The 57,671-nt window shown below is 71.7% G+C and carries 48 protein-coding genes and 1 pseudogene (1 of these 49 running past the window's edge); 17 read left to right on the top strand and 32 right to left on the bottom strand.

Features of this window, described 5'->3' with window-relative positions:
- Positions 1–423, bottom strand: partial view of an ABC transporter ATP-binding protein gene (locus ACFWGP_RS15050; RefSeq protein WP_376931457.1) — the beginning only. The gene continues 1,404 nt to the left of window position 1, outside the view; the window shows 423 of its 1,827 coding nt (coding positions 1–423); it begins with the start codon at positions 421–423; the stop codon falls past the left edge of the window.
- A 556-nt stretch (positions 424–979) separates the two neighbouring features.
- Here ACFWGP_RS15050 and ACFWGP_RS15045 point away from each other — a divergent pair.
- Genes ACFWGP_RS15045 through ACFWGP_RS15030 form a run of 4 tightly spaced genes read left to right on the top strand, consistent with a single transcriptional unit; the run spans position 980 to position 8,531 of the window.
- Positions 980–3,997 carry an FtsX-like permease family protein gene (locus tag ACFWGP_RS15045; protein WP_376931279.1) on the top strand — a complete coding sequence of 1,006 codons (3,018 nt, stop codon included), beginning with the start codon at positions 980–982 and terminating at the stop codon, positions 3,995–3,997.
- A complete protein-coding gene (locus ACFWGP_RS15040; RefSeq protein ID WP_376931278.1) occupies positions 3,994–6,744 on the top strand; it encodes an FtsX-like permease family protein in 2,751 nt (916 codons plus the stop codon). Before ACFWGP_RS15045 ends, ACFWGP_RS15040 begins: the two co-directional genes overlap by 4 nt.
- A 3-nt stretch (positions 6,745–6,747) precedes the next feature.
- Positions 6,748–7,839, top strand: a complete 1,092-nt coding sequence (locus ACFWGP_RS15035; RefSeq protein ID WP_376931277.1) for an ABC transporter ATP-binding protein — start codon at positions 6,748–6,750, stop codon at positions 7,837–7,839.
- Positions 7,836–8,531 (top strand): ABC transporter ATP-binding protein, encoded by a 696-nt coding sequence (locus ACFWGP_RS15030; protein WP_231430169.1) that lies wholly within the window; start codon positions 7,836–7,838, stop codon positions 8,529–8,531. The genes ACFWGP_RS15035 and ACFWGP_RS15030 overlap by 4 nt, the downstream gene beginning before the upstream one ends.
- Positions 8,532–8,562: 31 nt before the next feature.
- Here ACFWGP_RS15030 and ddaH read toward each other — a convergent pair whose 3' ends face one another.
- The 7 genes from ddaH to ACFWGP_RS14995 form a co-directional block, all read right to left on the bottom strand.
- Positions 8,563–9,831, bottom strand: coding sequence for a dimethylargininase (gene ddaH / locus ACFWGP_RS15025; RefSeq protein WP_376931276.1), 1,269 nt, complete (start codon positions 9,829–9,831; stop codon positions 8,563–8,565).
- 173 nt (positions 9,832–10,004) lie between these two features.
- The gene (locus ACFWGP_RS15020; protein ID WP_376931275.1) at positions 10,005–11,096 is read right to left on the bottom strand and encodes a Glu/Leu/Phe/Val dehydrogenase dimerization domain-containing protein; all 1,092 of its coding nucleotides are present in this window, start codon (positions 11,094–11,096) and stop codon (positions 10,005–10,007) included.
- Between the two features lie 147 nt (positions 11,097–11,243).
- Positions 11,244–12,854 carry a bifunctional phosphoribosylaminoimidazolecarboxamide formyltransferase/IMP cyclohydrolase gene (gene purH / locus ACFWGP_RS15015; protein WP_275505494.1) on the bottom strand — a complete coding sequence of 537 codons (1,611 nt, stop codon included), beginning with the start codon at positions 12,852–12,854 and terminating at the stop codon, positions 11,244–11,246.
- A complete protein-coding gene (gene purN, locus ACFWGP_RS15010; RefSeq protein WP_231430166.1) occupies positions 12,851–13,444 on the bottom strand; it encodes a phosphoribosylglycinamide formyltransferase in 594 nt (197 codons plus the stop codon). Before purN ends, purH begins: the two co-directional genes overlap by 4 nt.
- Before the next feature lie 9 nt (positions 13,445–13,453).
- Positions 13,454–14,716: a DUF6350 family protein gene (locus tag ACFWGP_RS15005; RefSeq protein WP_376931274.1), complete on the bottom strand. Its 1,263-nt coding sequence runs from the start codon at positions 14,714–14,716 to the stop codon at positions 13,454–13,456.
- 123 nt (positions 14,717–14,839) lie between these two features.
- On the bottom strand, positions 14,840–16,351 hold the full coding sequence (locus ACFWGP_RS15000; RefSeq protein ID WP_376931273.1) for a hypothetical protein: 1,512 nt from the start codon (positions 16,349–16,351) through the stop codon (positions 14,840–14,842).
- Positions 16,352–16,401: 50 nt separating this feature from the next.
- Entirely contained in the window at positions 16,402–16,944 is a 543-nt protein-coding gene (locus ACFWGP_RS14995) for a hypothetical protein (RefSeq protein ID WP_231430163.1), read from the bottom strand.
- Positions 16,945–17,309: 365 nt separating this feature from the next.
- Between ACFWGP_RS14995 and ACFWGP_RS14990 the strand changes: the two genes are divergently transcribed.
- Positions 17,310–19,256, top strand: coding sequence for a collagen binding domain-containing protein (locus tag ACFWGP_RS14990; RefSeq protein WP_376931272.1), 1,947 nt, complete (start codon positions 17,310–17,312; stop codon positions 19,254–19,256).
- Between the two features lie 137 nt (positions 19,257–19,393).
- On the opposite strand, the gene sucD is transcribed toward ACFWGP_RS14990, so the two are convergent.
- Together sucD and sucC are read right to left on the bottom strand one after the other, a co-directional pair.
- Positions 19,394–20,302, bottom strand: a complete 909-nt coding sequence (sucD, locus tag ACFWGP_RS14985) for a succinate--CoA ligase subunit alpha (RefSeq protein ID WP_231430161.1) — start codon at positions 20,300–20,302, stop codon at positions 19,394–19,396.
- Positions 20,303–20,317: 15 nt separating this feature from the next.
- Entirely contained in the window at positions 20,318–21,481 is a 1,164-nt protein-coding gene (gene sucC / locus ACFWGP_RS14980) for an ADP-forming succinate--CoA ligase subunit beta (RefSeq protein ID WP_231430160.1), read from the bottom strand.
- Between the two features lie 219 nt (positions 21,482–21,700).
- Here sucC and ACFWGP_RS14975 point away from each other — a divergent pair, with 219 nt between their 5' ends.
- Both ACFWGP_RS14975 and ACFWGP_RS14970 read left to right on the top strand, forming a co-directional pair.
- The gene (locus ACFWGP_RS14975; RefSeq protein ID WP_376931271.1) at positions 21,701–22,564 is read left to right on the top strand and encodes a DUF72 domain-containing protein; all 864 of its coding nucleotides are present in this window, start codon (positions 21,701–21,703) and stop codon (positions 22,562–22,564) included.
- Positions 22,565–22,616: 52 nt separating this feature from the next.
- Positions 22,617–23,339, top strand: a complete 723-nt coding sequence (locus ACFWGP_RS14970; protein ID WP_231430158.1) for a VIT family protein — start codon at positions 22,617–22,619, stop codon at positions 23,337–23,339.
- Between the two features lie 87 nt (positions 23,340–23,426).
- On the opposite strand, the gene ACFWGP_RS14965 is transcribed toward ACFWGP_RS14970, so the two are convergent.
- The 7 genes from ACFWGP_RS14965 to ACFWGP_RS14935 all read right to left on the bottom strand — a co-directional run bounded on the left by ACFWGP_RS14965 (position 23,427) and on the right by ACFWGP_RS14935 (position 31,681).
- Complete coding sequence (locus ACFWGP_RS14965; RefSeq protein WP_231430157.1) at positions 23,427–24,230, bottom strand: FAD:protein FMN transferase; 804 nt, start codon at positions 24,228–24,230, stop codon at positions 23,427–23,429.
- Positions 24,231–24,235: 5 nt separating this feature from the next.
- On the bottom strand, positions 24,236–24,790 hold the full coding sequence (locus tag ACFWGP_RS14960) for an FMN-binding protein (RefSeq protein ID WP_275505488.1): 555 nt from the start codon (positions 24,788–24,790) through the stop codon (positions 24,236–24,238).
- Entirely contained in the window at positions 24,787–26,202 is a 1,416-nt protein-coding gene (locus ACFWGP_RS14955) for a ferric reductase-like transmembrane domain-containing protein (protein WP_376931270.1), read from the bottom strand. Before ACFWGP_RS14955 ends, ACFWGP_RS14960 begins: the two co-directional genes overlap by 4 nt.
- An 82-nt stretch (positions 26,203–26,284) precedes the next feature.
- Entirely contained in the window at positions 26,285–27,391 is a 1,107-nt protein-coding gene (locus ACFWGP_RS14950; protein WP_376931269.1) for an FUSC family protein, read from the bottom strand.
- Positions 27,388–27,957, bottom strand: a complete 570-nt coding sequence (locus ACFWGP_RS14945) for an NUDIX domain-containing protein (protein ID WP_376931268.1) — start codon at positions 27,955–27,957, stop codon at positions 27,388–27,390. The genes ACFWGP_RS14950 and ACFWGP_RS14945 overlap by 4 nt, the downstream gene beginning before the upstream one ends.
- An 11-nt stretch (positions 27,958–27,968) precedes the next feature.
- On the bottom strand, positions 27,969–30,473 hold the full coding sequence (locus ACFWGP_RS14940) for an ATP-dependent helicase (RefSeq protein WP_376931267.1): 2,505 nt from the start codon (positions 30,471–30,473) through the stop codon (positions 27,969–27,971).
- A gap of 152 nt (positions 30,474–30,625) precedes the next feature.
- Positions 30,626–31,681 (bottom strand): glycerophosphodiester phosphodiesterase family protein, encoded by a 1,056-nt coding sequence (locus tag ACFWGP_RS14935; RefSeq protein WP_231430151.1) that lies wholly within the window; start codon positions 31,679–31,681, stop codon positions 30,626–30,628.
- A gap of 157 nt (positions 31,682–31,838) precedes the next feature.
- On the opposite strand from ACFWGP_RS14935, the gene ACFWGP_RS14930 reads away from it, so the two are divergent.
- Positions 31,839–32,642: a Bax inhibitor-1/YccA family protein gene (locus ACFWGP_RS14930; RefSeq protein WP_231430150.1), complete on the top strand. Its 804-nt coding sequence runs from the start codon at positions 31,839–31,841 to the stop codon at positions 32,640–32,642.
- 84 nt (positions 32,643–32,726) lie between these two features.
- Here ACFWGP_RS14930 and ACFWGP_RS14925 read toward each other — a convergent pair whose 3' ends face one another.
- The 4 genes from ACFWGP_RS14925 to ACFWGP_RS14910 all read right to left on the bottom strand — a co-directional run bounded on the left by ACFWGP_RS14925 (position 32,727) and on the right by ACFWGP_RS14910 (position 36,482).
- A complete protein-coding gene (locus ACFWGP_RS14925) occupies positions 32,727–33,674 on the bottom strand; it encodes an L-lactate dehydrogenase (protein ID WP_376931266.1) in 948 nt (315 codons plus the stop codon).
- 100 nt (positions 33,675–33,774) lie between these two features.
- Positions 33,775–35,358, bottom strand: coding sequence for a glutamine-hydrolyzing GMP synthase (guaA, locus tag ACFWGP_RS14920; RefSeq protein ID WP_231430146.1), 1,584 nt, complete (start codon positions 35,356–35,358; stop codon positions 33,775–33,777).
- The gene (locus ACFWGP_RS14915) at positions 35,355–35,879 is read right to left on the bottom strand and encodes a DUF3817 domain-containing protein (RefSeq protein ID WP_231430145.1); all 525 of its coding nucleotides are present in this window, start codon (positions 35,877–35,879) and stop codon (positions 35,355–35,357) included. The genes guaA and ACFWGP_RS14915 overlap by 4 nt, the downstream gene beginning before the upstream one ends.
- Positions 35,880–35,888: 9 nt before the next feature.
- Complete coding sequence (locus ACFWGP_RS14910; RefSeq protein WP_376931265.1) at positions 35,889–36,482, bottom strand: TetR/AcrR family transcriptional regulator; 594 nt, start codon at positions 36,480–36,482, stop codon at positions 35,889–35,891.
- A 90-nt stretch (positions 36,483–36,572) separates the two neighbouring features.
- On the opposite strand from ACFWGP_RS14910, the gene ACFWGP_RS14905 reads away from it, so the two are divergent.
- Positions 36,573–36,977: a VOC family protein gene (locus ACFWGP_RS14905; protein ID WP_376931264.1), complete on the top strand. Its 405-nt coding sequence runs from the start codon at positions 36,573–36,575 to the stop codon at positions 36,975–36,977.
- A 24-nt stretch (positions 36,978–37,001) separates the two neighbouring features.
- Here ACFWGP_RS14905 and ACFWGP_RS14900 read toward each other — a convergent pair whose 3' ends face one another.
- The 5 genes from ACFWGP_RS14900 to ACFWGP_RS14880 form a co-directional block, all read right to left on the bottom strand.
- Positions 37,002–37,841, bottom strand: a complete 840-nt coding sequence (locus tag ACFWGP_RS14900) for an SURF1 family cytochrome oxidase biogenesis protein (protein ID WP_376931263.1) — start codon at positions 37,839–37,841, stop codon at positions 37,002–37,004.
- 97 nt (positions 37,842–37,938) lie between these two features.
- On the bottom strand, positions 37,939–39,669 hold the full coding sequence (locus ACFWGP_RS14895) for a glycerol-3-phosphate dehydrogenase/oxidase (protein WP_275505479.1): 1,731 nt from the start codon (positions 39,667–39,669) through the stop codon (positions 37,939–37,941).
- Positions 39,670–39,909: 240 nt separating this feature from the next.
- A complete protein-coding gene (locus ACFWGP_RS14890; RefSeq protein ID WP_231430140.1) occupies positions 39,910–41,034 on the bottom strand; it encodes a GuaB3 family IMP dehydrogenase-related protein in 1,125 nt (374 codons plus the stop codon).
- Between the two features lie 70 nt (positions 41,035–41,104).
- Complete coding sequence (locus ACFWGP_RS14885) at positions 41,105–41,623, bottom strand: hypothetical protein (RefSeq protein WP_231430139.1); 519 nt, start codon at positions 41,621–41,623, stop codon at positions 41,105–41,107.
- A 161-nt stretch (positions 41,624–41,784) separates the two neighbouring features.
- Entirely contained in the window at positions 41,785–42,336 is a 552-nt protein-coding gene (locus tag ACFWGP_RS14880; protein WP_376931262.1) for a TetR/AcrR family transcriptional regulator, read from the bottom strand.
- Between the two features lie 92 nt (positions 42,337–42,428).
- On the opposite strand from ACFWGP_RS14880, the gene ACFWGP_RS14875 reads away from it, so the two are divergent.
- Positions 42,429–42,977: a DoxX family protein gene (locus ACFWGP_RS14875; RefSeq protein WP_275505477.1), complete on the top strand. Its 549-nt coding sequence runs from the start codon at positions 42,429–42,431 to the stop codon at positions 42,975–42,977.
- A 22-nt stretch (positions 42,978–42,999) separates the two neighbouring features.
- Here ACFWGP_RS14875 and ACFWGP_RS14870 read toward each other — a convergent pair whose 3' ends face one another.
- Entirely contained in the window at positions 43,000–44,700 is a 1,701-nt protein-coding gene (locus tag ACFWGP_RS14870; protein ID WP_376931261.1) for an ABC-F family ATP-binding cassette domain-containing protein, read from the bottom strand.
- A 145-nt stretch (positions 44,701–44,845) separates the two neighbouring features.
- Here ACFWGP_RS14870 and ACFWGP_RS14865 point away from each other — a divergent pair, with 145 nt between their 5' ends.
- Both ACFWGP_RS14865 and ACFWGP_RS14860 read left to right on the top strand, forming a co-directional pair.
- Positions 44,846–46,012 (top strand): MalY/PatB family protein, encoded by a 1,167-nt coding sequence (locus ACFWGP_RS14865; protein ID WP_376931260.1) that lies wholly within the window; start codon positions 44,846–44,848, stop codon positions 46,010–46,012.
- Positions 46,009–46,530, top strand: coding sequence for a GNAT family N-acetyltransferase (locus ACFWGP_RS14860; protein ID WP_376931259.1), 522 nt, complete (start codon positions 46,009–46,011; stop codon positions 46,528–46,530). Before ACFWGP_RS14865 ends, ACFWGP_RS14860 begins: the two co-directional genes overlap by 4 nt.
- Here ACFWGP_RS14860 and guaB read toward each other — a convergent pair.
- Complete coding sequence (guaB, locus tag ACFWGP_RS14855) at positions 46,518–48,020, bottom strand: IMP dehydrogenase (protein ID WP_231430133.1); 1,503 nt, start codon at positions 48,018–48,020, stop codon at positions 46,518–46,520. The two genes, ACFWGP_RS14860 and guaB, sit on opposite strands and share 13 nt — an antisense overlap.
- 236 nt (positions 48,021–48,256) lie before the next feature.
- Here guaB and ACFWGP_RS14850 point away from each other — a divergent pair, with 236 nt between their 5' ends.
- The 4 genes from ACFWGP_RS14850 to ACFWGP_RS14835 are packed head-to-tail and all read left to right on the top strand — an operon-like array spanning position 48,257 to position 52,234.
- Positions 48,257–49,576: a branched-chain amino acid ABC transporter permease gene (locus tag ACFWGP_RS14850; RefSeq protein WP_374201099.1), complete on the top strand. Its 1,320-nt coding sequence runs from the start codon at positions 48,257–48,259 to the stop codon at positions 49,574–49,576.
- Between the two features lie 13 nt (positions 49,577–49,589).
- Positions 49,590–50,570 (top strand): branched-chain amino acid ABC transporter permease, encoded by a 981-nt coding sequence (locus tag ACFWGP_RS14845; RefSeq protein WP_231432278.1) that lies wholly within the window; start codon positions 49,590–49,592, stop codon positions 50,568–50,570.
- Between the two features lie 4 nt (positions 50,571–50,574).
- Positions 50,575–51,474 (top strand): ABC transporter ATP-binding protein, encoded by a 900-nt coding sequence (locus tag ACFWGP_RS14840; RefSeq protein ID WP_231432277.1) that lies wholly within the window; start codon positions 50,575–50,577, stop codon positions 51,472–51,474.
- Positions 51,461–52,234 (top strand): ABC transporter ATP-binding protein, encoded by a 774-nt coding sequence (locus tag ACFWGP_RS14835; RefSeq protein WP_275505473.1) that lies wholly within the window; start codon positions 51,461–51,463, stop codon positions 52,232–52,234. Before ACFWGP_RS14840 ends, ACFWGP_RS14835 begins: the two co-directional genes overlap by 14 nt.
- Positions 52,235–52,623: 389 nt before the next feature.
- Here ACFWGP_RS14835 and ACFWGP_RS14830 read toward each other — a convergent pair whose 3' ends face one another.
- The 3 genes from ACFWGP_RS14830 to groES form a co-directional block, all read right to left on the bottom strand.
- Positions 52,624–53,922, bottom strand: coding sequence for an ABC transporter substrate-binding protein (locus tag ACFWGP_RS14830; RefSeq protein ID WP_275505472.1), 1,299 nt, complete (start codon positions 53,920–53,922; stop codon positions 52,624–52,626).
- 245 nt (positions 53,923–54,167) lie between these two features.
- Complete coding sequence (gene rarD, locus ACFWGP_RS14825; protein ID WP_275505471.1) at positions 54,168–55,106, bottom strand: EamA family transporter RarD; 939 nt, start codon at positions 55,104–55,106, stop codon at positions 54,168–54,170.
- A gap of 118 nt (positions 55,107–55,224) precedes the next feature.
- The gene (gene groES, locus ACFWGP_RS14820) at positions 55,225–55,521 is read right to left on the bottom strand and encodes a co-chaperone GroES (RefSeq protein WP_022889766.1); all 297 of its coding nucleotides are present in this window, start codon (positions 55,519–55,521) and stop codon (positions 55,225–55,227) included.
- Positions 55,522–55,713: 192 nt separating this feature from the next.
- On the opposite strand from groES, the gene ACFWGP_RS14815 reads away from it, so the two are divergent.
- Entirely contained in the window at positions 55,714–56,913 is a 1,200-nt protein-coding gene (locus ACFWGP_RS14815; RefSeq protein WP_231430128.1) for an SAM-dependent methyltransferase, read from the top strand.
- A gap of 46 nt (positions 56,914–56,959) precedes the next feature.
- Here the strand turns inward: ACFWGP_RS14815 and ACFWGP_RS14810 are convergent.
- Positions 56,960–57,671 (bottom strand): annotated as a pseudogene (locus ACFWGP_RS14810) (hypothetical protein); the annotation flags it as partial.

Here is a 57,671-nt window from a genome sequence, read left to right as displayed (position 1 = left end):
GTTCATCGACATGAGGATGCCGACGCCGACCACGATGATGACGAGGTTCGCTCCCGTGAGCACGAGGCCGAAGCTCAGCCAACGGCGGATGAGGCCGAGATCGCTCACCGCGCGCGAGAGCAGCTGGCCGCTCGGCCAGCGGTCGTGGAAGCTCACCGGCAGATCCTGCAGCTTCGCGTAGAGCGCGTTGCGCATGCGCGCCTCGACCTTCGTGCCCGGGCCGACGACGAGCCAGCGGCGCAGTGCGTAGAGCAGTGACTCGGCCGCACCGAGCGCGAACACGAGCAGCGCGAGCGGCACGATCGCCGAGGCGTCGCCGTCGGCGAGCGGGCCGTCGACGATCTGCTCGAAGACCTGCGGGATGGTGAGGGCGATGAGCTGCGCGACGAGCGCCGCCGCCATGCTGGCCATGAACGCGGGCATCGCGGGCCCGGCGAACTCGCGCAGGCGCCAGAGCGCGCGCACCGCGCCGAGTCGCTCGGGTGTGGGCTGTTCGGACAAGGACGGGTCCTCTCGAGAGGGGTGGCCGCGGGCTCGGTCGACGAGCCTCTGCGGCGGAAGGATGGAAGGTCGCGACGCACTCGGCGTCGATGCGCGGACGGAGCCGCGGAGCGCGGCAGGCGGAGCCTGCGGGGCGTGCGGGCGGCGCTACCCGGCGAACTCGGCGGGTGCGGGCACGGCCCCGACGAGCGAGGATCGGGTGCGGGCAGCACCACCGGCCGCGGGGCGGGCGTGGATGTCTGTCTGCATGATGTCCTCCTGCGTCGTCGTCTTCGAAACCTTCGTGGCCGCGCAGTAGGGCGGCGTCGGCCAGCCTTACAGACTAGGACCATTTCGCTGTGGCGTGCAAGACCGTCCTCGGGAGTAGGCTGTGCGGATTCGTCGTCACGCGGGCTCGCGTGCAACCGCTCTCCCCTTCGGTGGCGCGCCCGGCCCTGCACCGCCCGCGTGCCCGGACCCGATTCGATGAGGAGCGCGCGTGGGAGCAGCACGTACGGCATTCGCTCGCGCGAACGCCCGGATCGGCGTGCTGGCCGGCATCGCAGCCGTGGTGCTCCTGCTCTCGGGGCTCGGCAGCGCCGTCATCGAGTCGCTCGCAGGATCGGCCGCGAGCGGCCTGCGCGACGGCGTCGCCGCCGCCGCGGGCTCGAGCGGCGCGACGCGCTGGCAGATCCGCCTCGCGAGCGACGCCGAGGCGCAGTCCGACGAGGCGGCCGCGGTGCTCGACCGCATGATCGTGCCGCACGGCGCCGCCTGGGAACGCAGCGTGCAGACGATGCCCGTCGCGGCGACCGCGGGCGACGCGACGTTCGGCGCCGTGCTGACCGCGGACCCGGCCGTGCCCGGGCGCGCCGAGCTCGTCGAGGGCGACTGGCCGGCCGACGCTGCGACGTCGGGCGACGCGGTGCCGACGGCCGTGAACGCCGCCGCCGCCGAGGCGCTCGGGCTCGAGACCGGCTCGACGGTCGCGCTCGACGGCGGGATCGAGCTCGAGGTCGTCGGCCTCTGGCAGCCCGAGGACGTCCTCGATCCGAGGTGGTTCGGCGAACCCATCGTCTCGACCGGCTCGGCCGCCGGCGGCTCCGGACCGTTCCTCGTCGACGAGCCGGCGACGGTCGGCGTGCCCGCCGCGGCGATCGTGCGGTGGACGGCAACGGCCGACCCGGCGATCGCGGTCGACGAGGCCGCCGCGCTGCGGGCGGTGCTGCCCGACGTCGAGCCCGCTCTCCGCGACCAGCCCGACATGGGCGCGAGCGGGCTCAGCGCCTCCGGCGGGCTCGGCGGCACGCTCACGCGACTGCTCGCGGGCATCGGTGCGGTCCGCGCACTGGCGCCGGTGCCGGTGCTGCTCCTCGCCATCACGGGGTTCGCCACGCTGTGGCGCCTCGCGGCGCTGCTCGGGGCCGCACGCCGGTCGGAGACGGTGCTGTTGCGGGCGCGAGGCGCTTCGGCGACCCGGCTCGCCCGCGACACCGCGCTCGAGGTGCTCGCGGTCGGCGTGCCCGCGGCGGCGATCGGCGGTGCGGCCGCCGCACTGGTCGTCGGGCTCGTGCGCCCCGGCGACGCCCGAGAACCCGCGATCACCTGGCTCGTCGCCGCGATCGCGGTCGCGGCGGCCGTCGTGCTCGTCGCCGGCCGGGCGTTCGTCGACGCGGCCCGCCCGGTCCACCGCGGCGCCGGCGACGAAGTCGGGCGCGCACCGCGCACGGCGATCGCGGGCGGCGTGCTGCTCGTCGTCGTGGTCGCGGCGCTCTCGCTGTGGCAGTTCAGCCTCTACGGTTCGCCGCTCGTCACGAGCGCGTCGGGCTCCGTCGACGTCGACCCGATCGCCGTGCTCGCACCCGTGCTCGTGCTGTTCGCACTCGCGCTCGTCGCACTCGGTCTCTCCCGCCCGATCGGCACCGTCCTCGAGCGCGTCGCCGCGGCAGGGCCCGCGCTCGTGCCCGCCCTGCCGATGCGACAGCTCGCGCGGCGCAGCTCGCTGTTCGCGTCGGCGTCGCTCGTCGCGATGCTCGCGATCGGGGGGCTCACGCTCGCGGCCGCCTTCGCCGGGGCCTGGCAGTCGGTCGACGCGAAGGCCGCGGCGCTCGCGAACGGCGCCGAGGTGCGGGTCGCGCTTCCCGGCCGCGACACGGTGCAGGCGCCCGACCCGCTCGCCTTCGCCGATCCCTTCGGCGAGCTGCCCGGCGTCACCGTCGACGCACCCGTGTTCCGCGGCGAGGTGCGCCTCGGGTCCGATCCGGCGACGCTCGTGGCAGCACCGGCCACCGGCCTCGACGGCGCCGCCCCGGGGACCGGGCTCGCCGCCGCATCGGCAGCGCTCGCCGAATCGGCGGCCGGTGCAGGCGTCCCCCTTCCCGAGGGTGCGGCGACGCTCGAGGTCGAGGTCGGCGTCCGCGCCCCGGCCGGAACGCCCGGCGAGGTCGCGGTGAACGTCTGGCTTCTCTCCGAGGGAGGAGCCGCCTCGCCCGTCCAAGCCGGCGAGGTCGCCATCGCCGACGGCGGCGGCACGGTCGAGATCGAACTGCCGGATGCCGCGGGCATCCGCCTGCTCGGCCTGCAGGCCGCGCTCGTCGACGCCCCCGGCGCGCGCGAGGTGCGGGTCTCGTTCGATGGCCTCGGCGTCGACGGCGAGGCGCCCTCGACCGCGCTCGCGGGCGCCTTCGACGCCGTCGAGCTGTCGGCGACGACGCCCACCGCTCGGGCCGCACTGCCGGGCGATCGCGGGCGGCTGCCCGTCGTCATCGGCGCGGCGCTCGCCGCTCGCGTGAACGCCGAGGTCGGCGACCCGCTCGACTTCCGCACGATCGTGGGCGGGGTCGAGGTCGAGGCGGTCGTCGCGGGCGTCGTGCCCGACGTGCCGACCGCGGGATCGACCTCGTTGCTCGCCGACCTCGGCGCCCTCGAACGCGTCGCCTTCGACGCAGGCAGCGGAGTTCCGCAGTTCGGTGAGCGCTGGCTCGCGGCATCCGACCCCGGCCGGACGGCCGAGCAGATCGGCCGCGACCAGAGCGTCGCGAGCGTCGCCACGACCCGCGGCGACGTCTCGTCGGCGGCCCTCATCGGCCCCGCGGTCGCCGCGCTCTGGACGGGGGCCGCCGGCGCCCTGCTCTTCGCCCTCATCGCGCTCGTCGCCCTCACGAGCGCCCTGTCGACCAGTCGGTTCGGTGAGGTCGTCGTGCTGCGCGTGCTCGGCGTCGCGCCGCGCGTGCAGGCGCGAGCCAGGTTCTCGGAGCTCGCCGCGACCGTCGGCGGCGCGATCGTCCTCGGCGCGGTCGTCGGTGCCGTGACCGCCTGGTTCACGGCACGCGAACTCGCGAGGGCGACGATCGCCGATGCACCGTCGTCGTTGCATGCGCCGTTCGCCCTCGACTGGTGGCCCTGGCTCGCCGGCACGGTCGGATTCATGCTGCTCGCGGCGCTCGCCGCCGGCCTCGCCGCGCGCGGAGTCCGGCGGACGGCGTCGCAGCCCGGGCTTCGCGAGGAGGAGCGATGAGCGCGCGCCATCATTCGCGACTGACGCCGGCCGGGCTGCTGCGCCGGCAGTTCTTCGCGGCACCGGTCGCCTCGATCATGCTCGTGCTGCTCGTCGCCGGCGGCGCGTTCCTCGCGACGGCCGTGCCCCGTGCCGTCGCGGCGCAGCACACGGCGGCGCTCGACGAGCACCTGGCCGAGTTCCCGGCGCGCGAGCTCGACGTGTCGTCGCCGAACCGGGCGACGCTGCCCGACCTCGGCCCGTCGTCGGGCGGCACCACGCTGCCCGACGACATCGACGCGGTGTGGGGCGGGCAGGAGGAGGCGCTGCTCGGCATCCGCGAGCAGATGCCCGCGGAGCTGCACCGCGTGACCGACGACCCGCTCGCGACCGTCGTCGCCGGGCCGAACCGCGCCCTGCCCGACGGCGCCGGGCCGGGGTCGACCGACTACGAGCTGTACCTCGGCTTCGACCCGCGGATCGCCGAGCACGTCGAGCTCACGAGCGGCGAGTGGCCGACGGTGCTCGGGCCTTCCGCCACCGCGGAACCGCTCGAGTTCGTGGCCACCGAGTCGTTCGCACATGAGATGGACTGGGCGATCGGCGAGGTGCGCTCGATCCCGGTCGGCACCGACGAGCAGCCGGTCGAGCTCGTCGGCACGTTCGACGCGATCGACCCCGACGACGGATTCTGGACCCACCTGCCCGTGCCGCTCGAGCCCTCGGTCGCCTTCACCCCCGACGGCACCCTCCGCATCACGGGCCTCGGCCTCACGCACCCGAACTCGTGGCAGGCGCTCGAGCAGGCCCAGTTGCCGTCGACGCTCGAGCTCTGGTATCCGGTCACGACCGACCGCATCCGCGCCGACCGATCGGCGGAACTCCGCACCGACCTCGACGAGTTCATGAGCGTCGCCTACCCGGTCGGGCCGGGCGACTTCCAGTACTACTTCTCGACCGTCGGCGTCGTCGGATTCTCGAGCGGCCTCGGCGACGCCCTCACCGACGCGGCGATCGCCGCCGGCGCGAGCGACGCGGTGCTCGCGACCGTCGCCTCGGGGCCGATCGGCGTCATGGTCGCGGTGCTCGTGCTCGGCGCGCGGGTCGTGTTCGAGCGTCGACGCACCGGCCTCGAGCTCGCCGCCGCGCGCGGCGCGTCGAACGGGCAGCTCCAGGGCATCCTCGCCATCGAGGGCGTCATGATCGGCGTGCCGGCCGCCGTGGCGGGCGCCGTCGCGGGCACCCTCGCCGTCCCGGCCGAGGGCGGGACGTTCGGATGGTTCGTCGCCGCGCTGTTCGCCGTGACCCCGGCGGCGCTGCTCATCGCGTCGGCTCCCTCCCTGAGCCCGCTGCGACGCGCCCGTGCCGACTTCGCTCCGCGCGGCGGCGGGCGGCTCCGCTGGATCCTCGAGGCCCTCGTCGCCGTCATCGCCGTAGCGGCGGTCGTCCTGCTCCTGCGCCGGGGCCTCGCAACGCAGTCCGCCGAGATCGGCGTCGACCCCCTGCTCGCCGCCGTGCCGCTGCTGCTCGCCGTGCTCGCGTGCCTCATCGTGCTGCGCCTCTACCCCTATCCGCTCGCCGCGATCGTGCGGGCGGCCGCGAAAGCCCGGGGTCTCGTCGCGTTCCTCGGCTCGGCGCGCGCGCTCCGCGACCCGTCGGCGGGCGTCGTACCCGTGCTGACCGTCGTGGTCGGCGTCTCGATCGCGATGTTCTCGGCCGTCCTCCTCGGCACGGTGCAGACCGGGGTCGACCGCGCCGCGGACGCGAGGGTCGGTGCCGACGCGGCGATCGTGGGCGGTCCGTTCACGCTCGAGCAGCAGACGGCGTTCGCAGAGGTGCCGGGCGTCGAGGCCACTGCACCCGTCTATTCGACCTCGTCGATCCAGGTCGGCATCGACGGGCGGCTCCGGTCGACGACGCTCATCGTCGTCGACTCCGATGAGATGCGCGAGGTGCAGGCCGGCCGCACGGGTGCGACCCCGCTGCCCGAGAGGCTGGCGAAGACCGGCGGCGAGGCCGTTCCCGTCGTCGTCTCGCAGGTCATCGCCGATTCGATCGAGGGCGCCGACGACGTCGAGCTCGACCGCAAGCCGTGGGAGGTGCTCGAGGTCGTCGACGGACGCACCGCCTACTGGCCGCGGACGAGCTGGGTGCTCATGGACAAGGCGAACGCCGACGGCTTCGCGAGCACGTTCGTCCCCGAGCGCGTGCTCGTTCGCTTCGAACCCGGCGCCGACACCGCGGAGGTGACGGCCGGGCTCGCCGAGATCGCGGGCGCCGATTCGACCGTCACGACGCCCGGCATGGTGCGTTCGGAGCTCGGTGCCACGGCCGCGACGCAGGGACTCGTCGTGTCGCTGGTCGGTGCGATCGTGCTCTCGTCGCTGCTCACCGCCCTCGCGATCGTGCTCACCCTCGTCGTCGGACGGCCCGCGCGGGAGCGACTGCTGCCGCTCGTCGCGACGCTGGGCCTGCGTCGCCGCGGGGAGCGGGCGCTCGTGGCCTGGGAGATCGGGCCGGTCGTCACCGCGGCACTCGTCGCGGGCGCCGCCCTGGGAGCGGCGCTGCCGTTCATCGTGCTCCAGGGCATCGACCTCAGACCGTTCACGGGCGAAGACCAGCAGCCCGTCGTCGTGTTCGACCCGTGGCTGGTCAGCGCCGTGCTCGTGGGCGCGGTGATCGTCACGGGCGTCGCCGTGCTGCTCGCCGCTCGCATGGGCGGCGAGCAGAGCGCGGCCCGCGCGATGCGCAAGGAAGAGGAGGGCTGAACCATGGCCGAGACATCCGGCGTCGAGAGCGGGGTCGCCGATCGCGCCCCGGCCGGCGCGACGACCCCGCGCGCCGCGTCACCGGGCGAGCCGCACATCCTGTGCGCCGACCTCGTGCGCATCTTCACCGCGGACGGCGTCGAGGTGCAGGCCCTGCAGGGGCTCAACCTGCGGGTCGACGCCGGCGAGATGGTCGCCGTCGTCGGCGCCTCGGGATCAGGCAAGTCGACCCTGCTGACGATCCTCTCCGGCCTCGACACCGCCACGGCCGGTGTCGCCCGGGTCGCGGGGCACGACCTGCTCACGATGGGCTCGCGCGAGCGCGTCGCGTACCGCCGCCGCACCGTCGGCTTCGTCTGGCAGCAGACCTCGCGCAACCTCCTCCCCTACCTCACCGCGGCCGAGAACGTCGCACTCGCGATGAACGTCGCCCGCACGCGCCGAGGTGCCGCGCGGGCGCGCCGCGTCGACGAGCTGCTCGAGCTGCTCGAGGTCGGCGCCGAGCGCGACCGGCGGCCCGGCGAACTCTCCGGCGGACAGCAGCAGCGCGTCGCGATCGCCGTGGCCCTCGCGAACGACCCGCTCGTGCTCCTGGCCGATGAACCGACCGGCGAACTCGACGAGGGCATGTCGTCGGCCGTGCTCGAGGCCATGCGCGGGGTCAACGACGAGCTCGGCGTCACGACGCTCATCGTCACCCACGACCCCGCCGTGTCAGGCCACGTCCGCCGCACCGTGCAGATCCGCGACGGCCGCACCTCGACCGAGGTGCTGCGTTCGACCCGCGTCGACGAGCACGGCGAGGAGCAGCACGTGGCCGAGGAGTTCGCGGTGCTCGACCGCGTCGGCCGCCTGCAGCTGCCGCACGACTTCATGCAGAGCCTCGAACTGCGCGACCGCGTCAGGCTCGCCCTCGAGAGCGATCACGTGGGCGTCTGGCCGGGGCACGAGCGACCGGCGGATGCCGCGGCGCCGAGCCCGAACGATGCGGATCCGCCCGCGACGGGGGGCGAGGAGACGACGGCTCCGCCACGCCACGGGCGTCCCACCGCCGACGACGGCGCGAGCGCCGAGACATCCGAGGAGGAACGATGACCACCCTGCGCGCCGAATCGGTCAGCCGCATCTTCGAAGGCCGGGGCGGTGGCGTGCACGCCGTCGACGGCGTCTCGCTCGAGGTCGCGCCGGGCGAACTCGTGGTCGTCACGGGCCGTTCGGGCGCCGGCAAGACGACGCTGCTCAACCTGCTCGGCGGGCTCGACCGGCCGACCTCGGGCCGCGTGCTGCTCGGCGACGACGACCTGTCGAAGCTCGGCGAAGACGGGCTCGCCGCGGTGCGCCGCGATCGCGTCGGCTACGTGTTCCAGTCGTTCGGGCTCATCCCCGTGCTGTCGGCGGCCGAGAACGTCGAGGTGCCGTTGCGCCTGCAGCGCACCGATCCCGCCGACCGCGCCCGCCGCGTCGCCGAAGCCCTCGACCTCGTCGGGCTCGGAGCGCACGCCGCGCAGCGTCCGTACGAGCTCTCGGGCGGGCAGCAGCAGCGCGTCGGCATCGCCCGCGCGCTCGCCGCGCGCCCGCAGGTGCTCCTCGCCGACGAGCCGACGGGCCAGCTCGACAGCGGCACGGCGGCGACCGTGATGGACCTGATCGGCGAGCTCGTGCACGCACGGGGCGTCGCCGCCGTCGTCACCACCCACGACGCGGCGCTCGTGCGCCGGGCCGATCGAGTGATCGAACTGCACGACGGGCGGACGCGCGAGCCCGAGACGGCGACCGCAGCCGGATGACCCCGCGCCCGACGCCGCAGCGGTGGCGGAGTCAGCGCACCCGCACCGACAGGCAGGTGACGCATCCCTCGAGCTTCTCGAACTCCGAGATGTCGACCGTGACCACCCGGTAACCGAGGCCGGCGAGCATCGCCGCGGTGCGCGGTGCCGAAGCGGACATGAGCAGCGACGTCTCCGACAGCTCGACCACGGCGACGCCCTGCGGCTCGGGCACGGGCAGGAACCGGTCGAACACCGTGGCGGCGTCGAGCAGGGCGGGGTCGCCGATGACCGTGCCGTCGGGCAGTGCGGTCGCGGCGCTCTTCAGATGGAGGACCTTCGTCATCGGCACGCCGACGACGCGATATCCGTGCGGGGCGAGCAGTTCGCGCAGCTGCCGGACGCCCTCTCCGTTCGTGCGGGCCGACGCCCCGACGTACACCACGTCGCCGACCTTCAGCACGTCGCCGCCGTCGAGGGTGCCCGGCTCCTCGACGCGGCGGACGGTCACCCCCGCGATCGAGCGCACCGCCCGTTCGACGCCGTCGACCTCGCCCCGTCGCGACTCGGCGCCGGGCCGGGTGAGCACCGCGAGGTCGCCGAACATGACGACGGCGTCCTCGACGAAGACGGAGTCGGCCATCTCGGGCGCGGCGTCGACCTCGACCGTCTCCCACCCCTCGGCGACGAGCGCGGCGCAGTAGTTGTCCCACTGCTCGTCGGCGCGCGCCTGGTCGACGGGGCGGCGTTCGAGGTGGGTGAGCTCGGCCTCGTCGAGGTTCGAGGCGGGGATGCGCACGAGCGCGAGGCGCCGGGGCGCCCGCTCGCGGCGGTGGTCGATGATGCCCCGCATGATGCGCGGCGCGAGGAACACCTCGCCGAGCACGACCGCGATCACGAAGATCAGGTTGAGGCTCACGAGCGAGCCGATCACGAAGAGCACCGCGGGACCGTACAGCGGTCGCGCCGCGACCACGATCATGACGCTCGTCGCGATGAGCGCGGCGAGGCAGGCCGACGTGAACCCGGTGATGAGCGCGAGGAACCAGGCTCGGGTGGCGCCGAGGCCGTTCGCGATCGAGAGCAGCGCCCACGCGAAGAACGCGGCGAGGGCGAAGTGCCCGAACACCTGCTGGAAGACGGCGGGCGACTGGCCGTTGCCGATGAAGAAGGCCAGCGCCGCGACGCTCATCGCGACGACGGCCACGACCGCCGCCGACACGAGCACCGCCGCAACCCGACGCCCCCGGCCCGCCGCGGGCGCGTACCTCGCCGACGGTCGTGCGGGCGCGGTCGAAGACGGTGAGGCGGGGGACGTCATGGAGACGAGCCTACTGGCCGGTCGGACGGCCCGGTGCCCGGCGGCACGCTCGGCACGGCGCCGTCAGGTGCATCGGATGCCCCGGCGCGTCGGTCGATGCTCGGCCACCCCGAACGGCTCCCGCCGGAGGGCGCTCGTGCGCCCTCCGGCCGGATCGGTTCGGTCGGTGCGGCTCAGCGCCCGGCGTCGAGGCGTGCGCGGGCGAGGCGCTCGGCGGCGTCGAGCGTCGTCGTGCCGGTCGCGACGGCGTCCTGCAGCACGGCGGCGACCACGTCGCCGATGCCCGCGATGCGCGCGTCGAGCGCGGCCTGGTCGGCACCGGGCTGGCCGGCCACGTCGAGGTAGATCACGCCGCCGGCGTTGACGACGAAGTCGGGCGCCCAGACGATGCCGCGCGCACGCAGGAGCTCGGCCACGTCGCGCGAGGCGAGCTGGTTGTTCGCGGCGCCGACGACGGCCGCGACCCGCAGCTCGTCGACGACGTCGGGCGTGAGCACGCCGCCGAGCCCGCACGGCACGAAGACGTCGGCCTCGACCCGGTGGGCGTCGGCCGGCTCCACCCAGGTCGCGCCGAGCTCGTCGGCGAGCGCGCGCTTCGACTCCGCGACATCCGTCACGGTCAGCCGTGCGCCCGCGGCGGCGAGGCTGCGCGCGAGGCGACCGCCGACCTGGCCGAGGCCCGAGATCACGAAGTGGCGACCGGCGGCGTCGGTCGAGCCGAACACGTGGCCGAGCGTCGCGAGGATCGAGGCGTGCACGCCCGCGGCGGTCGCGTCGGCGGGCTCGCCCACGCCGCCCTGCTCGGGCGGGAGTCCGCAGACGTGCTCGGTGCGCTCGTGCACGACGGCCATGAGCTCGGCGCTCGTGCCGACGTCTTCGGCGGTCATGTACGCGCCGCCGAGCGACTCGACCGCGTCGCCGAGGTCGAGCATCGCGTCACGCCGCTGCGCCTCGTCGAGCACGACGCCCGACGGGACGACGACGACCGACTTGCCGCCGCCGCGCATGAGGCCGGCGGCCGCGTTCTTCATGGTCATGGCCTGCGAGAGTCGCAGCGCGTCGGCGAGGCCGTCGGTCCAGTGCCCGTAGTTCCAGACGCGGGCTCCGCCGAGCGCCTGGCCGAGCCGGGTCGAATGCACGGCGACGATGACGGTGAGACCGGAGCGGGGACCGCGGGTGATGAGCACCCGCTCGTGGTCGGGAGCGTCGCTCGGCAGGGTGGCGCTGACCTCGGCGGCTCGCGCCGGGGCGTGGGTGATCGACATCGATCGTTCTCCTCGAATCATCCGCTTCGTGGGCGGAACCTGGCCCGCGCGTGGTCTGCGCAGGGTCGATTCAAGGGTACCTCCGGGCAGATGCCGCAGGGCGCATGGTCGCGGGCGACGACGACCGGCCGTCGCGCGCGGCCGCGCTCAATGGAAGAAGTGCCGCTCCCCCGTGAAGTACATCGTGACGCCCGCCGCCTTCGCCGCCGCGACGACCTCGTCGTCTCGCACCGAGCCGCCGGGCTGCACGACCGCCTTCACGCCGCCGTCGATGAGGATCTGCAGGCCGTCGGCGAACGGGAAGAACGCGTCGGATGCCGCGACCGAACCGGCCGCACGGTCGCCGGCCCGCTCGACGGCGAGCTTGCACGAGTCGACCCGGTTGACCTGCCCCATGCCGACGCCGACCGAGGCGCCGCCGGAGGCGAGCAGGATCGCGTTCGACTTCACCGCGCGGCACGCGCGCCACGCGAACTCGAGGTCGGCGAGGGTCGCCTCGTCGGCGGCCTCGCCCGCGGCGAGCGTCCACTCCGACGCAGGTGCGAAGTGACGGTCGGCCTGCTGCAGCAGCATGCCGCCCGAGACCTGCTTGAGCTCGACCGCCGTCGGCACGAATCCCTCGGGCAGGGTCAGCAGGCGGATGTTCTTCTTCTGCGTGAGCAGCTCGACCGCCTCGGCCTCGAAGGCGGGGGCGACGAGCACCTCGGTGAAGATGCCCGAGACGGTCTCGGCCATCTCGCGCGTGACGGTGCGGTTCGCCGCGATCACCCCGCCGAACGCCGACACGGGGTCGCACTCGTGGGCGCGGCGGTGCGCGTCGGCGATGGCGTCGACGGCGCCGGGCAGGGCGACCGCGATGCCGCACGGGTTGGCGTGCTTGATGATCGCGACCGCGGGCTCGTCGAAGTCGAACGCGGCCCGCACCGCGGCATCCGCGTCGACGTAGTTGTTGTAGCTCATCTCCTTGCCGTGCAGCTGCACGGCCTGGGCGATGCCGGGGCGGCCGCCCTGCGAGGCGTAGATCGCCGCCTTCTGGTGCGAGTTCTCGCCGTAGCGGAGGTCGGCGTCCTTCGTCCAGGTGCCGCCGACCCAGGCGGGGAACGGCGACTCCTCCGCCGGCTGGTCGGGTGCGACGACGCTGCCGATCCAGCTCGCGACCGCGACGTCGTACGAGGCCGTGTGCCGGAACGCCTCACGGGCGAGCTCGCGGCGCTGCGCGAGCGTCGTGCCGCCCGCGGCGACCGCGGCGGCGAGCTCGTCGTAGCGGTCGGGCGAGACGACGACGGCGACGTTCGCGTGGTTCTTCGCCGAGGCGCGCACCATCGCGGGCCCGCCGATGTCGATCTGCTCGACGACGGCGTCGGGCTCGGCGCCCGAGGCGACGGTCTCGACGAACGGGTAGAGGTTCACGACGACGAGCTCGAACGGCGCGATGCCGAGGCCGGCGAGCTCCCGCTCGTGGTGCTCGAGGCGCAGATCGGCCAGGAGACCCGAGTGCACGGCCGGGTGCAGGGTGCGCACACGCCCGTCGAGGTGCTCGGGGTAGCCCGTGACCTCGGCGATCTGCGTGACCGGAAGTCCGGCGTCGGCGATCGCCTTCGAGGTGCCGCCGGTCGAGACGATCTCGACGCCCGCACCGACGAGCGCGGTCGCGAGCTCGACGAGCCCGCGCTTGTCGCTCACGGCGATGAGCGCCCGGCGCACGGGCACGAGGTCGCGTTCGCGGTAGAGGCTGGGGTCGATGGCGTGGCCGCTCATGATCGTGCGAGGTCCTTCAGGTCGAGGTGCGAATTGGCGATGTCGAGCACGGCCTGGATGAGCAGGCGGCGCTCGACGGGCTTGATGCGGTCGTGGAGGCTCGACTCGGTGTCGCCCGGCAGCACCGGGATGCGCTCCTGCGCGATGATCGGGCCGCCGTCGACGGAGTTGTCGACGACGATGAGGCTCGCCCCGGTCTGCGAGACGCCCGCGGCGAGTGCGTCGCGCACGCCGTGCGCGCCCGGGAACTCGGGCAGGTACGCGGGATGGGTGTTGATGAGCTGCGGCGAGAACGCGTCGACGACCGCGGGCGGCACGAGTCGCATGAGGCCCGAGAGCACGACGAGATCGGGCTCCCAGCGCCGCACCTCTTCGATGAGCGCGTCGCCCCAGGCGTCGCGGTCGGGGTAGGCCGTGAAGGGCACCGTGAAGGTCGGTACGCCGAAGTCCTCGCCGAGCACGAGACCGGATGCCTCGCGGTCGGCGCCGATCGCGACGACGCGCGCCGGGAACTCGGCGTCTTCGGCGGCTTCGAGCAGGGCCTTGAGGTTCGACCCTCCACCTGAGATCAGGACGACGAGCTTGAGCACTCCTCGAGCCTACCGGCCGAGATCGGGGCGTGACGTCCCGGCGGCGGCGGCGAGGCCCGTGCGCTGCTGCACGCGAGCGGCGACGCCGCCCACGATCGCCCCGGTGCCGACGGTCGCCGCGGTGACGAGCGCGACGGCCCACGCATCGGGGCCGACGACCGCGAGCCGACCGGGCCCGATCGCGCCGCCCGACCACCAGGCGAGCAGCCCGAGCACGATCGCGGCGACGAAAGCGGCGCCGGCTCCGACGGCCACGGGGCGCCACCACGGGTCGTGCTCGTCGACGGGCGACCCGGCGCGCAGCACGAACCACGCTCCGACGAACCCGAGCACGACGGGCACGAGAAGCCACAGCACGCCCGACGCGGGCGCATCGCCCGGCAGCGCGCCGAGCAGCGGGATGCCGGGGATCTGCCCGAGCACCGTGCCCCCGGGGGCGACCGTCGTGCCCGTCCCGATCGCGAAGCCGGGCCCCAGCAGCCACGACGCGACCCAGATCACGAAGTTCGGCAGGAATGCCAACTCGGTGACCAGGAGCAGGAGTCCGCCGTCGACGCCGGCGCCGAGCGCCTGGGCGAGCCCTGCGATCGTCGCGTAGTCGGCCGCGATGAGCACCGCAACCACGACCCCGGCGACGGCGAGCACGCCGAACGCGGCACCCGCGCCGATGCGGGTCGCCTGACGCACCGAGGCGACGAGGGCGGGCGAGAGGTCGTCGAGGCGGGCGCGCACCCAGCCGCCGGCGAGGTCGCCGGCACCGGCCTCGCGCAGCGTCTCGAGGCCGGCCCCGAGCACCACGCCGATCGCCATCACGAACGCCGGCAGCAGGAGCGCCTGCCAGAACGGCACCGCTGCCGAACCCGTGCTCGCGGAGAGGCCGAGCACGCCGCCGGCGGCCGCGTAGACGACGACCGCGGCGACCGAGCCCGTGATCGAGTGCCCGCCTGCGGCCGAGCGGCGACCGATTCGGCGGCCCGCGACGACGGTCAGCAGAGCGAACCCGAGCAGCGCGATCGTGATGGGGAACGGGTCGCCCGCACCCGGCAGCGCGATGCGCGCGGCCGTGAGTTCATCGAGCTGCACGACCACGTCGACGCCGTGACCGAGCAGCCAGCCGTCGGCGGCGGCGCGGAAGAAGGACGAGACGTCGACCGCCAGCCCGAAATGCACGGCCCACACGACGAGCAGCGGCACGAGCGCGACGCCGAGCCCGATGAGCGCGGCAACGGCGGCTTCGAGGGCGGCGAGCAGGGCGATCGTCGTGCGTCTCATGACGCCGTCGAGCCTACAGGCGTGCGGATGGTTCGACCGACCGCGCCGCGGCGAGGTCGATCACCCGCGCGGGGACGTCGATCACCCGCGCGGGGACGTCGATCACCCGCGCAGGGACGTCGATCACCCGCGCAGGGAGGTGTCGAGCGGTTCCGTCTCCTGCCGGTCGACGTCGAGCACCGCGGTGTCGGCATCGCCGTCGACGTCGCCCGACGGTTCGCCGCCGCCGGTGCTGCTGCCGGTGCTCGCCGTCGCCGACAGGGCGTCCGCCTCGATCTCGTCGGCCGGCCGCCGCAGGAGCTCGACGAGCAGCACGGCGATGAGCGCGACGACGATCGTGCCCCAGACCGACCCGGTCGTGACCGGACGGTTGAACATGAGCACGGCGGCCGCGATGAGCGCGATCGCACCGTAGGCGAAGCCGCGCCCGCGGTCGAGCGCGATGCCGAAGGCACCCGTCGTGATGCCGTGCGCGGCCGCCGTGCGCCGGAGTGCGGAGAAGCCCGAACCCGCGAGCGAGCGAGCGGCGCGCGCCGGCCGCCATGGGCCGGCGAACCACGCGATGATCATGACGAGGATGCCGAGGACCAGGGCAGCCGCAGCCGTCGACGACATCGCCTCGGTCACGTAGCCGTAGATCGCGGTCGCGGCGCCGGCCGGGATCAGGCTCGGACTCACGAGCCCGAGGAAGACGATCTGGCCGACCGCGAAGCCCGCGGCGAGCAGTCCCATGGCGAGTGCGAACCCACCTGCCGTCCAGAAGAGGGCGGCCGAGCGCCGCTTGGCGACGAAGACACCGGCGACGATGAAGCCGAACGCGACCCAGGGCAGCCACGTGCCGACGGCGACGGCGAGCGAGTAGACCGTGCGCACGAAGACGAAGGCGTCGGCCTGTGCGATGGCGATGCTCTTGTCGATGACCGGGATCTGCTCGGCGAAGCCGACCCCGTTCTCGACGAGCCGGTCCTTCACGGCCTCGATGATCGGCCCCAGCTGCACCGACAGGGTGCCGTCGCCGCCGATCTCGAGCGCGGCGTTCGGATCGCCCTGCATGGCGGCCACGAACTGCTTGTGGGAGACGCGCAGTGCGTTCGCCCAGATGTCGGCGAACGCGTCGCTCGTCACGACCCGGTCGACGACGCCGGAGACGAGCGACTGGAGGCCCTGCGTGGCCGGCCCTTCGAGCAGGCCGAGCGCCTGCTGGGCCTTCGGGGGCAGGTCGAGCGAGCGGATGCCGTCGAACACGTCGGAGGTGAGCTGCGGGATGTCGACCTGCTGCTCGATCGCCGCCGTCACCTCGTCGGCGACGAAGCTCTGCACGGCAGGGTCGTCGGCCAGCGGAGCGAAGGTCGCGACGAACTGGTCGGTGTCGACGAGCTCGGCCCTTGCCCAGCCGGTCACCACCGCGACCGGCGCGAGCAACAGGCCGATCACGACGAGCACGATCGCCCCGGCCGTACGGCCGCGGCCGCGCTTCGCACGCGGAACGGCGGCCGGCTCGAGCGCCGCGCCCGCCCCCTCCGACTCGGCTGCGGCCGCCGCCTCGGCGGCCTCGGCCGCGTCGCGAAGCCGTGCGTTCTCGCCCTCGAGTTCTGCGATCCGAGCCTGCAGCTCGGCGTTCGTCATCTTCGGCATCGTGCCCCCTTTGGCACGACGATATCGGTTCGCGGGCCGCGAACACACCGTCAGTGGACGACGGCCTTCAAGAAGATCATGACGAGCCCGAACGCCGCGGTGCCGAACGCGCCGAGCAGCTGCAGGTGGAGGGGCGCGCCCCGACGACGGTAGGCGACGAATCCGAGCACTGCGAGCACGACGACGCCCGCCCACAGGGCGATCCAGATGGTCAGGGCGTCGGGCACGACCTCCAGCGCCCCGAGCAGCAGGATGGCCGAGGGGATGAGCGCCGAGAACAGCAGGCCGAGCGAGCGTCGGAACGCCTCGGAGAACGCCTGCCTGAGGCCCATCACCCCCTCGACTGCGAGGCCGTGGCGGGCCACGGTGCCGGCGTAGACGTGCGCGGCCCAGAAGACGATCACCGTGACGATCACCGTCCAGAACACCTGCCACGAGCTCGACCCGTGCGAGCCCGCGACGACGATCATGCCCGAGACCAGCAGCACTCCGTAGACGGACTCCTCGGTCACGAACGCGGTGCGCACGAGGCTCTCCCGTGGTTGTCCCGCCTGCGACGCCCCGGCCGAGGCATCCCGGTTCTCCATGCTCATTCCGCCACTCTCTCACAGGGTGCGCGGTACCCCCTGTTCTGGGTTCATGAGTAATGCTCGATTACTCTGTCATATCGCCACGGGCCGGTGTACCGTCTCAGATGAGCCCTGAGACTCCCCCTCGGGTCCGATGAATCCCGCCGTCGATTACCCGCGACGACGGGCCCGACGACTCTCACCCGCACGCCCTGCCACGCCCGCGCACAGCCGCCTCGCAACCCATCGCCCCGCGGAGGACCGTCCGGTCCGCCCGGACCGGACGACGCTGCGCGAACCCGGAGGCGACGATGCCACTGCGCAACCAACCCGAGATCTGTCCCACCCCACCCGTGCGCCGGCGACGTCGGCGCTCCCCGCTGATCGCCGTGGCCGCCGTCGGCGGGCTCGTGCTCGCCGGCCTCGCGATTTCGCCGGCCTATGCGAGCCACGTCCCGTTCGGCACGAGCTCCTTCGAGATCGACACCAACGCGAACCTGGTCGTCGACCACGCCGGCAACCTCGACTGGGCGACCGTCACCGAGGAGCGGACGTCCGACATCACCAACCCGAAGAACGACAACTCGTTCGGTCAGGGCACGAAGGAGGACACCGAGGTTCCCTCGGTCGTCACCGGCGGAATCCCGCCGAACAAGAGCGACCTCAAGAACTTCGGGTTCTACCTCGAGACGACTGCGGGCGGACACCAGTACCTGCACCTGTTCTGGCATCGCGTCCAGGATCCGACCGGCACGACGAACATGGACTTCGAGTTCAACCAGTCGAGCATCGACTCGGGCAACGGCGTCACGCCTCAACGGACGCCCGGCGACGTGCTGATCCAGTACGACCTGTCGAACGGCGGCACCAACCCCCAGCTCTCGGTGTCGAGATGGCTCACCGCTTTCGAGGCGCCACCGCTCAACGCCTGCGAGGCGGGGAGCCTGCCGTGCTGGTCCACGAAGGTCAACTTCACCGCCCAGGGGCTCGCGACCGGGTCGATCAACACGACCGCGATCACGAGCGGCAACGCCGACGGACTCGGCTCGATCTCGGCACGCACCTTCGGGGAGGCGTCGCTCGACTTCACGGCGCTCGCCAGCACCCTCGACGAATGCGCGACGTTCGGCAGCGCCTACCTGAAGAGCCGGTCCTCCGACTCGTTCACGGCAGCGCTGAAGGACTTCATCGCCCCGATCGATACCAACTTCCCGACGTGTGGCGGCGTGAAGATCACGAAGCAGACCGATCCCGACGGCGCGACCGCCGACTTCGGCTACGAGGGTGACTTCTCGAGCGAACCGGCATCGAGCAGCTTCACGCTGAGCGACGACGAATCGATCGAGTTCACGAAGGTGCCGATCGGCGTGACCGGCCACGTGACCGAGTCCGACCTTCCCGACGGGTGGGATTTCGACCACATCGACTGCAGCCTCAGCACTGACGGGGCGAATGTCACGACGAGTGGAACCGAGATCACCTTCAACCTCGACAGCGCGGAGGACACGGTCGACTGCACGTACTACAACAAGGCGCGCGGATCGATCACGGTCGTGAAGATCACCGACAGCGGCGATGGGGCGTTCGACTTCACGTCGAGCACGCTCGCGCCGTCGCCATTCACGCTGACGACGACCGGACCCGGTGACGCGGGCAAGGATTCGAGGCTGTTCGACGACCTCGTTCCCGGTACCTACGACGTCGCCGAGACCGTTCCCGCCAACTGGCACCTCGTCAGCTCGACGTGTGACGATGACGACGGAGCGAACCCGGCGACGATCGTGGTCGACCCCGGTGAGGACATCACGTGCACGTTCCACAACGAGCGGAACACGGGCGCGATCCTGATCGAGAAGACGCACAAGCACGCTGCTTCGGGCCTGGGTGAACAGCACCCTGAAGCCGGCGTCACGTTCACCGTCACCGGTGGTGGAATCGTCACCCCGATCGAGGCCACGACGGGACCGGACGGCACCGCCTGCGTGCCGGACCTGCTCGTGAGCGCCTTCGCCGGCACGTACACCGTCACTGAGACGGAGCCGGCCGGCGAGCGCGTCGACGGGGACATCTCGCAACTCGCCGCGGTGGCGACGAGCGCGAACGACTGCTCCGATGTCGGTGCGGCCGCGACCGTCTCCTTCGAGAACATCCCGCTGACCGACCTCACCGTCTCGGTGGACTCGTTGGTCGATGGCGGAACGTTCTCGAGCGTCGACTGCGAACCCAGCGCCGATGACCCCGACCTGCCCCTCACGAGCGGTGACGGCGACGGCAGTGTGACGCTGCACGACCTCGACCCGGGCACCTACGTGTGCACGGTCGTCATCGATCCGTGATCGGAGGCAATGTAACCGAAATGAGGTAACCGACCCGGCGGGTGCGTCCCCCCGATTCGCCCCGCCGAACGCAGAACCCCGCAGACCATCGGTCTGCGGGGTTCTGTCGATCCGGCCGGGATGCCTCGGCGTCGGCCCTACGCGCCCAGCGCGGCGTAGACCTCGCGGAGGAGCTGCGCCGTCTCGCTCGGGGTCTTGCCGACCTTGACGCCGGCGGCCTCGAGGGCCTCCTTCTTCGCCTGCGCGGTGCCCGCCGAGCCCGAGACGATCGCGCCGGCGTGGCCCATCGTCTTGCCCTCGGGCGCGGTGAAGCCCGCGACGTAGCCGACGACCGGCTTCGTGACGTTCGCCTTGATGAAGTCGGCCGCGCGCTCTTCGGCGTCGCCGCCGATCTCGCCGATCATGACGATCGCCTTGGTCTCGGGGTCGGCCTCGAACGCGGCGAGCGCGTCGATGTGCGTCGTGCCGATGATGGGGTCGCCACCGATGCCGATCGCGGTCGAGAAGCCGAGGTCGCGCAGCTCGTACATCATCTGGTACGTGAGCGTACCCGACTTCGACACGAGGCCGATCGGGCCCTTGCCGGTGATGTTCGCCGGGGTGATGCCGACGAGCGACTCACCGGGGCTGATGATGCCGGGGCAGTTCGGCCCGATGATGCGGGTCGTGCCGCCCTTCTCCTTGGCGTAGGCCCAGAACTCGGCCGAGTCCTGCACCGGCACGCCCTCGGTGATGATGACGAGCAGGGGGATCTCGGCGTCGATCGCCTCGACGACGGCGTCCTTCGTGAAGGCCGGAGGCACGAACGCGATCGAGACGTCGGCGCCGGTGGAGGCCATGGCCTCGGCCACGGTGGCGAAGACGGGGAGCTCGACGGCGTTGCCGGAGGCATCCGTGTGCAGCACCGTGGTGCCGGCCTTGCGGGCGTTCACGCCGCCGACCACCTGGGTGCCGGCCGCGAGCATGCGCGCGGTGTGCTTCGAGCCCTCGCCGCCGGTGATGCCCTGGACGATGACCTTGGAGTCCTTGTTGAGGAAGATCGTCATTTCTCTGTGAGTCCCTTACGCGTTCGCCAGCTCGGCGGCCTTGTCGGCGCCCTGGTCCATGTTCTCGGCGAGCGTCACCAGCGGGTGCGCGGCCTCTTCGAGGATGCGGCGGCCCTCGACGACGTTGTTGCCGTCGAGGCGCACGACGAGCGGCTTGTTCGCGGCCGAGCCGAGCTCGGCGAGCGCGCCGACGATGCCCTTGGCGACCTGGTCGCACGCGGTGATGCCGCCGAAGACGTTGACGAACACGCTCTTGACCTGCGGGTCGCCGAGGATGATGCCGAGGCCGTTGGCCATGACCTCGGCCGAGGCGCCGCCGCCGATGTCGAGGAAGTTCGCGGGCTTGACGTTGCCGTGGTTCTCACCGGCGTAGGCGACGACGTCGAGCGTCGACATGACGAGGCCCGCGCCGTTGCCGATGATGCCGACCTCGCCGTCGAGCTTGACGTAGTTGAGGTCGAGGGCCTTCGCGGCGGCCTCGAGCGGGTCGGCCGCGGCCTTGTCCTCGAGGAGGGCGTGGTTCGCGTGACGGAACTCGGCGTTCTCGTCGAGCGAGACCTTGCCGTCGAGGGCGATGACGTTGCCGTCTTCGTCGAGGATGAGCGGGTTGACCTCGACGAGCGTCGCATCCTCGCCCGTGTAGACCTCATAGAGCTTCACGAAGACGTCGGCGACCTTGTCGACGAGCTCGGCCGGGAAGTTCGCGGCGACCGCGATCTCCTTCGCCTTCTCGAGCGTCACGCCCGCGATCGGGTCGACCTCGATGCGCGCGAGCGCCTCGGGCTTCTCGACGGCGAGCTGCTCGATCTCCATGCCGCCCTCGACGCTCGTGAGCGAGAGGTAGGAGCGGTTGGCGCGGTCGAGCAGCACCGAGAAGTAGAACTCCTGCGCGATGCGGGCGCCGCCGGCGACCATGACGCGCTTGACGACGTGGCCCTTGATGTCGAGGCCGAGGATGGCCTTGGCCGCCTCGTACGCCTCGTCGGGGTTCTTCGCGACCTTGACGCCGCCGGCCTTGCCGCGGCCGCCCGTCTTCACCTGGGCCTTGACCACGACGACGCCGCCGAGCTTCTCGGCCGCCGCACGCACCTCGTCGGGGGTGTCGGCGACGATGCCCGGGAGCACCGGGACCCCGTACTGCTCGAACAGGTCTCTGGCCTGGTACTCGTAAAGATCCACGCTCTACTTCCAATCGGTCCGCACGCGCGATCGCGCACAGGGGCTGGTGGGTTTCGGCCCGGAGGGCGACGAAAAACATCTCGACGTCAAGACAAGTGGGCCGACTACCATGCTACTCCCCGCCTCGGCGGGCCGAGAATCGGGCGGGATGCCTCGGTGTCTCGGTGTCCGGACGGCAACCCCCTTGGCGGCGCGGGCGCGCTTCGCGAGACTGGCGGGGTGGCGCGCGGCGGCGGTGGAACGCGGCATCCGGAGGTGCGGATCGGCATCTCGGGATGGGTGTACCCGCGCTGGCGCCGGGAGTTCTACCCGGCCGGACTCCGGCAGGCCGACGAGCTCGCGTACGCCGCCGACCGCATGACGGCGATCGAGCTCAACGGCTCGTTCTACGCGCTGCAGCGGCCGCCGAGCTGGGCGCGCTGGCGCGACACCGTTCCCGACGGTTTCGTGTTCGCCGTCAAGGGGCCGCGGTTCATCACGCACATCAAGCGACTGCACGAGTCGGACGCACCGCTCGCGAACTTCTTCGCCTCGGGTGTGCTCGACCTCGGCGCGAAGCTCGGTCCGATCCTCTGGCAACTGCCGCCGACCCTTCCCTACGACCGCGGACTGCTCGAGCGGTTCCTCGGCTCGCTGCCTGCGACGCGGTCGGCGGCGTCGCGCCTCGCCGCCCGGCACGACGACCGGATGCGCGGCCGGGCCTCCTACCGCGCCGGCGAGGAGGCGCCGCTCCGGCACGCGGTCGAGGTGCGCCATCCGTCGTTCGAAGCGGCCGGCGACGAATGGGCCGACCTGCTCGCCGCGCACCGCGTGGCGAGCGTCGTCGCGGACACGGCCGGCCGGTACCCGCGGATCGATCGCGTCACTGCCGACTTCGCGTACGCCCGGCTGCACGGCGAGGAGGAGCTCTACGCCTCCGGCTACGACGACGAGGCGCTCGACCGCTGGGCCGACTGGGCGCGCACGCAGCTCGACGCCGGCCGCGACGCGTACCTCTTCTTCGACAACGACGTGAAGGTCCGCGCCCCCTTCGACGCGATGGCGCTCATCGCGCGGCTTCCCCGACCCGGCGCACCGGGGTGAGGCGAGCCTCGCCACGCTGGCGGCGCCGGGCGACCGCTGCAAGACTGCCGACATGACGGATGCCTCGATCGAACCCGCGCACGGCGACGACCCGCACGACCCGAAGGTGCACGAGAAGCTCAACTGGCTGCGCGCGGGCGTGCTCGGCGCGAACGACGGCATCATCTCGGTCGCCGCGCTCGTCGTCGGCGTCGCAGCCGCAACGACCGACCTCGGCGCGATCCTCGTCGCAGGCATCGCGTCGGTCGTCGCGGGAGCCATCTCGATGGGCCTCGGCGAGTACGTCTCGGTGTCGACCCAGCGCGACACGGAGCACGCGCTCATCGCGAAGGAGACCCGCGAGCTCGCCGAGATGCCCGAGCAGGAGCTCGCCGAACTCGTCGGCATCTATCGCGCCAAGGGCCTTTCGGAGGAGACCGCCGACCGGGTGGCCCGCGAGCTCACCGCGCACGATGCGCTCGCGGCCCATCTCGAGGCGGAGCTGCACATCTCGGCCGACGACGTCGTGAACCCGTGGCACGCCGCCGGGGCGTCGGCCCTGTCGTTCCTCGTGGGCGCGGTGCTGCCGATGCTCGCGATCCTGCTGCCGCCGCCCGAGTGGCGCATCGCGACGACGTTCGTCGCGGTCGTGGTGGCGCTCGCGATCACCGGCTGGCTCTCGGCCTGGATCGGCGGTGCCCCGCGCGGCAAGGCGGTGCTGCGGGTCGTCATCGGCGGGGCGCTCGCGCTCGTGGTGACGTGGGTCATCGGCGGGCTGCTCGGCGGCGTGGTCTGACGCCCGGCTCGCCCAGTGAAGCCCGACGAACCGCTCTCACGGGAGCTGCGGCCGGCGCTGCCCTGATACCGGGGCCTTCCGGCCCGTTCAGTCGGCCCGCGCCTCGCCGGCCCGCGGCCATCCTGGCGTCGCACGCAGTTCGCGCCCATGCCCCACGACGAGCACGTCGACGTCGAATCGCTCGGCGAGCTCGTCGAGGGCGGCGTACCCGCCCGCGACGATCGCGGTGGCGAGCACGTCGGCGGTCACGAGGTCGGCTGCGGCGACGCTCACCTGCACGAACGGGGTGTGCTCGAGCCCCGCGGTCGTCCAGATGTGATCGCCGCGCTCGGCGCTGCCCGAGGTCGCGAGCGCGCGGCGTCGCGCCCCGTCGAGGTCGAATCCGGCGAGCAGGCGGCTGCGGTCGTGCGGGTCGGCGACGCCGACCCGCACCGTCGACCCCTCGGCGATGAGGATGTCGCCACCCGCGTCGAGCGCCCAGCCCGTGCGGCCCGCGGCGTCGAGGGCGTCGCCCGCGTCTTCGACGGCGAGCGCCTTCACGATGCCGTCGAGGTCGATGACGCCGTCGGCCCGGTGAGGCGTGAAGCACCCGTCGGTGCGGGCGCGCCACGCGAGCGCCCGCGCGTACACCGCACGGAGTTCTGCGCTCGCCTCGGGCAGCGCGAGCTCGCCGCGCGCGACCCGGCTCAGCTCGGAGCCCGCCTCGTAGCGGCTGAACCGGCGCTCCCAGCGGGCGAAGATGTCGGCGACCAGGCCGAGCGCCCCCTGGTCGTCGAGCGGCGGTGACGCAGACGCATCGCGGTCGCCGACGGCTGAGGTGCCCGGCCGCACGCTGACGACCGTGCCCATCGCGGCGAACGCCCCCGGCGGCAGCTTCATCGTGGGCGGCACGGTCGTCATCCTGGGAAACCCGCCGCGTCGAGCGCCGACTGCAACGACTGCAGGTAGGCGGCACTCGTGTAGGTCGCACCGCTCACGAGCGAGACCGATGCCGATTGCGCCTGCAGCACCTCGGAGCGCAGCACCGGCTCGGCGCGATTGCTGATCTGCACGCTGCGGCCGTCGTGGTCGGTGAGCTGCAGCGCCGTCACGTCGGAGATCGCCCCGCCCGCGATCGTGACCTGCACCTGCACGTCGCCGAAGCGGGTCGAGACGGTCGGGCCCTCAAAGGTGCCGTCGACGGTGGTCGCGACTGCGCCGGTGCCGCCCGCATCCGTGCCGCCGGTCCCGGAGGTCGTGCCCTTCGGCGTCAGGGCGTTGAAGTCGACGGAACCCGATCCCGAGCCCGAGCTTCCACCGGTTCCGTCGTCGGCCGAGCCCGCGGACGCGTTCGTCACCGTCGGCGTGCCGGTCGCGGTCAGACCGTCGGTCGCCACCTCGCCGAGCTGCCAGCCACCGAGGATCGCGGCGGCCGACGCCGCCGAGGCCAGGAGGACCGCGCGTCGTCTCACCAGTCGAACCTCTCGTGATGGATCTGCTCGGGTGCGAGGCCCACCGCACGTGCCTCGGCGATCAGCTGCTCGGCCCAGCCGCGCGGGCCGCAGACGTAGAGGTCACTGTCGGCGACCGCCGGAACGAGCGCGGCGAGGCCGAGCCCCTCGCGCTCGGCAGCATCCGGCAGCCAGCCGCGGCCGCGCGGCCCGGGAACGGTGAGGAGCGTGGCGCCGCGCGACCGGCAGAGGTCGGCGACCTCGTCGAGCAGCCAGCCGTCGCCGGGTGCGGTGGTACGAAGCACGACCGTCGCCTCCCCCGGCCGGAACGTCGCCTGCTCGAGGAGCGAACGGATGGGCGTGACCCCGATGCCCGCCCCGACGAGGGCGATGCGGTCACGGGTGCGCGCGGCCTCGCTGAAGATGCCGTACGGCCCCTCGAGGGCGACCCGGGTGCCGGGCGCGATGCGGGCGAGCGAAGACGAGCCGTCCCCGAGCGCCCTGACGGTGATCCTCAGCCGGTCGCTGTGCGGCACGGCCGAGAGCGAGTACGGGTGCGCCTGCCACCACTGGCCCCCGGCGAGGAAGCGCCAGATGAAGAACTGCCCGCCCGAGGCCGCGAGCGTCTCGAGCCGACGCCCCCGCATCGTGATCGAGAACACCCCGTCGATCGGGCGGCCGACGGGCACGACCGACTCGACGACGAGCCGGTGCCGCATCGACGTCGCGATCGGCACCACGACCCGGAACACGACGATCGCGGCGAAGCTGCCCACGGCGAAGACGAGCCAGTACCAGCGCTGCCAACCGCCCTCGGCGAAGAGTCCACCGACGCTGAACTGGTGCGGCAGCGCAGCCAGCACGGCGGCGTACGACAGCAGGTGCACGAGCTGCCAGACCTCGTAGCGCAGGCGCCGGCGCACTGTGACGAGCGAGGTGACGACGACCACGACGAACAGCGCGAAACCGAGCATCGCGAGCGGGAGGTCGGGCAGGTTCCAGATCGTCACGACCTCCGCGACGACGTCGATGCCGTCGGCGGCGGTGTATCCCGCGACGAGCAGCATGCCGTGGGCGACCAGCAGGTACAGAACGGGCTTGCCGAGCCGGCCGTGCAGCGCCATCGCGGCGTCGTGCCCGACCGCGCGCTCGATGAGCGGTACCCGCGCCGCGAGCAGCAGCATCACGAGCACGTGGTCGGTCGCGACGAGCCCGGCGATGATGCCGAGCGAGGTGAGCGCCGCACCCGGATCAGCGAAGCGGGTCGCCCCGCCGTCGGCGAGGAACAGTGCGATCGCGACGGCGACCGACGCCACCGCGAGCGCCTGCAGCACGTCGACGCGCCACAGTCGCCTCGTGCCCCGCGCGGCGCGGTCCACGAGTCGGCGCGAGGGCCGCTCGAGGTGCCGGGCGTCATGCACGAGGAATGCCATGGCCATATCGTGCGCCGCCGAGCTATCGCGGGGCGGTGAGTTCGCTATGCGCGGGCTGGGAGGTCGAGCACGCGGATCCCGGTCATCCGCTCGGCGGACCGTGCGGGCCGACGCTCGGCGTCGCGGTCGTCGGCGGCGGCATCGGCACCGCCTCGACGAACCGGCGGGCCGCGAGCACCGCGATGACGCCGACGGCGGCGCCGAGCAGCGTCTCGACGACGCGATCGCCGATGAGGGTCGCGACCGGCACGGGCGAAGCGAGGTGGGCGACCGTCAGCGCCATCGGGGTGACGAACACGAGCGCGGTGCCGTAGTGGCGGGTGACGAGCACCTCCGCCCCGAACTGGCACACCGCCACGACGGCGACCAGCACCCAGACCGACGGCTCCGGCCACAGCACGAGCGCCGTCACCGCGACGCCCGCGATCGTGCCGAGCACGCGGTGCACCGCGCGGGAGATCGTGTGCGCGGCCCGGGCGGGCGGGATGACCGCGATCGCGCTCACCACGGCCCAGTACGGGTGGCCGAGTCCGAGCGCGGCGGCGATGCCGCCCGCGGCGAGCGCGGCGAGCGCGTTCTGCGCGACGTTGAGCCACAGCCTGGGGTCGGCGTATCCGCGCAGGCGGGTCGGCGTGCGACGTGGCAGAGGTTTGAAGGCGCGGCGGGCACGATCGCCGGCGAGCCGGCGCAGCAGCCAGCCCGACATCGCGAGCAGCCACGCGAAACCGACCGCGGCCCATGCCACGCCCCATCGCTGCCAGCCCGTTCCGTCGTCGACGGGCTGGGCCGCGCACACGAGTAGGCCGAACGCCGCGAAGAGCGGCGTCGAGGGCGTCACACCGAGCAGGTTGAAGCCGACGATCACCGTGCCGACGACGAGCACGAGGGCTCCGGCCTGTGCGGCGGGCTGCGCACCCGAGGCCGCGAGCAGGATGCCGAGCCCGGTCGCGATGAGCTGCGCGGCTGCCGCCGCGGTCACCGTGCGCAACCGGATGCCGTACGGTTCGCTTCGGCCGAAGATGGCGACCATGCCGCCGAACGCCGCGTACGACGCCCAGTCGATGCGGCCGACCGCGACGAGGATGGCGAGCGGCACCGCCGCGGCGACGGCGGCGCGCAATGCCACTTCGAGGTCGAGCGCGCGTGCCGAACGCCACCACCTTGAGAGGGTCGCGAGCACTCGACTCACGCCAGGCGGCCGAGCTCGAGCGCCGCGAAGCCCAGCGCGGCGATGGTCTCGCCGTCGGTGATCTCGCCCTCGCGCACCATGCGCATGACCTCGGGCCACGGCACCGCCCGCACGCCGGTGATGCCCTCCTCGAGCCGCGTCGCGTGCGAGGCCTGGGAGACGCTGCCGTCGTCGGAAGCGCGGGGGCGGCGCAGCCCCGTGGCGAGGAACACGTGCTCGACGGCGCGGGCGATGCCGTTGAGCGCGGTCATGCGACCGATCTCACGCCACTCGACTGCCTCGTACCCGGTCTCCTCCGCGAGTTCTCGTCGCGCAGCGACGAGCGGGTCTTCGCCGTCGGTGCCGCCGGCCGGCACCTCGACGCTCATGCCGACGGTGTGGCGGTCGACCGTGACGAGCAGCACCTCGTCGGCGTCGGTGACGGCGACGACGAACGCCGCCGGGTGCGCCAGCTCGACTACGCCGTAGATGCCGGCCTCGCCGTCGGGCCGGACGACCTCGTCTTCGACCACCCGGATCCACCGGTTCTCGTAGACGGTGCGCGACGAACGGGTCGACCAGGACATGCGGGCGGGCCTCAGAGCTTCTCGATCGGCGCGATCTTGATGAGCAGCTTCTTCTGGCCCGCGCGGTCGAACGAGACGTGCGCGATCTTCTTCGTGCCCTCGCCCGTGACCTGGGTCACCTTGCCCTCGCCGAAGTCGGCGTGGCGGATGCGGTCGCCCGCCTCGAGGGTCAGGTCGCCGTTGTCGCGAACCGTGCCGGTGACCTTGTTCGCCCACTCGGCCTTCGGCTTGGCCGAGCGTGTGACGCTGAACCGCTCGAGATCGCGATCACGAGTGCCCCAGGCGCCGCCGTCGCGACGTGCGTTGAGCGCGCGCGGCTGGGTTCCGCCCCGGCTCGTGGCCATGCCCGGCGACTGCCGCCAGTCGATGAGCCCCTCGGGGATCTCCTGCAGGTAGCGGCTCGGCATCGCCACGGCGACCTCGCCGAACTGCGCCCGGCTCATCGCGAGCGAGAGGTAGAGGCGCTTGCGCGCCCGCGTGATGCCGACGTAGAACAGGCGTCGCTCCTCGGCAGGACCGCCCGGCTCGGAGGCCGACATCTGGTGCGGCAGCAGTCCCTCTTCGATGCCGGTGAGGAACACCGCGTGGTACTCGAGCCCCTTCGCGGTGTGCAGCGTCATGAGCGAGACCGTGCCCGAAGCGTCGTCGAGCTCGTCGGCCGCGGCGACGAGCGACACCTGCGTGAGGAAGTCGACGAGCGTCGCGCCCGGGTTCTCGCGGTCGAAGTCACGGGTCTGCGCCACGAGCTCTTCGACGTTCTCGGCGCGCGTCTCGTCTTGCGGGTCGCGGCTGTTGCGGAGGGCCTCGAGCAGGCCGGACCGCTCCATGAGGAAGACGAGCACGTCGGAGACCTTGGTGCCGGAGACGCCCGTCGCGGCCCCGGCCGAGGCGCCCGCGGTCGGGTTGCCCTCGGCGTCGGTCGACCCGCCGGGCGCGGCGAGCATGGCCGCCGCCTCGTCGAGCACGTCGGCGAGCGCGAGGATCGCGCCCGTCACCTTCGGCCCGAGCCCGAGGCCGCCGGCCGCGCGCATCGCCTCGCGGAAGCTCACCTCGTTCTGCTCGGCGAAGGTCGCGATCGCGGTCTCGGTGGCCGGGCCGATGCCCCGCTTCGGCGTGTTGAGGATCCGCCGCAGCGCGAGCTCGTCGAGCGGGTTGGCGACCGAGATGAGGTAGGCCATCGCGTCTTTGATCTCGGCGCGCTCGTAGAACTTGGTGCCGCCGACGACCCGGTACGGCAGCGCCGACCGCACGAAGATCTCCTCCAGCGCACGCGTCTGCGCGTTGGTGCGGTAGAACACGGCGATGTCGCGGTAGGCGATGCCGTCACGGTGCAGCGCCTCGATCTCGTCGGCGACGAACTGCGCCTCGTCGTGCGCGGTGTAGCCCGTGTACCCGACGATCTGGTCGCCGTCTCCGTCGGCCGTCCAGAGTTTCTTGTCTTTGCGGTCGAAGTTGTTCGAGATGACCGCGTTCGCCGCCGACAGGATGTTCTGCGTCGACCGGTAGTTCTGCTCGAGCAGCACGACCCGAGCGCCCGGGAAGTCGCGCTCGAACTCGACGATGTTGCGGATGTCGGCGCCGCGGAACGCGTAGATCGACTGGTCGGAGTCGCCGACGACGGTCAGGCTCGCGCCCGGGATCGACCCCGAGGCATCCACGAGGCCCCGCACCAGGATGCCGTGCTCGTCGAGCTCGCGCACGACGGCCGGCTCGATCGGCCGCGTCAGCTCGCGGATCAGTGCGTACTGCGCGTGGTTCGTGTCTTGGTACTCGTCGACGAGGATGTGCCGGAACCGGCGCTGGTACAGCGCGGCCACCTTCGGGAAGGCACGGAAGAGATACACGGTCTCGGCGATCAGGTCGTCGAAATCGAGGGCGGATGCCTCGCGCAGGCGCCGCGTGTACTGACGGAAGATCTCGAGGAACATGGCCTCTTGCGGGTCGTTCATGTTCGCGTTCCGCGCGTGCGTCTCGACGTCGGCGAGCTCGTTCTTGAGCTTCGAGATCTTCGCCTGCGCGCTCGCGGGCGTGAAGCCCATCGTGTCGGCGTCGAGCTGCTTGATGATGCGCTTGAGGATCGTGCGCTGGTCGGCCGAGTCGTAGATCGTGAACGTCGACGAGAGGCCGAGCGACTGGGCCTCGCGGCGCAGGATGCGCACGCACGCCGAGTGGAACGTCGAGATCCACATGCCCGATGCGCTGTCGCCGAGCAGCGCCTGCACGCGCTCGCGCATCTCGGCTGCGGCCTTGTTCGTGAAGGTGATCGCGAGGATCTGGCTCGGCCACGCCTCGCGCGTCTCGATGAGGTGCGCGATGCGGTGGGTGAGCACGCGGGTCTTGCCCGACCCCGCTCCGGCGACGATGAGCAGGGCCGGTCCGCGGTACTCGACGGCCTCTTTCTGCTGCGGGTTGAGGCCGTCGGTGAGGCGGGAACCGGGGCCGGATGCGTCGGCGGAACGTGCGGGCGGCGCCTCGCGCCAGCCGGCCGGGTCGTCGGGGTCGAGGATCAGCGTCATGTCGCCTTCAAGTCTAGGCGCGGCCCCCGACATGAGGTTCGCCGTCGGGAAGCGGCGCCCGTCTCGAAACCACGCCGCCCGTCGGTCGGGCAGGCGCGAAGCGCCGTATCGAGACCATGCCGCGGACGTGGTCTCGGTACGCTCCTTCGTCGCTACTCGACCGGCCTCACGAAGTTCGCGCGCGCCTCGACGCCCAGATCTGGGTGGTCGACGAAGATGCCGTCGACCCCGGTCGCGAGCACGTCGGCGAACTCGGTCGCCCAGTCGCCGTAACCGGCTCGAGTGGAACCCTTCCGGTTCGCCGGTACGAGGAATCGGTTCTCGGGTCGCAGCGTCCACGTGTAGACCTCGAGCCCCGCCGCATGGGCCGCGACGACGAGCGCCGCCCCGCGCAGGGGCGGCGCCGAGGCATCCTTCGCGCGCTTCGGCGGCGCGCCCACCAGGCGGCCCTTGCCGACGCTCACGCCGTCGAACCGGCCGGCGAGCCCGCGCAGGCCGTCGGCGGTGAGGAACGCGTCGTAGCGTGGGGCATGCCGGCCCTGTGCGAGCACGAGGTCCCATGGGCTGCCGGTGTTCTCGATGAGCGCGACCCGCTTGCCCCGGACGCCTCGGGCCGCGAGCCGCTCGAGCAGGGTCGGCTCGAACGCCTCCATGATGAGCCGTTCGTCGCCCCTCCCCCAGCCCGCGGCCTCGAGCTCGGCCGCGAAGAGCTCGTCGAGCGGCAACCCGAGCGCGGCGAAGTGGGCGGCGTGCTTGAACTCGGCGACCATGCGGATGAGACGGCGCTGCTCGTCGGCGGCGGTGTCGATCAGGCCGAACAGGTCGCGCAGCCTGATGACCGGGTACCGCCCGTCGAAGCTCGCGCTCGCGGGACGCAGCGAGCCGAGCCGTTCGCGGGCGCGCAGCGTGGCGAGCTCGGCCCACGTGAAGTCCTCCGTGAACCAGCCGGTGAGCGGGGCGCCGTCGACCTCGCGCGTCGTGCGCCGGCCCGCGAACTCGGGCCTCGACGCGACATCCGTGGTGCCCGAGATCTCGTTCTCGTGGCGCAGCACGAGCACGCCGTCGCGGGTCGACACGATGTCGGGCTCGACCGCGTCGGCGCCGAGCGCGAATGCGAGCTCGTAGGCCGAACGGGTGTGCTCCGGCCGGTAGCCCGGCGCACCGCGGTGCCCGATGACGAGGGGGCGCCCGGCCAGGTCGTGCTGCATCTGCCCAGCGTAGCCAGCGGCCGTGCGCGCGGCCCGGAATTCCGCGGGAACTCTCGGCGTTGTCTCGAACAACTCGGGTAGGTTTGTTAACCGGCGCGGATGCCGCATCCGGTCGCCGATCCCCCGCATCCGACGACAGCCGAAAGCAGAGGAACCCATGGCTCTCGACAACCCCGCATTCTCGCGGAACTCCGCCTTCTCGCAGCAGGGAGCCGTGGCCGCATCGCAGGACATCTCGGCCCAGCAGCTGCAGGAGATGTACAACCAGCCCGCGACGCCGCCCGCCGGCGAGACGATGACGGTCGAGTCGACGCTCGCGAAGTCGGTCGCCGGCTTCGGCCTGCTGCTCGTCGGTGCAGCGATCGGCTGGCTCACCGTCGAGAGCGTGCCGTTCCTCTGGATCGGCGCCGGCATCGTCGGCTTCGTGCTCGCGATGGTCAACGTCTTCAAGCGCGAGCCGTCGGCCGCGCTGATCCTCGCGTACGCGGGCGTTCAGGGCGTCTTCGTCGGCGGCATCTCGGCCTGGTACGAGATGATGTACGGCGGCGGCATCGTGGCTCAGGCCGTCATCGCAACGCTCGTCGTGTTCGGCGTGACGCTCGCGCTGTTCGCCTCCGGCAAGATCCGGGCGTCGAAGCGTGCGACGAAGGTGTTCCTCATCGCGATGGTGGGCTACCTCGTGTTCTCGCTCGTCACCTGGGGCCTCCAGCTCTTCGGCGTGGTGGGCGACGTGCGCTCCATGCCGAGCCCCATCTTCGGTATCGAGTGGGGCCTCATCATCGGCGTGCTCGTCGTGATCATGGCGGCCTACTCGCTCGTGCTCGACTTCGACTTCATCCAGCAGGGCGTGCGCAACCGCGCTCCGAAGAAGTACGAGTGGACCGGCGTCTTCGGCATCATGGTCACCGTCATCTGGCTCTACCTCGAGATCCTGCGCATGCTCGCGATCGCGCGCGACTAGGCTCCTCGCCGGTCGGGTAGGCGCGCAGCGCCGTATCGAGACCCGAACGGCCGCCCTCGGGCGGCCGTTCGGCGTTTCCGGCGCTCAGTACCCGAAGGCCGACGCGGCAGCTCGGATCGCCTCGGCGGATGCCGCGAGCTGCGCCCGCTCGCGATCGGAGAACGGGGTGCCGACGATCGGGCGCGCGCCCTCCCCGTCGACGACGCTCGGCAGCGACAACGCGACCCCCTCGAGCTCGGGGATCTCCGGACCGTGCACCGTGCTCACCGGCAGCACGGCGTGCTCGTCGCGCAGCACGGCCTCGACGATGCGGGCACCGGTCAGCCCGATGGCGTAGTTCGTCGCCCCCTTGCCGCGGATCACCGTGTAGGCGGCATCGCGCACCTCCCGCGCGATGCCGTCGAGCTCCTCGGCGGTGAACCGTCGAACGCCCTCCCAGTCGAGGATCGGGACCGGACCGATGCGCGCCTCCGACCACAGCGGGAACTCGGTGTCGCCGTGCTCGCCGACGATGTTGGCGTGCACGCTCGACGTCGACACGCCCGCCCGCTCGGCGAGCCGCCAGCGCAGTCGCGAGGTGTCGAGCACCGTGCCCGATCCGAACACGCGCTCGGCCGGGAGCCCGGTGATGCGCTGCGCCGCGACCGTGAGCACGTCGACCGGGTTCGTCACGAGCACGACGACGGCGTCCGGCGCCCGCTCGAGGAGGGCGGGCAGCAGCCGCTCGAGAATGCCGACGTTCGTCGCGGCGAGACCCATGCGGCTCTGGCCCGGAGCCTGTTTCGCCCCGGCGGTGACGACGATGACGTGCGATCCCTCGACGACGGACACGTCGGCACCGCCCGTGACCCGTGCCCGGGTGAACTGGGTACCGTGCGCGAGGTCGAGCACCTCGGCCTCGACCTTCTCGGCGGCGATGTCGTAGAGCACGATCTCGGCTGCCGAATCCCTGATGAGCGCGGCGTAGGCGAGGCTCGATCCGACCGCCCCCGCGCCGACGACGGTGAGCTTGCTGTTCTCGACGACTCCCATGCGGCCAGTCTGCCGCACTCCCCGTGAACGCCGAAGGGCGCCGGCCACACGGCCGGCGCCCTTCGCGCACCCCGTCGCAGCACGACGGGGACGGGAGCGATCACTCCCACTCGATGGTCCCCGGCGGCTTCGAGGTGACGTCGAGCACGACGCGGTTGACCTCGCGCACCTCGTTGGTGATGCGGTTCGAGATGCGAGCGAGCACGTCGTAGGGCAGTCGGGTCCAGTCGGCGGTCATCGCATCCTCCGACGAGACCGGGCGCAGCACGATCGGGTGGCCGTAGGTGCGGCCGTCGCCCTGCACGCCGACCGAGCGGACGTCGGCGAGCAGCACGACCGGGCACTGCCAGATCTCGCCGTCGAGACCGGCCTTCGTGAGCTCTTCGCGGGCGATCGCGTCGGCGTCGCGCAGCAGCTCGAGCCGGTCGCGGGTGACCTCGCCGACGATGCGGATGCCGAGGCCAGGGCCGGGGAACGGCTGGCGGCCGACGATCGCCTCGGGAAGCCCGAGTTCGCGGCCGATCGCGCGCACCTCGTCTTTGAAGAGGGTGCGCAGCGGTTCGACGAGCTCGAACTGCAGGTCTTCGGGGAGGCCGCCGACGTTGTGGTGGCTCTTGATGTTCGCGGTGCCCGAGCCGCCGCCCGACTCGACGACGTCGGGATACAGCGTGCCCTGTACGAGGAACTTGATCGGCTTGCCGTCGGCGGCGGCCTCGGCGATGAGGTCGCGCTCGGCGGCCTCGAACGCGCGGATGAACTCGCGACCGATGATCTTGCGCTTCTCCTCGGGGTCGGTGACCCCGGCGAGCGCGTCGAGGAAGGTCGCTTCGGCGTCGATCGTGACGAGGCGCACGCCCGTGGCGGCGACGTAGTCGTTCTGCACCTGCTCGCGCTCGCCCTTGCGCAGCAGCCCGTGGTCGACGAAGACCGCGGTCAGCTGGTCGCCGACGGCGCGCTGCACGAGTGCGGTCGACACGGCCGAGTCGACGCCGCCCGAGAGCGCCGAGATGACGCGGGCGTCGCCGACCTGCTCGCGGATGCGGGCGACCTGCTCGGCGATGACGTTGCCCGAGTTCCACTCGGCGGGGATGCCGGCGGCGCGGTGCAGGAAGTTCTCGATGATGCCCTGGCCGAACGGCGAGTGCTTCACCTCGGGGTGCCACTGCACGCCGTAGAGCTTGCGCTCGTCGTTCGCGAACGCGGCGACCGGGGTCGACTCGGTCGAGGCGAGCACTTCGAAGCCCTCGGGCGCGCGGGCGACCGAGTCACCGTGGCTCATCCACACGGTCTGCGCGGCCGGCTGGTCGACGAGGAGCGCGTTGCCCGAGGCATCCGTCACCGTCGCGGCGGTCGCGCCGTACTCGCGGGCGCCGGTCTCGGCGACCTCGCCGCCGAAGTGCCGCGCCATCACCTGGAAGCCGTAGCAGATGCCGAGGGTGGGCACGCCGAGCTCGAGGATCGTCTCGTCGAGCTGAGGGGCGCCCTGCTCGTACACCGAGCTGGGTCCGCCCGAGAGCACGATGCCGATCGGGTTCTTGGCGCGCACCTCGTCGGCCGAGATCGTGTGCGGCACGATCTCGGAATAGACGGATGCCTCGCGCACGCGCCGCGCGATCAGCTGCGCGTACTGCGCGCCGAAGTCGACGACGAGAACGGGCCGCTGCTCGGTCTGCTGGTCGGTCACTGCTGGGCCTCCACGGAGTCGGGGGTGGGGTCGGATGCCTCGGGGCTGGTGCCGCCCGCCGCGCCGGCGTCGTCGCCGGCCGCGGCGTCGGCTTCGCGCCGGTCGAGGTACGCACGCACCTCGCGCCCGATACGCGCCTCGAGGAAGAACGAGAGGAACGGGATGACGCCGCCGAGGGCGATGACGATGAACCGCGTGAACGGCCAGCGCATCAGGCTCCACAGCCTGAAGTCGCTGAACAGGTAGACGACGTAGAACCAGCCGTGCGCGATGAGGATGCCGGTCGAGAGGTTCACGCCCTGCCCGGTCGACTCGAGCCCCGAGGCCGTCTCGAGCACGGGCTCGAGCGAGAGCACGCCGTTCGGGCCGAACGCGAAGAGCTCGTAGTGCCAGACGTACTTCACGAGCATCTCGGCGCAGAGCAGCAGCAGCATGACGCCCGTGATGACCGAGGCCACCTGGTAGAACTTCAGCGCCCCGCGAATGCGCGGCAGATCGGCGAGTTTGGGCTCGAGGGGCATGAACACAGTCTACGTGGCGTCGGCTGGGCGCAGGCTCAGCACGAACCGGCGCAGCATGGCGACCGCGTCGTCGATGCCGCGGGCCGGGTCGGGCCCGGCCGCGTTCGCGATCGCGACCTCGTTGAGCGCCCCCGAGAGCATCGTCGCGACCGTGTCGAGCGACCGGTCGTCGATGACACCCGCCTCGGCGAGTTCGGCGACGCCCTCGTCGAGCAGGCGCACGCTCGACTCGAGGTCGCCCTCGCGCCATTCGCCCCAGCCGAGCACGGCCGGCCCCTCGATGAGCAGGATGCGCCGCACCTCGGGCGCGAGGCTCGCCTCGAGGAATGCGCGGCAGCCGGCGAGGAAGTCGTCGAGCACGTCGTCGTGGGTGGCCGCCTGCTCGACGGCCCGGGCGACGCCGAGTTGCGCATGCTCGACCACCGCCTGGAAGAGGCCGCGCTTGCTGCCGAAGTGGTGGTAGAGCGCCCCGCGGGTGAGGCCCGCCTCGGCCATCAGGTCTTCGAGGGCCACCCCCGCGTAGCCGTCGACGGCGAATCGGGCGGTCGCGAGGCGCACGATCTCGCTGCGCGTGCGGTCGCGCTGCTCGGCCTTCGTCGCCACGTCGCCTCCCGGTTGACATGCACACTGTACGTCACCCATCATGACACATACATACAGCCTGTATGCATCTTTCGATCGTCAGGGGAACCCATGCTGCACAGCTGCTATCCCGTGCTCTGCTCCGCGGATGTCGCGGCGAGCGCCCGCTTCTACCGCGATCACTTCGGCTTCGAGAACGCCTTCGAGTCAGGCTGGTACGTGAGCCTCCGACACCCCGGCTCAGGACACGAGCTCGCGCTGCTCGACCCCGCGCACGTGTCGGTCCCCGCCGGCTACGGCGTGACGGCCCGCGGCGTGCTCGTCAACCTCGAGGTCGACGACGTCGACGCGATCGCGGCCCGGCTCGAGGCATCCGGCGTGCCGATCGTGCAGGAGCTGCGCAGCGAGCCGTTCGGCCAGCGGCACGTGATCGTGCGCGACCCCGGCGGCGTGCTCGTCGACGTCATCACCGAGATCGAGCCGTCGCCCGAGTTCGCGGCGGCGTTCGGGGCGTGAGCGGCCGCGCTTCCCGACGGACGATCAGTCGTCGCCGGGCGCCCCCGCGGCCGACGCAGGTGCCGAGGTCGCGTCCGCGGCGGCCTCCGCCTCGTCGCGCTCGCGCTCGACGGCGTCGCGCACGAGCCGGTACCAGAGGTAGATCGCAAAGCCCGCGAACACGACCCACTCGACCGCGTAGAACACGTTGAGCCAGTTGAGCTCGGTGGTCTGCTCGGGCGGAGGCGACGAGATCGCGTCGAGTCCCGCGACGGGGTCGGAGGCCGTGACGTAGCCGAAGTAGACGGGCCGGTCGTCGTAGTCGGCCCACAGGTTGATGAGCTGCGCGACCGCGACGGTGTTCATCGCGAACGGGTCGTCGTCGGTGTCGGGCGGCACCGGCGCCTCGGTCGGCAGGAACCGGCCGACGACGCTCACCCGCGTGCTGCCGTCGAGCCCGGCCTCGAACTCGTCGATCGCGGCTCGCACGGTCGGCTCGTCGGCCGCCCAGCCCAGCGCGATGGGGAGGCCTCCGGCCGGCGCCTCCGCGACCTCGAGGTGGGCGACCGCCCAGTACCCCAGGACGCCGTCGTTCAGGCGCCCCTCGACGATCACCGTGTCGCCCGGCACGTAGGTGCCGGTGACCTCGACGCGCTGCGCGGTGACCGCCTGCCGCGTCGGCGAGTCGGGCTCGGCGATGCCGTCGAAGGGCAGCACCTGCTCGGTCGGCCGTTCGATGACGACCGCCTGCTCGACGGCCCGCTCGATCTGCCACTGGCCGAGCAGGGCGAACCCTGCGGCGACGGCGAGCGCGGCGACGAGCGCGGCGATCCAGCGCGGGCGCAGCATCATGCGCACGACGGCGCGGCGTGAGTCGGCGGACACGATGGACAAGCCTACCGGCGCGCGGCTGGGAGGTCGTTCGGCCAGCGGCCGGTCGAGTCGGCGCGCAGCGCCGTGTCGAGACCACCGGCCTCCCTGTTCAGTCCACCTTCACGATGTCGGGCGCCTCGAGCCGCACCCGGTCGGCGGACTCGTCGTCGGGCTGCTCCTGCGACGCGCGCTCTGCGGCGACCCGCTGCAGGTAGCGCTCGACCTCGAGCGTCTCGCGCGCCTCGTCCCAGCCGAGCACCCGGCCCATGAGCCTCGCCGCGACCGGCGCTGCCGACACTCCGCGGTCCCACGACTCGATCGAGATGCGGGTACGACGTGCGAGCACGTCGTCGAGGTGCAGCGCCCCCTCGTGCGAGGCGGCGTAGACCACCTCGGCGGCGAGATAGTCGTCGGCACCGGGCAGTGCCTCACCGAGCTCGGGGTCGGCGCGGATGAGGTCGAGGAGCTCGTCGGTCAGGGTGCCGTAGCGGTTCAGCAGGTGCTCGATGCGCACCTTGTGCACGCCGAACGCCCGCGCGATCTTGCCGCGCTTGTTCCACGCCGCCTGGTAGCCCTCGGCGCCGAGCAGCGGGATGTCCTGCGTGGTCGACGCCGGCACCTTGCCGTCGAGCGCGTCGACGGCGGCGTCGATCGCATCCTTCGCCATGACTCGGTAGGTGGTCCACTTTCCGCCCGCGATGACGACGAGCCCGGGCACGGTGTGCGCCACGAGGTGCTCGCGCGACAGCTTCGACGTCTGCTCGCTCTCACCGGCGAGCAGCGGCCGCAGCCCGGCGTAGACGCCCTCGACGTCTTCGCGGGTGAGCGGGATCGCGAGCACGCGGTTGACGTGCTCGAGCAGGTAGTCGATGTCGGCGGCGGTCGCCGCGGGGTGCGCCTTGTCGAGGTTCCAGTCGGTGTCGGTGGTGCCGATGAGCCAGTGCCGACCCCACGGGATCACGAAGAGCACGCTCTTCTCGGTGCGGAAGATCATGCCCATCGCCGACTGGATGCGGTCACGGGGCACGACGAGGTGGATGCCCTTGGACGCGCGCACCTTGAAGGTGCCGCGCTCGCCCACCATGCGCTGGGTGTCGTCGGTCCACACGCCCGTCGCGTTCACGACCTGCTTCGCGCGCACCTCGAAGTGCTCGTCGGTCTGCAGGTCGTGCGCCTTCACGCCGACGACCCGCTCGCCGACCTTGATGAAGCCCTCGACCTTGACCCGGCTCGCGACGTGCGCGCCGTAGAAGCTCGCCGTCCGGGCGAGCGATGCGACGTAGCGGGCGTCGTCGACCTGAGCGTCGTAGTAGGTCAGGCCGCCGACGAGTGCGTCCTTCGAGAGCGACGGGATGGCACGCATCACCTGCCGTTTCGACAGGTGCCGGTGATGGGGCACCCCGGGCGGGCGCCCTCCGGTGTAGCTGAAGACGTCGTAGAGCATCATGCCGGCGCCGACGTAGAACCGCTCGAACACGCGCTTCTGGAGCGGATAGAGGAAGCGCACGGGCTTGACGAGGTGCGGCGCGATGCGCTGCAGCAGCAGCCCTCGCTCGATGAGCGCCTCGCGCACGAGGCGGAAGTCGAGCTGTTCGAGGTAGCGGATGCCGCCGTGCACGAGCTTCGACGACCGGCTCGAGGTGCCCGAGGCCCAGTCGCGGGCCTCGAGGAGGCCGGTCGAGAGCCCGCGCGTGACGGCGTCGAGCGCCGCGCCGGTGCCGACGATGCCGCCGCCGACGACGAGCACGTCGAGCTCTTTCTCCTTGAGTCGCGCGATCGCGGCGTCGCGTTCCTCCGGTCCGAGCTTCTGCGAACGCGTCACCGACTTGAGCTGCGCCATCGTGCCACCCCATCCCCGCGGCCTCGTGGCTCGGCCGCGTGATCCGTTTCCACGCTACCCGAGCGACCGCGGATGGGTAAGCCTCTTGCGGCGGGTCACGATGGCTGCTTCGAGCCCGGCCGTGCGAGGACGACGGCCCGGGTCACGGCTCGACGACGGCCCGTTCGAACTCAGCCCCGCTGGAACTACGACCCGAGATACGGCTCGACGACGGCCCGTTCGAACTCAGCCCCGCTGGAACTACGACCCGAGATACGGCTCGACGACGACCTCGACGCGCTGGAACTCCTTCAGGTCGGAGTAACCGGTCGTCGCCATCGACTTCTTGAGCGCACCGACGAGGTTCGCGGTGCCGTCGGCGGCCGGCGCGGGCCCGTAGAGCACCTCTTCGAGCGGGGCGACCTGGCCGACCTGCACGCGACGGCCGCGCGGGAGCTTCGCGTGGTGCGCCTCCGCACCCCAGTGGTAGCCGCCGCCGGGCGCGTCGGTGGCGCGCGCGAGCGCCGCGCCGAGCATGACCGCGTCGGCGCCGCAGGCGACGGCCTTCACGATGTCGCCGGCGGTGCCGACGCCGCCGTCGGCGATGACGTGCACGTAGCGGCCGCCCGACTCGTCGAGGTAGTCGCGGCGAGCGCCCGCGACATCCGCGACGGCCGTGGCCATGGGCGCGTGGATGCCGAGCGTCGTGCGCGTCGTCGAGGCGGCGCCGCCGCCGAAGCCGACGAGCACGCCGGCGGCACCCGTGCGCATGAGGTGGAGCGCCGCGGTGTACGTCGCCGCACCGCCGACGATGACGGGCACGTCGAGCTCGTAGATGAACTTCTTGAGGTTCAGCGGCTCCTGGTTCTTCGACACGTGCTCGGCCGAGACGGTCGTGCCGCGGATGACGAACAGGTCGACGCCGGCGGCGACGACGGTCTCGTAGAGCTCCTGCGTGCGCTGCGGCGAGAGGGCGCCGGCGACGGTCACCCCTGCCGCGCGGATCTCGGCGAGGCGCTCGGTCACGAGTTCGGGCTTGATCGGCTCGGCGTAGAGCTGCTGCATTCGCTCGGTGGCGCGGTCGGCCGGGAGGTTGCGGATCTCGGCGAGGACCGGTGCGGGATCGTCGTAGCGGGTCCACAGGCCTTCGAGGTCGAGCACGCCGAGGCCGCCGAGCTGGCCCATCATGATCGCGGTCTGCGGCGAGACGACCGAGTCCATCGGCGCGGCGAGGAACGGGATGTCGAACTGGTAGGCGTCGATCGACCATGCGACCGATACGTCTTCGGGGTCGCGCGTGCGCCGGCTCGGCACGATCGCGATGTCGTCGAACGCATACACTCGCCGGCCCCGCTTGGAGCGGCCGATCTCGATCTCCTGGGTCACCACTCAACCCTACCCGGGCGATACTCCGCCGGCTGAGAGGAACAGCGTGCGCACCGGACCGCGCCCCGATCTAGAACGGTGGCATGACGCCCACGGCGACCAGCAGCATCGGCGCGAGCACCAGGATGCCGGCGAGCAGGACCGGCGCGCCGAGGAGGCCGGCCACGATCGGGACCGGTCGCCAGCGCGTGCGCCGCGCGTGCGAGATCGCGACGACCCCGAAGCTGGTTGCGAAGAACACCGCGCCCAGCAGGTAGACGACGCCGGCCGCATCGATCTCGTCGGGACTTCCGGTGATCCCGGTCGCGAGCGCGGCGGCTTCGCCGATCGTGCCGAGTGCATAGATGGCGAAGGCTCCGAAGGCTCCCCACAGCAGCAGCGTCATCGTGTTCGATGCACGCGCGGCCGTCCGCGGGAGCACCGAGAGCACCAGGACGACCGCCCCGAACAGCTTGAGACCCACGACCAGCCAGTTCATGAAGGCCAGACCGGAGGCGTAGGCCGCCAGTGGTCCGCCGGCGAAGTGGTCCGTCGCCTCGAACGCGATGTTCACCGCAGCGAACACGACGAGCCCGAGCGCGCCGAGCATCGCCGCCCCCAGTGCGATCGTCGAGACGGACGCCGGTCCGGCGAGCGCCTTCGGACTGTCGATGCTCCGGTTGGTCATGCCGATGAGTCTGGGTGTCGGCACCCCTTCCCGCCTCACCCGATCGGGTGAGGCGATACCCGGCCCACGACTCGCCGCTCACGTCACGGCGCGTCGGTTCCCCGGAGGAAGAGCCGCGACGCGACCGCGCGGGCGAGTTCGTCGGGTGCCGCGCCGGCAGGCGCGTCGATCGCACCGGCGTTCCAGAGCGTGGCGAAGCCGTGCACGAGCGACCATGCCGCGAGCGCGTTCGCCCGGGTGTCACCGGCTGCGGCGCCCGCGCCGGCGCGCAGGAGGTCGCCGGCGCGGTCCCGGGCCGCGGCGAGCGCCGGGTCGTCCTCGCGCAGCAGCTCGGGCCGGAACATCACGGCGAAGCGACCCGGTTCGGCGGTCGCGAACCTCACGTAGGCGACCCCGGCCGCCACGAAGTCGCCGCCGGATGCCTCGAGCTCGCGCACCAGCCGGTCGAACCCGTCGGCGGCGATGGCGGTGAACAGGCCCGTGCGATCGCCGAAGTGGTGGGCGGGCGCCGCGTGCGAGACGCCGACACGTCGCGCGAGGTCGCGGAGGCTCAGCCGGTCGACGCCGTCGGACTCGATCGCGTCGACGGCGGCGTCGATGAGCGCTGCACGCAGGTCCCCGTGGTGGTACGGCATGCGTCGACCCTACGCAACCAATCTAGGCATTGACAAGTTCCCTTGCGCCCTGCAATCTAGTCACTGACAAGTTCTGTTGGAAGGAGCCGCGCATGACCACCTCATCCGATTCCGCGACCACGGCCGCGACCGACGCCGCCTCGCGCCGGCCGACCGGCCGCAACCCCTGGGTTCAGACCTTCGTGTCGCCCGTGCCGATCGCCTTCGCCGTCGGCACCCTCGGCACCGCGCTCACGGGGTCAGTGCTCGCCGCGCTCGGTGCCACCGACGCCGCCGCGGCCTGGCAGGCATGGCTGACCGGAGGGCTCGTCGCGATGTTCCTCATCGCGGCGTCCGGCCGGCTCCACCCGAAGCTCCGCGCCGGACTCGCCGCGATGGTGCCGCCGGCGCTGCCGCGCCCGGACCTCATCGTGGCGGCGACCGGCGTGCTCGAGGCCGCCGGCGCGATCGGCCTCCTCGTGCCCGCGACCCACGACCTCGCGGCGCTCTGCCTCGCGCTGCTGCTCGTGGCCGTGTTCCCCGCGAACGTGCGCGCGGCGCGCCTCGGCGAGCGCGTCGGCAGCCTGAGCTCGCCGCTCCTGCCGCGCACGATCGAGCAGATCGTGTGGATCGCGGCCTGCCTCGTCGTCGCATTCGGCTGAGCGCCACCGCATCCTCCAGCGGTCAGCGCGCTCGGGCGACCCGCCCCTCGTCCCAGACGGGCGCATCGGTCTCCACGACCTCGCCCGCCTCGGTGAACACCACGAAGCGATCGAAGCTGCGGGTGAACCACCGGTCGTGCGTGACCGCGACGACCGTGCCGTCGAATCGCCCGAGGGCGTCCTCGAGCGCCTCGGCCGAGACGAGGTCGAGGTTGTCGGTCGGCTCGTCGAGCAGCAGGAGGGTCGCACCCGACAGCTCGAGCAGCAGGATCTGCAGGCGCGCCTGCTGCCCGCCCGAGAGCGACTCGAAGGTCTGCAGCGCCGCGCCGGCGAGCCCGTATCGATCGAGCGCCGAGCTCGCGGCCTCGCGCGCCATCCCCTCCCGGTTCGCGTCGCCGCGGTGCAGGATGTCGAGGAGGGTGCGCCCCCGGAACTCGGGATGCTCGTGGTTCTGCGCGAACCAGCCGGGAACGACGCGCGCGCCGAGCACCGCCCGCCCCTCGTGCGGCACGCGGGCGAGCTGCTCTCCCACGCTCGTGACGTGTCCGAGGGTGCGATCGGGTTCGGTGCCGCCACCCGCGAGCAGCCGCAGGAAGTGCGACTTGCCCGAGCCGTTCGAGCCGAGCACGGCAACCCGGTCGCCGTACCAGACCTCGAGGTCGAACGGGCGCATGAGCCCCGTGAGCTCCAGCCCCTCGCACACGATCGAGCGCTTGCCGGTGCGCGAGCCGCGCAACCGCATCGAGACCGCCTGCGCGGGTGGTCGCTCCTCGGGAGGACCGGCCTCCTCGAACTTGCGCAGCCGGGTCACCGCGGCCTGGTACCGCGAGGCCATGCCGTCGTTGTACGTCGCCTTCACCTTCATCGTCTGCACGAGCGTCTTGAGCGCCGCGTGCTGCTCGTCCCATCGCCGGCGCAACTCGTCGAGGCGGGCGAACCGCGCATCGCGCGCCTCGTGGTACCCCTCGAAGCTCCCGCCGTGCACCCAGGCGGTGTTGCCGGCGGCGCCGAGCTCGAGCGTCACGATGCGGTCGGCGGCCCGCGCGAGCAGTTCGCGGTCGTGCGAGACGAGCAGCACCGTCTTCGGCGTCTCGCGCAGTCGATCCTCGAGCCAGCGCTTGCCGGGCACGTCGAGCGAGTTGTCGGGCTCGTCGAGCAGCAGCACCTGCTCCGGCCCGCGCAGCAGCGCCTCGAGGGCGAGGCGCTTCTGCTCGCCGCCGGAGAGGGTCGAGAGCTCACGCCACTTCGCCCGTTCGTAGGGGACGCCGAGCGCCGCGAGCGTGCAGTGGTCCCACACGACCTCCTGCTCGTAGCCGCCGGCTTCGGCGTACTCGGCGAGCGCGGTCGCGTAGCGCATCTGCGCGTCGGTGTCGTCGCGTTCGATGAGGGCGTTCTCGGATGCCCCGAGCTCGAGCGCGGCCTCCCTGATGCGGCTCGGCGCGACCGAGACGAGCAGCCCTCCCACCGAGGCATCCGTGCCGTCGACCGTACGCCCCGTGCCGACGAACTGGTCCATCACGCCGAGCCCGCCGTCGACCTGCACGCTGCCCTCGTCGGGCCTGAGCTCTCCGCGGACGATGCGAAGCAGGGTCGACTTGCCCGCGCCGTTGGCGCCGATGAGCGCCGTCGTCGCGCCCTCGGAGACGCGGAAGGCGAGATGCGCGAGCAGCGGTCGCCCGTCGGGAAGCGAATAGGAGACGCCGTTGACGTCGATGAAGCCCATGGGTCAGTGATCCGATCGGTCTGCGACCGGAATCGGGACGCCCGCGGTCGCGCCGCCAGATGACGCGCAGAGCTGGGCAGCCGACCAGAATACAGCGCTCGGGTGCCCCCTGCCAGTCCCGTCCGATCTGCGGCAAGCTGGAGGCATGCATCGCATCGCCGCTGAGCCTCTCGACGTCCTCCGCACCCGCACGAGCGAGAAGTGGCGCCACTACGACGCCGACGTGCTGCCGCTGCCGGTCGCCGAGATGGACTACCCGCTCGCCGAGCCGATCGCCACCGCCCTGCACGCGGCGATCGATCGCTCCGACACCGGGTACGCCACCGGCAGCCGCCCCGTGGCGGAGGCGTTCGCCCCGTTCGCCGCCGAACGATTCGGCTGGGAGGTCGACCCCGCTCGCATCACCTGCACGGGCGACGTGGCGATGGGGCTCGTCGAGGTGCTGCGGCAGGTGACGGGGCCGGGCGACCCGGTCATCGTCACCCCGCCGATCTATCCCCCGTTCTTCGACATCGTCACCGAGGCATCCGCACGGGTCGTCGAGGTGCCGATGCGCGGCGGCATCGACGAGGGCTGGTCGCTCGACCTCGACGGCATCGACGCCGCGTTCGCCGCCGGTGCGAAGGCCATGCTGCTCTGCAACCCGCACAACCCGATCGGTCGCGTGCCCGAGCGCGACGAGCTCGCGGCCCTCGCCGAGATCGCGGCGCGCCACGGCGTGACGGTCGTCTCCGACGAGGTGCACGGGCCGCTCTCGCAGCCGGGCACGGTCTACACCCCGTTCCTCACCGTGTCGGACGCCGCGCGCGAGCACGGCGTCACGGTCACCGCAGCCTCGAAGGCGTTCAACCTCGCTGGGCTCAAGGCCGCAATGGTGGTCACGGCCTCCGACCGCGGCGACGCCGTGCGGCGCGCCTTCCCGTACGAGGTCGAGTGGCGCATGAGCCAGTTCGGCTCGATCGCCTCGGTCGCCGCCTTCCGCGACGGCGGGCACTGGCTCGACGGCGTGCTCGCGAGCCTCGACGACAACCGGCGCCTGCTCGCCGAGCTGCTCGCCGACGAACTGCCCGGCGTGCTCTACCGCATCCCCGACGCCACCTACCTCGCGTGGCTCGACCTCTCCGTGCTCGGCTGGGGCGACGACCCCGCCGCGGTCGCACTCGAGCGCGCACGGGTGGCGCTCGGCATCGGCACGATGTTCGGCAAGGACGTGGGCCGGGGCCACGTCAGGCTCAACTTCGCCTGCACGCCCGAGGTGCTCGGCGAGGCGATCGCGCGCCTCGCCGACGCCGCCGAGAGCGCACGACGATGACCGATGAGACTCGGGCCCGAGGCATCCGCCTCGCCGACCCCTCCGACGCCGCGACCGCGGCGCGGCTGCAGGTCGAGTTCGCGCTCGAGTTCGACTCGCCGACGCCGAGCCGCGACGTGCTCGAGCCGCGCTTCCGTCGGTTGATCGCCGACCACGACGGGTTCGTGCTGTTCGCCGGCGACCCCGACCCGACCGGCTACGCCGTGGTGACGCTGCGGCCGACGGTCTACTGCGAGGGCCCGCTCGCGGTGCTCGACGAGTTGTACGTCGTGCCGGGACTCCGCGGCGCCGGTATCGGCACGGCACTGCTCGAACGCGCCGTCGACGAGGTGCTCCGGCGCGGCGGCGGCGAGATGCACATCAACGTCGACGAGGTCGACACCGACGCCCGCCGGTTCTACGAACGCCACGGGTTCGTGAACATCGAGCCGGGCACCGACTACCGCATGCTCTGCTACATCCGAGAGCTGGAGTCGGGCCCGGCCCGTCGCGCGTCAGCGGGTGATCAGCGGGTGTAGTTCGGCGCCTCGACGACGATCTGCACGTCGTGCGGGTGCGACTCCTTGAGCCCGGCGGGCGTGATGCGCACGAACCGGCCCTTCGTCTTCAGCTCGGCGATGGTGCGCGCGCCCACGTAGAACATCGACTGGCGGAGTCCGCCGATGAGCTGGTACGCGACGGCCGACAGCGGCCCGCGGTACGGCACCTGCCCCTCGATGCCCTCGGGGATCAGCTTGTCGTCGCTCGGCACGTCGGCCTGGAAGTAGCGGTCCTTCGAGTACGACGTCTTCTTGCCGCGGGTCTGCAGCGCGCCGAGCGAGCCCATGCCGCGGTACGCCTTGAACTGCTTGCCGTTCTGGAAGACGAGCTCGCCCGGGCTCTCGGCCGTTCCGGCGAGGAGCGACCCGAGCATGACGGTGTCGGCGCCGGCCACGAGTGCCTTCGCGATGTCGCCCGAGTACTGCAGGCCGCCGTCGGCGATGAGCGGCACGCCGGCCGGCTTCGTCGCCTTGGATGCCTCGTACACGGCCGTGATCTGGGGCACGCCCACGCCCGCCACGACGCGCGTCGTGCAGATCGAGCCGGGCCCGACGCCCACCTTGACGGCGTCGGCGCCGGCCTCGACGAGCGCCTTCGCGCCCTCGTAGGTCGCGACGTTGCCGCCGATGACGTCGATGTGGGCGAACGTCGGGTCGGCCTTCAGCCGGCGGATGATGTCGAGCACGCCGGCCGACTCGCCGTTGGCCGTGTCGACGACGAGCACGTCGACGCCGGCGTCGCGCAGCGCCTCTGCGCGCTCCCACGCGTCGCCGAAGAAGCCCATCGCCGCGCCGACGCGGAGGCGCCCCTCGTCGTCCTTCGTCGCGTTCGGGTACTGCTCGCTCTTGTCGAAGTCCTTCACCGTGATGAGACCCGTGAGCCGGCCCTCGTCGTCGACGAGCGGGAGCTTCTCGACCTTGTGCTTCGCGAAGATCGCGAGCGCCTCGTCGGGGTTCATGCCGACCCGGCCCGTGATCAGCGGCATCTTGGTCATGACCTCGCTGACCTTCGTCGACGCCTTCTCGAAGTCGGCGACGAAGCGCATGTCGCGGTTCGAGATGATGCCGACGAGCTTGCCGTCGTCGTCGACGACGGGCAGCCCGCTCACGCGGTACATGGCGCACAGCGCGTCGACATCGGCGACGGAGGCATCCGGCGTCGTCGTCACCGGGTTCGAGACCATGCCCGACTCGCTGCGCTTGACGCGGTCGACCATGTCGGCCTGGTCCTCGATCGACAGGTTGCGGTGCAGGATGCCGATGCCGCCCTGGCGCGCCATCGCGATCGCCATGCGCGCCTCGGTGACCGTGTCCATCGCGGCCGACAGCAGCGGCGTCGCGACGGTGATGCGGCGGGTGAGTCGCGAGGCCGTGTCGGCCTCGGACGGGATCACGTCGGTGTGACCCGGAAGGAGGAGGACATCGTCGTACGTGAGTCCCGTGAATCCGAACGGATCTGCCTGATCCATGACTTCCCTTCGTGTCGGAACACCCGATCGCTGCGCATCGTGGGTGGGGGTGGCGGTGCATCAATGTTAAGCGAGTTTGCACCGCGGGCATTCCCCGGATAACAATCGAGGGCCTGATGTGGGTCCGTGCGATGCGCATGGGCCATAATCGGCAGGTACCGTCGACGACGCCGTCGGCGGAAAGGACCGGTCCCGGAGGTCCACACCATGCCCTCCGGTGGCCCCTTGGAGGTGCAGTGGAACCCACGAGATCTGTCCAGACTCGCTCTCGCGGGAGGTGGCTCCTACTCCTCGGAATACTCCTGTCCGCACTCACTCTGTCCGGCATCGCAGCGTCCCCTGCGGTGGCGGAGGATGGGAGTGCGGCCTCGGCTTCCGACGAGTACGAGTACCACTTCTCGGGCAATGTGCAGTACAACGACGAACCACTCGAAGGCGTGAAGATCACGGTCGAGGGCGGCGGATTCTCCGCCGACACCGAGACCGACGCCGACGGCAAGTGGACGATCGGCGTGCCCGAGAAGACCGAGTACACCGTCGAGCTCGACGAGGACACGCTGCCCGACGGCGTCGTGGTGGCGAAGGGCGAGAACCCCCGCACCGCGGAGTTCGGGCTCACGAACAACAAGTCCGTGAACTTCTTCCTCGGCGAGGGCACCCGGGTGACCGTGTCGTTCTTCGACCAGTTGATCAATCGCGTCGTGAACGGCTTGAACTTCGGCCTGCTGCTCGCGCTCGCGGCGATCGGGCTCTCGCTCATCTACGGCACCACCGGGCTCAGCAACTTCGCGCACTCCGAGATGATCACCTTCGGCGCGCTCATGACGCTGACCTTCTCGTCGGACGTGGGCCTGCCGATCGGCATCGCGATCCTCATCGCGATCCTGCTGAGCGCGGGCCTCGGCTGGGGGCTCGACGCCGCACTCTGGAAACCGCTGCGGAAGCGGGGGGTCGGCGTCATCCAGCTCATGATCGTGAGCATCGGCCTCGCGCTCGCGATGCGCTACACGTTCCAGTTCTTCTACGGCGGCCAGACCCGGCAGCTGCCGGGTGCGTCGCCCGCCGAGTTCCACCTCGGTCCGCTGTCGCTGTCGTGGGTGGATGTCGCGAGCATGGGCATCAGCATCATCGTGCTGCTCGGCGTCGCCTGGTTCCTCCTGCGCACCCGCATCGGCAAGGCGACGCGCGCCGTCTCCGACAACCCGAGCCTCGCCTCCGCGAGCGGTATCGACGTCGACGGCACCATCCGCATCGTGTGGGTGCTGGGCGCAGCGCTCGCGGGCCTCAGCGGCATCCTCTGGGCCTACTACCGTCCGGGCGTGAGCTGGGACATGGGCTTCCAGATCCTGCTGCTCGTGTTCGCCGCCGTCACCCTCGGCGGGCTCGGCACGGCGTTCGGCGCACTCGTCGGCTCGCTCATCGTCGGACTGTTCGTCGAGCTCTCGACGCTCTGGCTTCCGGCAGACATGAAGTTCGTCGCGGCACTGGTGATCCTCATCCTCGTGCTGCTGTTGCGTCCGCAGGGCATCCTCGGTCGCCGAGAGCGGATCGGCTAGGAGGCCCGAAATGATCGACTGGGGAGCAATCTTCTCGAACGCGGCCGTCGAGGTGCTGAGCCCGACCACCGCCGCCTACGCCCTCGCGGCCCTCGGCCTCGCCGTGCACTTCGGCTACACGGGCCTGCTGAACTTCGGCCAGGCCGGCTTCATGGCGCTCGGCGCATACGGCTACGCCATCTCGGTGCTCACCTTCGGCTTCCCCGTCTGGGCCGCCGTGCTGGTCGCCGTCGGCGCATCCGTCGTGTTCGCGCTCATCCTCGGCATCCCGACCCTGCGGTTGCGAGCCGACTACCTCGCGATCGTCACGATCGCGGCGGCCGAGATCCTGCGACTGCTGTTCACCACGAACACCTTCCGCGACGTCACCGGCTCGGCGAACGGCCTCAGCGAGTACAAGGCCGGCTTCCGGGCGCTCAACCCGTTCAGCTTCTCGGGCAAGGCGGGCTTCGGGCCCTGGATGTTCAGCGCGAACGACTGGTGGAACATCGTGGTCGCGTGGACGATCGTCGCCCTCGCGTGCGTGCTCGTCTGGGTGCTCATGCGGAGCCCGTGGGGCCGCGTGCTCAAGGGCATCCGCGAAGACGAGGACGCGGTGCGCTCGCTCGGCAAGAACGTCTACTCGTACAAGATGCAGAGCCTCATCCTCGGTGGTGTCTTCGGCACATTCGCCGGCATGATCTTCATCCTGCCGCGAGCCGTCGTGCCCTCGAACTACGCGACGTCGCTCACGTTCTTCACCTGGGCGATCCTGCTGCTCGGCGGCGCTGCGACCGTGCTCGGCCCGGTGCTCGGCTCGATCGTGTTCTGGGTCGCGCTTTCGTTCTTCTCCGGATTCGTCGCCCGTGCGGTCGAGGCCGGCTGGCTGCCGATCTCCGAGGTGCAGTCGGGCCAGCTCCGCTTCATCCTGGTCGGCGTGGCGATCATGCTCATGGTCGTGTTCAGACCACAGGGCATGCTCGGGAACAAGAAGGAGATGTCCTTTGTCAAGTGACGCCATCCCCACGAAGAAGCCGGTCAAGAGCGTCGGCCTGCACGTCGGCGACGCCGTGCCGGGCTGCAAGAAGACCGATCCGATCCTCATCGCCGACGGGGTCAAGCGCACCTTCGGCGGCCTCACCGCGGTCGACGTCGCGCACGTCGAGGTCCCGCGCGGCGCCATCACGGCCCTCATCGGGCCGAACGGTGCCGGCAAGACGACGTTCTTCAACCTGCTGACCGGGTTCGACAAGCCCGACCACGGCACGTGGAGCTTCGACGGCAAGTCGCTCGCGCACGTGCCGGCCTTCAAGGTCGCGCGGCTCGGGCTGATCCGCACGTTCCAGCTCACCAAGGCGCTCGGGCTCCTGACCGTCATGGACAACATGAAGCTCGGGGCGACCGGCCAGCGGGGCGAGAACCTCTTCCGCGCCATGCTGCCGTTCCTCTGGCGCAAGCAGGACGACGAGATCGAGGCGAAGGCGCTCGAGCTGCTGGGCCGGTTCAAGCTCGATGCCAAGAAGGACGACTACGCGGCGAGCCTCTCCGGCGGCCAGCGCAAGCTCCTCGAGATGGCGCGGGCGCTCATGAGCGATCCGACGCTCGTCATGCTCGACGAGCCGATGGCCGGTGTGAACCCGGCGCTGACGCAGTCGCTGCTCGACCACATCCTCGACCTGAAGACCCAGGGCATGTCGGTGCTCTTCGTCGAGCACGACATGCACATGGTGCGCCACATCGCCGACTGGGTGATCGTGATGGCCGAGGGCAAGGTCGTCGCCGAGGGCGACCCGTACACGGTCATGCAGGATCAGGCGGTGATCGACGCGTACCTCGGCCAGCACCACGACCAGGATCTCGGCGCGACCGACACCGGCCACGTCGAAGCGCTGAAGGAGCTCATCGATGACGAACAGTAGCCCCGCCCCCGCCGTCGAGCAGCCGCCCGCGGGCGACCTCGTCGTCGACGTGCGCAGCATCACGGCCGGGTACCTCCCGGGCGTGAACATCCTCAACGGGTGCTCGCTGACCGCGGCGCCCGGCGAGCTGATCGGCATCATCGGCCCCAACGGGGCCGGCAAGTCGACGCTGCTCAAGTCGATCTTCGGCCTCGTGAAGGTGCGCGAAGGCGGCATCTTCCTGAACGGCGAGGAGATCACGAATCTCAAGGCGAACAAGCTCGTCGCAAAGGGCGTCGGCTTCGTGCCGCAGACGAACAACGTGTTCCCGTCGCTCACCATCCGCGAGAACCTCGAGATGGGCATCTACCTGCGCCCGAAGGGGCTCGGCGAGCGACTCGAGTTCGTCACGGCGATCTTCCCCGAGCTCGGAAAGCGACTCAGCCAGCGGGCCGGTTCGCTCTCGGGCGGCGAGCGCCAGATGGTGGCGATGTCGCGGGCGCTCATGATGGGCCCGCACGTGATGCTGCTCGACGAGCCGAGCGCCGGCCTCTCGCCGGTCAGGCAGGACGAGGCCTTCCTCCGCGTCAAGGAGATCAACAAGGCGGGCGTGACGACCATCATGGTCGAGCAGAACGCCCGGCGATGCCTGCAGATCTGCGATCGCGGCTACGTGCTCGACCAGGGTCGCGACGCCTACACCGGCACCGGTCGTGAGCTGCTCAACGACCCGAAGGTCATCGGCCTCTACCTGGGCACGCTCGGTCAGGACGAGGAGTGACCAGCTCCTGAACCACGACGAACGGGCGGATGCTGCGGCATCCGCCCGTTCCCATGTCCGCGGGGCCGGGTCGCCGCCTCCGCGGCCGCGACGTCCGCGAGGTGGAGTCGCGCGTTCGGCCGGCACCGGGGCGCTCCCCGCCGTTCGTGCGACTCGCATCGCGGAGTCGCGCGGACTGCCCGCGGCATCCCCGCGGTGCGACCGTTCACGCGATCCCACATCGTGGAGTCGCGCGAACTGCCCGCAACGTTCCCGCCGTGCGACCGTCTGCGCGACCTCAGGTCGGCGGCAGGCTGCGCGAGACGCTGCCGTTGGCGCCGCTCACGGCCGGCGCACGAGAAACGGCCCCGGCGCGATGCGCCGGGGCCGTTCCGAATGTCGCTGAACGCTTAGTTGACGCGCTCGGAGACGTTCTGGTCGTTGTACTCGTAGATGCCGATCGTGGCGCCCGTGGGGTCGCCGTTCTCGTCGAACGTGATCGGGCCCGACAGACCGTCGTAGTCGATCTGCTCGCCCTCGGCGAGGAGCTTGGCCGCCGACTCGAAGTCGGTGACCTTCTCGCCGCCGCCGGTCGTGCCGGAGATCTGCGTCAGGTAGTCGGCGATCGACTGGCCGCTCGTGTCGTTGGCCGCGTAGGCCGCGAGCGCGAACAGCACGATGTTGTCGTACGACTCCGCCGCGTAGGTGAAGTCGGTCAGGCTCGGGTCGATCTCCTTCAGGCGCTCGGTGAAGTCGCCGAGCGAAGCGAGGTCGAGACCGGGCGTGGTCGCCTTCGAGCCGGCGATGAGGCCGGGAGCGAAGTCCGCGCTGTAGTCGAGACGGTTGCCGTCGGTGAGGTAGATCTTGTCACCGGGGAAGCCGCCGCCGACGAGGTCGGGGATGATGACCTTCGCCTCGTTGAACGAGATGATCACGATCGCGTCGGGGTTCTGCGCCGTCACGTCGCCGATCTGGGTCGAGAAGTTCGTGTCGCCCGTGTTGAACGACGACTCCGCCACGACCTCGCCGCCGGCACCCTCGAACGCGTTCTTCGTCGCCTCGGCGAAGCCCGTGCCGTAGGCATCGTTCTGGTAGATGATGCCGAGCGTCGAGTTGCCGTCTTCGGCGGCCAGGTTGCCGAGCACCTCGCCCTGCAGCAGGTCGGAGGGAGCGGTGCGCCAGTAGAGCCCGTTGTCGTCGATGGTCGACAGGTCGAGACCCGTGTTCGACGGCGACATGAGCACGACGCCCGCGCTCGTGACCTGCTCGTAGATGTTGCGGGTCGTCGCCGACGCCGCAGCGCCCGAGATGGCCGAGACGCCGCCCGAGAGCAGGTCGGTGACCGAACCCGTCGCGACGTCGACCGTGCTGTCGCCCTCGTCGCGGAGGGTCAGCTCGATGTTGATGCCGAGGTCGGCGGCGTTGATGTCGTTGACCGCGAGCTGGGCAGCCGCGATCTGGGGCGGGCCGAGCACCGCGAGCGTGCCGCTCTGCGGTGCGAGCTGGCCGACCTTCAGGGTCAGGTCGCGCTCGCCGGCCTCGATCGGCTGGGCATCGCCGGTGTCGGCGGGCTTCTCGCTCTCGGTCGACGACGGTGACCCGCCTGAGGTGCACGCGGTGAGCAGGAGGGTGCTGACGCCGACGATGGCGAGACCCGTCCAGGCTGCGCGCGCAGAACGCTTGGCCGAAGCCTTCGCGAAGACGCTCATGTTGCTCCTTGGGACTGAAGGAATTCGTTACACAATCAAGCGTCAGTCCTGACGCCGTTGATTGACAGTATTGCGGGCCCACCGCGGAAACAAGTCACCGCGGTCACAACCCGGTAACACCGGCCGGATCGTTACCGGGTCGACACCTGCGCGGCCTCCGACGCACGGAATCCGCGTCATGCGGCGTCATCCGCTGCGGATTCCGCCGTTCGGGACTCCGGCCGCCGAAGGTCCGCCGAAGTCCGTCAGACGGGCTCGGCGACGATCCGTCGCGCCGCACGGCCGCGACGCACGAGGTCGACGGTGAGCACGGCGAGCGCGACCCAGACGAGGGCGAACCCGATCCACCGCTCGGGCGGCATCGGCTCGCCGAGCACCGCGACGCCGACGATGAACTGGATGAACGGCGCGAAGTACTGGATGAACCCCATGTAGATGAGCGGCAGCCGCCGCGATGCCGCGGCGAACAGCAGCAGCGGCACCGCCGTGACGACGCCGGCGAGCGAGAGCAGCACCGCGTGCCAGGCCCCCTCGGTGCCCATCGTGAGACCTTCGGTCGCGGCGATCCACCACAGCTGCGCGGCAGCGACGGGCGCGAGCCAGAGCGTCTCGAGCGTGAGGCCCGACACGGCGTCGACCCTGGGGCCGACGCGCTTCTTGATGAGCCCGTAGAACCCGAACGAGAACGCGAGCAGCAGCGCGATCCAGGGGAACTGCCCGTGCCCGACCGCGAGCACGACGACCGCGACGATCGAGATGCCGACGGCCACCCACTGCGTCGGGTTGAGGCGCTCGCGCAGCACGAGCACCCCGAGGAAGATCGTCACGATCGGGTTGATGAAGTACCCGAGGGATGCCTCGACGACCTGCTCGTTCACCGCCGCGTAGACGTACGTCTCCCAGTTGACGAAGATCAGGGCGCCCGCCGCGGCCATCGTGAAGAGCACCCGGCGGTTGCGCAGGAGCGCGACGAACTTCGACCATCCGCGGGTGACGGTGATCAGCAGGGCGCAGAAGACGAGCGAGAGCAGGATGCGCCACGCGACGATCTCGACCGACCCGGTGGGTGCGAGCGCGATGAAGTAGATGGGGAGCACGCCCCAGAGCAGGTACGCGGAGATCGCGTAGCCGAGACCCGCTCGGCTGATCGCGCCGTGATCGGCGTGGGCTGAGCGGGAATTCACCGATCCAGCCTACGCCCGGCGGGCGACACCGCCGTTTCGGGGCACCCTTCGGGCCCCAGGAACGCCGAACGGCCCGGATACCGAGGCATCCGGGCCGATCGTGAAGGTTTCGGGTCGCTCAGCGAACGACGACCGCGAGCACGTCGCGGGCCGAGAGCACGAGGAAGTCCTCGCCACCGAACTTGACCTCGGTGCCGCCGTACTTCGAGTAGATGACCTTGTCGCCGACCGCGACGTCGAGCGGAACGCGGTTGCCGTTGTCGTCGATGCGACCGGGACCGACGGCGACGACCTCGCCCTCCTGCGGCTTCTCCTTCGCAGTGTCGGGGATGACGAGACCCGACGCGGTGGTCTGCTCGGCCTCGACCTGCTTGATGACGATGCGATCCTCGAGCGGCTTGATGGAAACCGACACGGTTACCCCTTTTCTAGACGAATGCCGTCTTTTGACGAAAGACTGGTTAGCAGCCTCGGAGCGAGAGTGCTAAGCCGAGTCTAGGCGCGTTCTGGCACTCGTGCAACGTGAGTGCCAGCGCCGTTCACGCGCGGCGAACACGAGCGACCGACGCGGCCGTGCGGGCCGCTCGTCCGGTGCTAGCGTTGCCGGGTGGAACGCTCCGACCTCGTCGAACTCCTCTCCCCCGAAGGCCTGCGCCTGCTCGACGAGCTGCCCGAGTGGGACTCGAAGGCCGACATCGTGAAGACCGTGGCCGAGCTGCGCCGGAGGGGCTACGCCGCCGGCCTCGTCGCGGCCGTGCTCAGCCAGTCGAAGCTGCGCGCGAAGGCTGCCGCGAAGTTCGGCCCGTTCGCCGCGCGCATGCTGTTCACCGAGCCCGGCCTCGAGCAGGCCACCCGGCTCCAGGTCGCCGCCCTCCACGCTGGTCGCTTCTCGCGCGCGGGCGTCCGCCACGTCGCCGACCTCGGCTGCGGCATCGGCGGCGACGCTTTGGCCATGGCCGCGATCGACCTCGAGGTCACCGCGGCCGAGGCCGACGAGGTCACCGCGGCGATCGCCGCCTACAACCTCACCCCGTTCCCCCAGGCGCGCGTCCTCCACGCTCGTGCCGAGGACGTCGCGCTGGGCGGCATCGACGGCGCCTGGCTCGATCCGGCGCGGCGCACCACGGCGGGCGGCACCACGACCCGCATCGCGGATGCCTCGGCGTACTCGCCGAGCCTGGACTTCGCCTTCGGGCTCGCCGAGCGGATGCCCGTCGGCGTGAAGCTGGGCCCGGGCACCGATCGCGACGTGATCCCCGCCGGTGCCGAGGCGCAGTGGGTCTCGGTCGACGGCGACGTCGTCGAGCTCGCCGTCTGGCTCGGCGTGCTCGCCCGACCGGGCGTCGGGCGATCCGCGCTCGTCATCCGCGGCGATGCCGCACACGAACTCGCCGCCGCGGCCGACAGCGAGGACGCCCCCGACGGCCCGCTCGGCGACTATCTCTACGAACCCGACGGTGCGGTCATCCGCGCACGGCTCATCGGCGATCTCGCGCGCGAGCACGGCGCCTGGATGCTGAGCCCGGGCATCGCGTACCTCACGGCCGACACGGCGTTCGACTCCCCGTTCGCCAGGGGCTTCCGCGTGATCGAACGGCTGCCGGCCGACGAGCGGGGCCTGCGCCAGGCGCTGCAGTCGCGCGGCGTCGGCACCGTCGAGATCAAGAAGCGCGGTGTCGACGTCGATCCGGCGACGCTGCGCACGCGGTTGAAGCTGCGCGGAACGGAACGGGCGACGATCGTGCTCACCCGCGAGCAGGGCCGGCACGTCGCGCTGCTCGTCGAACGGCTCGAACCCGCCGTCTGAGGCGCGCCCCGCGCAGGAGGACGGGTCTCGACACCCGTCGCGACGCTCAGACCGGCAGGGCGCCGAAGACGATCGCGTAGTAGCCGATCCAGACCGCGGAGAAGACGAGCCCGGCGAGCCCGGTGCCGATGCCCACGAAGGCGAGCGCGCGCCCGTGCTCCTCACGGCGCAGGCCCAGCACGCCGAAGACGATCGCGGCGATCGAGAGCGGCAGCATCCAGCCCACGAAGAGCGACGCCGCCGCGCCGATCACACCCGTGACGGCGGCCACCCAGCTGTAGGCCCGGCGCTGCTGCTCCTCTTCGATCTCGATGGACTCGGCGGTGTCGTAGCCGGCCCGATGCACGATGAGCAGCTGGCCGGTCGAGATGCGGCGCAGCTGGCCGGTGTCGACGGGAACCTCGAACTCGCGGGCGTCCGCCTCCCGGATCACGGGGTCGGCCCGGAAGGTCGGTTCCGCGGGGCGGTACGGAGCGAGCGGGTCGACCGGGTCGGCCCGGTCGACGGCGAGCGCCGGCTCGGCCCGCTCGTTCGAGGGCGCCGCCTCAGTCTGCGCGAGCGATGCGGCCGCGACAATCGGCTCGGCCCCGGCGGCCGGGACGACCGGCCGGGCGTCGGTTTCCGCGACGACCGGCTCGGCGCCGGCGGCCGGAACGACCGGTTCGACGCCGGCCGCCGCCGGCTCCGCCGGCTCCGCCGGCTGCGCCGGCTGCGCATCGGCGGCCGGCTCCGCCCGCGGCACGGGCGGAGCCGGAAAG

This window comes from Agromyces sp. NPDC127015, from assembly GCF_042725165.1.
In the GTDB taxonomy this organism is placed as follows: domain Bacteria; phylum Actinomycetota; class Actinomycetes; order Actinomycetales; family Microbacteriaceae; genus Agromyces; species Agromyces chromiiresistens.
The sequence above is the reverse complement of the archived record's forward strand: the minus strand, read 5'-3'. Positions and strand labels throughout refer to the sequence as shown.

Bases quoted from the DNA above. Each gene is read 5' to 3' on its own strand.
- ACFWGP_RS15040 (WP_376931278.1), top strand. From the start codon at position 3,994: ATGAGCGCGCGCCATCATTCGCGACTGACGCCGGCCGGGCTGCTGCGC.
- ACFWGP_RS15035 (WP_376931277.1), top strand. From the start codon at position 6,748: ATGGCCGAGACATCCGGCGTCGAGAGCGGGGTCGCCGATCGCGCCCCG.
- ACFWGP_RS15030 (WP_231430169.1), top strand. From the start codon at position 7,836: ATGACCACCCTGCGCGCCGAATCGGTCAGCCGCATCTTCGAAGGCCGG.
- ddaH (WP_376931276.1), bottom strand. From the start codon at position 9,831: ATGACGTCCCCCGCCTCACCGTCTTCGACCGCGCCCGCACGACCGTCG.
- ACFWGP_RS15020 (WP_376931275.1), bottom strand. From the start codon at position 11,096: ATGTCGATCACCCACGCCCCGGCGCGAGCCGCCGAGGTCAGCGCCACC.
- purH (WP_275505494.1), bottom strand. From the start codon at position 12,854: ATGAGCGGCCACGCCATCGACCCCAGCCTCTACCGCGAACGCGACCTC.
- ACFWGP_RS15005 (WP_376931274.1), bottom strand. From the start codon at position 14,716: ATGAGACGCACGACGATCGCCCTGCTCGCCGCCCTCGAAGCCGCCGTT.
- ACFWGP_RS15000 (WP_376931273.1), bottom strand. From the start codon at position 16,351: ATGCCGAAGATGACGAACGCCGAGCTGCAGGCTCGGATCGCAGAACTC.
- ACFWGP_RS14995 (WP_231430163.1), bottom strand. From the start codon at position 16,944: ATGAGCATGGAGAACCGGGATGCCTCGGCCGGGGCGTCGCAGGCGGGA.
- sucD (WP_231430161.1), bottom strand. From the start codon at position 20,302: ATGACGATCTTCCTCAACAAGGACTCCAAGGTCATCGTCCAGGGCATC.
- ACFWGP_RS14970 (WP_231430158.1), top strand. From the start codon at position 22,617: ATGACGGATGCCTCGATCGAACCCGCGCACGGCGACGACCCGCACGAC.
- ACFWGP_RS14955 (WP_376931270.1), bottom strand. From the start codon at position 26,202: ATGGCATTCCTCGTGCATGACGCCCGGCACCTCGAGCGGCCCTCGCGC.
- ACFWGP_RS14945 (WP_376931268.1), bottom strand. From the start codon at position 27,957: ATGTCCTGGTCGACCCGTTCGTCGCGCACCGTCTACGAGAACCGGTGG.
- ACFWGP_RS14940 (WP_376931267.1), bottom strand. From the start codon at position 30,473: ATGACGCTGATCCTCGACCCCGACGACCCGGCCGGCTGGCGCGAGGCG.
- ACFWGP_RS14935 (WP_231430151.1), bottom strand. From the start codon at position 31,681: ATGCAGCACGACCTGGCCGGGCGCCCCCTCGTCATCGGGCACCGCGGT.
- ACFWGP_RS14930 (WP_231430150.1), top strand. From the start codon at position 31,839: ATGGCTCTCGACAACCCCGCATTCTCGCGGAACTCCGCCTTCTCGCAG.
- ACFWGP_RS14925 (WP_376931266.1), bottom strand. From the start codon at position 33,674: ATGGGAGTCGTCGAGAACAGCAAGCTCACCGTCGTCGGCGCGGGGGCG.
- ACFWGP_RS14915 (WP_231430145.1), bottom strand. From the start codon at position 35,879: ATGCCCCTCGAGCCCAAACTCGCCGATCTGCCGCGCATTCGCGGGGCG.
- ACFWGP_RS14905 (WP_376931264.1), top strand. From the start codon at position 36,573: ATGCTGCACAGCTGCTATCCCGTGCTCTGCTCCGCGGATGTCGCGGCG.
- ACFWGP_RS14895 (WP_275505479.1), bottom strand. From the start codon at position 39,669: ATGGCGCAGCTCAAGTCGGTGACGCGTTCGCAGAAGCTCGGACCGGAG.
- ACFWGP_RS14885 (WP_231430139.1), bottom strand. From the start codon at position 41,623: ATGCTCGGCGCGCTCGGGCTCGTCGTGTTCGCTGCGGTGAACATCGCG.
- ACFWGP_RS14880 (WP_376931262.1), bottom strand. From the start codon at position 42,336: ATGCCGTACCACCACGGGGACCTGCGTGCAGCGCTCATCGACGCCGCC.
- ACFWGP_RS14875 (WP_275505477.1), top strand. From the start codon at position 42,429: ATGACCACCTCATCCGATTCCGCGACCACGGCCGCGACCGACGCCGCC.
- ACFWGP_RS14870 (WP_376931261.1), bottom strand. From the start codon at position 44,700: ATGGGCTTCATCGACGTCAACGGCGTCTCCTATTCGCTTCCCGACGGG.
- ACFWGP_RS14865 (WP_376931260.1), top strand. From the start codon at position 44,846: ATGCATCGCATCGCCGCTGAGCCTCTCGACGTCCTCCGCACCCGCACG.
- ACFWGP_RS14860 (WP_376931259.1), top strand. From the start codon at position 46,009: ATGACCGATGAGACTCGGGCCCGAGGCATCCGCCTCGCCGACCCCTCC.
- guaB (WP_231430133.1), bottom strand. From the start codon at position 48,020: ATGGATCAGGCAGATCCGTTCGGATTCACGGGACTCACGTACGACGAT.
- ACFWGP_RS14835 (WP_275505473.1), top strand. From the start codon at position 51,461: ATGACGAACAGTAGCCCCGCCCCCGCCGTCGAGCAGCCGCCCGCGGGC.
- ACFWGP_RS14830 (WP_275505472.1), bottom strand. From the start codon at position 53,922: ATGAGCGTCTTCGCGAAGGCTTCGGCCAAGCGTTCTGCGCGCGCAGCC.